The organism is Rheinheimera sp. 4Y26 (assembly GCF_025245835.1).
Lineage (GTDB): Bacteria > Pseudomonadota > Gammaproteobacteria > Enterobacterales > Alteromonadaceae > Pararheinheimera.
On the sequence record NZ_JAOBWS010000010.1, the window covers coordinates 57,672 to 115,342 of the forward strand.

A 57,671-nucleotide genomic window follows, 5' to 3' on the forward strand; every position below is an offset into this window, starting at 1 on the left:
CTTTGCTATCCAGCAGCTGTAAGCGGGAGGTTGTGATGCGTATTGGAATTTATTTGCTGGCACTGTGTTTAATGTCTGGCTGTGCCAGTTATGAACCTGAAGCCATGCCTGACGATCCGGCGTTTGCACCGCTGCCGCCTGAACCTGTGGCTGCGCCTGTGGTGCAAACCGGCTCTTTGTTCGCATCCGGTTTGTCTAATGGTTTGTATTCAGATAATAAAGCCAGACGCGAAGGCGACATTATTACTGTGGTACTACGCGAAAATACCCAGGCGTCAAAAAAAGCCAAAACTGAATTTGGCAAAGACAGCAGCAACAATATTGAGCCTATGGTTGGCCTTGGCGGGCGTAATATCAGTGCCGCCGGTAATGTGCTGCAATTGGGCATGAACTCAAGCACAGATTTTAAAGGTGATTCCAAAGCGGACCAGAGCAACAGCTTAACCGGCGATATTTCGGTGAATGTGCTTCGGGTGATGGCGAACGGCAACCTGGTGATCCGCGGTGAAAAATGGCTGACGCTGAACACAGGTAAAGAATATATCCGCTTAACAGGGGTGATTCGCCCTGAAGACATTGATTCACGTAATACAGTGGAGTCGAGCAAAATTGCCAACGCCCGGATTGAATACAGTGGTACAGGGGCGGCACATGGTGGCCAGGGCCCTGGTTGGTTAACCAAGTTTTTTGCTTCAGCCCTGTGGCCGTTCTGATCTGATTGAGGATAAGGCGATGAAAATTTCAGCCTGTATGTTGTTGAGCCTGGCGTTGTTAAGCCTGAACGCACAAGCGGCCCGTATTAAAGATGTGGCCAGTGTGGAAGGAGTACGTTCGAACCAGCTGGTCGGTTACGGCTTAGTGGTAGGTTTGCCGGGCACAGGTGAACAAAGCCCATTTACTGAGCAAAGTTTTAAAACTATGTTGAGTAACTTTGGCATTAATTTGCCGGCAGGCATGAAATCACAGATCAAAAACGTGGCTGCTGTTGCTGTGCACGCCGAGTTACCTGCTTTTGCCAAACCAGGTCAGGCGATAGATGTGACAGTGTCGTCGGTCGGCAGTTCAAAAGGGCTGCGTGGTGGCACTTTATTACAAACTTTTTTAAAGGGTCTGGACGGTCAGATTTATGCCGTGGCGCAGGGCAGTCTGGTGGTCAGTGGCCTGGGTGCTGAAGGCGCCGACGGCTCCCGTGTGGTGGTCAACACGCCAACTGTGGGGCGTATTCCAAATGGCGCCATGGTAGAACGTGAAGTGCCAAGTCCTTTTGCGCAGGGCGATTACATTACCTTTAATCTGAACCGTGGTGACTTTACCACAGCCAAAAATCTGGCGGCGGCCATCAATGGTTTTATCGGTGATGAAACGGCCAGAACCCTGGACGCACGTTCAGTACAAGTCAGGGCCCCCCGGGATATCGATCAGCGGGTGTCTTATCTGGCAACGCTGGAAAACCTGACCTTTGAGCCAGCGTCGGATTCGGCCAAAATTATTATTAACTCGCGCACCGGCACTATTGTGATAGGCAAAGATGTGCGGTTATTCCCGGCCGCTGTGACCCATGGTGGCATGACGGTGACTATTGCCGAAAACCCAACGGTCAGTCAGCCCAATGCGCTCGCCGACGGTGAAACTGTGGTTGTGCCGAACACTATTATCGATGTGCGTCCGGACAGGTCACGGATGTTTAAATTTGACCCTGGTGTAACCCTTGATGAGCTGGTCAGCACTGTCAATGCAGTGGGTGCTGCACCTGGTGACCTGATGGCCATTCTGGAAGCCTTAAAAGAAGCCGGTGCCATTCACGGTGAGCTGGTGGTGATCTAACATGAACAAGCCTGATGTCAGTGTGTCTTATCATGATTTGTCGAGCCTGAACCAACTGCGCTCTACGGCAAAAAAAGATGAAACCGCCTCCATCAAGCAGGCTGCACAGCAGTTTGAGTCGGTGTTTATGGGCATGCTGCTGTCCAGTATGCGCAAAGCCAACGAAAGTTTTGGTGAAGATAACCCACTCAATAGCCAGGCCACTGAATTTTACCGGGATATGCACGACAGTCAGCTCGCAACCGAATTGTCAAAAAAAGGCGCTTTGGGGCTGGCTGATTTAATGGTGCAGCAACTTAGCCCGGAAAAAAGTAAAACCAAAGCTGCCAGCCATATCAGCCCGCCGTCACGTTTTGATGTGCCGGAGCAAAAAAACTTTGCACTGCCATCCGACAGCAATATGCACGCTCTGGAAAGCAGAGGGCCACGTTTTGTCAAACTCGACCCCGAGCGGATAGTACTCAATGCCAGCCCGGTGAAAACAGCCGCTGATGTTGATGCGCGAGGTGCTGAACCCTTAGTCACAGAACTTCCGCCAGTTGCAGCGCTGCAACAGCAAACAAATGCCATTCCTTTTGTACAGCAGTTACCGCCAGAGCAGCAATATGCTGCCGCAACTGAGCGGACAAGTCCGGTGTTGCAGTTTTCTGGCCTGAAGCCGATAACCCTGCTAAGTGGCGCGACCACAGCCGAAACGCTCGTTCAGACAACAGTTGAAACAAAGGCTGCGCCAAAAGTTGTCGCTAAGCATGCCGTGGCTGACGTAAGCACAGAAAAAAGCGCCGATGCCGCTACCGCCTTTATCCAGAAGTTATTGCCTGCAGCAGAGCAGGCGGCGGCTAAACTGGGTTTAGAGCCACTGGCGTTAATAGCCCAGGCCGCGCTTGAAACCGGCTGGGGCCAGCGTATGTTTAAAACAGCTGAAGGCCAAAGCAGTAATAATCTGTTTGGTATCAAGGCGATGGGCAACTGGCAGGGCAACGTGGCCGTGGTCGACACGCTGGAATACCGCCAGGGCGTGGCACAAAAAGAAAAAGCAAAATTCCGTGCTTATGACAGCACAGAACAAAGTTTGTCGGATTACGTGGACTTAATTCAGTCCAACCCGCGTTATCAGGCGGCGCTGGAAGTGGCAGGTGATACCAAAGCCTATTTCCGTCAGTTGCAGGCGGCTGGCTACGCGACAGACCCGAACTATGCCGAGAAAATATTGTCAGTTTTACAAGGACGTGCGTTTAAAGAGGTACGGAACTTGCTGGACAAATCTTCATAACAGCGGCCTATGTATTGCCAGGAATCGAAGCCGGGATCAAGCAACCGCTTTCCCGCAGTGACAGAGTCAGGAGTTTCAGATGTCAGATAATTTGCTCACCATAGGCACCTCCGGCGTGCTCGCCAGCAATGGTCTGCTGAACACTACCTCCAATAACATCAGTAATCTCAATACCAAAGGTTATGTCCGTCAGTCCACTGAATACGAATCTTCGATTTTAGGGCTGGGTGTGGGCCGGGGCACTACCAGCCGTATGGTCAACGAATTTGCGCTCAAGCAGCTGCGCCGTGACACCAGCAATGTGGCCTTTTACGAACAATATTTAGCTGAAGCCGGTCGGGTGGACACCTTATTTGCCAACAATGCCAATAGTGTGGGTACCGGCATGACGGATTTATTTAAGCAGCTGCAAACCGCCAATAACGATCCTGCCAATAATTCTTCACGCTCTCTGGTGCTTGGCAGTGCCCAGACGTTGATCAACAAATTTAATACCCAGGCCAATTTATTGCGTGACCAGCAGGCTTATATCAATGAGCAGTTGTCGGTGTATGTATCCGATGCTAATTCGATGGTGACCTCCATAGCTCAGCTGAATAAAGAAATTGCCGGTTATGGTTTGTCTATCAACACACCACCACCACTGGATTTATTGGATAAAAGGGATGAAGCCATCCGAAAACTGGCCGAACTTGCTGATATTCAGGTGTTGGAAGCCGACAATGGTGAAAAACTGGTGTTTTTATCCACGGGTCAATCTGTGGTGTTAGAGCAGGGCAAGTTTAATTTATTAAGTGCCGATGGCGACCCGGAAATCAGCCGCAAAATTGTCAAAATGCAGCTCGATTTTAATACCAAAGTCACTGCTGAAATCGACAGCAACAAACTCGGTGGCAAAATTGGTGGTTTGCTGGAGTTTCGTTCCCAAATTCTGGAGCCGACACTGAATAAAATTGGTCAGTTGGCGCTGGGGTTGGGTGACAGTTTTAACGTGCAAAATAAACTCGGCATGGATGGTAATGGCCTGCTTGGCAAAGACCTGTTTACGCTGGGCGTGTATAGCGGTATGCCGTACCGGCAAAATACCGGTTCAGGCCAGGTACTGGCGACAGTGGAGCCAGGTGAAGGCAAAAATATTCCACCCAATGATTTTCTAATTGAATTTGTCGCGCCAAACCAGTTCACCATGTCGGCATTAGACGAACGCGGAGCAGTGATTGCGGGCTCTGCCGTGACTCAGGTCACAGGCACTGTGGCTTATGGTTTTGAAATTAATATGGATACCAGCACAGGTGCTTTTGCCGCCGGTGATAAATTTTTGTTTAAACCTTTAAGTGTTGCTGCCAACGAAATTGCACTGGCCACCACCAGGCCGGAAGATCTGGCGCTGGCATCTCCGGTGCGGGGCGACTTTACGCTGAATAACCTGGGCAATGCCCGTTTTGGCGACATCAAGGTTACAGATACCACGGCGCCACCTTTTGCTACGTCCGGGGTGTTAACCGGCGGGCCCTTTACCGTGCGGTATCTTGGCGGTGATGATTTTGAGATTTTTGATGGCACCAATACCTCACTGGGTACCACAGGCGCCATGCCAGGTGGTTTGTATAACAATGTGATGGCTGCGGCCGGCCTTGGCACCTATGGTTTTGATTTTAACATTACCGGTGTGCCCAAACCCGGTGATACTTTTACCATCGATTACAACACCTCTGGTTTTAAAGATAACCGCAATGGTTTGATGCTTTCGTCGTTACAAACAGCAGATTTGATCAGAAAAAATGCAGTTTCTACCGCTGCTGCCGATAACAGTTCATCGTTGACCGAAGCTTATGGTGATGTGGTCAGTTTTGTCGGCCAGAAAACAGCCCAAATCCGCATTGCTTCAGAGTCGGCAAAGTCGGTACTGGCGCAGTCGGAAGCCTGGTATGAATCAGTGTCCGGGGTGAATCTGGATGAAGAAGCGGCAAATTTAATCCGCTTTCAGCAAAGTTATGCCGCAGCGGCAAAGATTATTGCAACTTCACAAACTATCTTTGATACGCTGCTGCAAGCTGCGAGGTAATTATGCGTCTTTCATTTAATCAGACATATGCCGTTAACGTGGCGGCCATTGGTAAAGCACAGGAAAGGTTGCAAATGGCCAGCGCTAAGCTGGAAAAACAAACCAAAATTCTGACGCCGGCCGATGATCCGTCCGGCGCTGCCCGGGTGGCTGCGCTGGATCAACAAATTGACAGCACAGGTCAATATCAGGTGAACAGCAATATGCTGTCAAACAGCCTGGATGTCGAAGAAACGGTGCTGCGCAGTATTCAGAGTTCAATTCAGCAAGCCAAAACCCTGGTGATCTCATTGGGCAACGGCTCAAACTCACAAACTGAAAGGGCGGCTATTGCCGGACAGCTCGCCAACGTCAGAGCAGAAATTTTTGATTTAATGAACCAGCGTGACTCCAACGGTGGTTATTTATTTTCCGGTTTTAATGAAAAAACCCAGTCGTATGAATACAACGAATCAACCGGTTATTACGATTTTAAAGGCGATGAAGGGCAGAAGTACCTGCAGGTGTCAACCTCTGTCACTGTGCCGGCCAATGACAGCGGCAAAAACATCTTTGAAACTGTCGACGCCCGCAATAAAGCCATTAACGTCACTCCTGGCGGTGGTATCACGACCGCTGTGATTGAAGTGGCAAGCCAGTCAATTTTTGACGGTTTTTACAGTCAAAAATATGACGGCGTCACCCCAGCCAATAACGATTATCGTGTCAGCTACACTGCACCGGATCAATACGCCATTACCCTGCAAAGTGGTGCGCCTTTAGTACCGCCCGTGGGTGGCACAGTATTGCCCGGGCAGGCGGTGAATTTTAACGGTTTAAAAATTGACCATATTGGTACTTTCCCGGGTCAGATTGATTTCAGTCTGAGCCCGCCGGCCAAGAAAAACATTCTGAATACACTGACCGATGTGATTAATGCGGTGATCCGGGATCAGCTTGATCCGGACCAGCTCAGAGAAGTGTTGGTGGATACATCGGTACAAGTCGACCGGGCTGCGTTAAAAGTGGGTGAAACTGTTTCAGCATTAGGTGGCCGCCAGAATCTGATCAGCAGTATTTCCGGCAGTCTGGAAGATTTAAAAATTGCCAACGTGGAATATCGCGCTGATATTTATGAGCTGGATTTAGTGCAGGGTATTACCGAGCTGACCAAACAGGAAACTCAGCTACAGGTGGTGCAAAGCACTTTTACCAAAGTCACTCAGCTGAGTTTATTTGATTATATCCGCTAGCTGAGCAGTACCTGTCCGACGCCAATACAAAAACCAGTCATCATCCGACTGGTTTTTTGTTTTACCAGCGCCCGTTTTATCATCACCGCAACAACCGACATCGCAATAAAGCTGTCGCCTGGTATTCATGCTTTATCCTGAATATCGTGTTGAACAGAAAATACAAAATCAGATTTAATTGTGCGGTATTGCCGCCGATATAACAGCAACAAGCAAAGCAGATCCTATAACGGGATCTTGCTGAGGAAGCTGTTCTGATGGGAAAGGGCAGAGAGTGGCGCTCTTAACCATTGGGGGTAACGTTAAGAGCGCCGTTATTTGATAAATGCAATAAGCGGAGGCTATATAGCTTTTATCTGTGACAAGTCAAAAACCCATCACAGTTAAATTATATGCACAGTCTGTGCCAGAATAAAGAAAGTTTAAGTCAAACAACCTTTTTCAAAAAATCTGCAAAAAATTCTAAAGTTTCCTCCCTGGCGTCCGATAAATAAGTATCAGGCAAAAATACAAACAAAACAGTTTGTTAAACGCTTTAAGCTACCAGGAGATACCACCATGGCCTTATATGTAAACAGCAACATCAGCTCATTAAATGCTCAACGTCAGATGATGAACTCTGGTTTAAATCTGGACACTTCATTCAAACGTTTGTCTTCTGGTCTGCGTATTAACAGCGCTGCCGATGACGCCGCAGGTTTACAAATTTCTGACCGTCTGGAATCACAAATCCAGGGTCTGAACCAGGGTAACCGTAACGCCAACGACGGTATCTCTTTAGCACAAACTGCTGAAGGTGCGATGGACGAGTTAACCTCGATGTTCCAACGGGTTCGTACCCTGGCATCTCAGGCATCAAACGGTTCTAACACCGACGAAGACCGTCTGGCGATTCAGGAGGAAATCCGCTCTTTAATGGCGGAAGTTAACCGGGTGGCAACAGACACCACATTCGGTGGTCAGAAACTGCTGGATGGTACTTACAAAGCAGCTTTCCAGGTCGGTGCTGATGCAGCGCAGGTCATTGGTTTCTCAATGAAACAGGTTGGCGGTACTGCCGGTGACACCACCTTCAGTTTGTCAGGTAACGGTGGTTTTACGCTGTCAGGTATCGCTGGAATTGCCAGTAACGCCACAGAAAAAGCCTTAACTGATGTACTGAATACCAAACAGATTTCAGCGTTAAGCAGCATTGATAGCGCCTTTGCCTTGTCAGACGCCGCTTTTACCGCGATTTTCTCTAAAACCGGTATCAGTGTGTCTACTCAGCTGAACGCTCAGCTGGTACTGGCTGGTATGGATTCGTTAATCGCTGTAGTTGACAAAAAACGTGCGGAATTGGGTGCGGTGCAAAACCGGTTCCAGTCAACCATTCGTAACCAGGCCAACATCAGTGAAAACCTGGCTGGCGCTAAATCACGGATCAAAGACGCAGACTTTGCATCAGAAACTGCAGCTTTAACCCGCTCACAAATTTTACAACAGGCTTCGTCTACCATCCTGGCCCAGGCGAACCAAAGACCTCAGGCAGCTTTAAGTCTGTTACAGGGTTAATAGTTAACAAGTCCTGAAGCTTAAGCGGAGGTTGGCGCTCTTGACATGGGGTAATGTTAAGAGCGCTTTTTTGTTGGATAGCAGTACTTTTCATCCGGCTTTGCAGCTGTCTCTGGCTGTTCAGGCTGGACATTGAGGAGGCAGGTCATGCAGTTCGATCAGATCCCGCAATCACTGTGCAGTCCGTTCCAGTTGTTTTCAGCCGTTGCACCCTCGGTTGTTGTCCCCTGGTATCCATCGTTTTTTGCCGCAAAACAACTTCGTCTGATCTCAGGCCAACACAGCTTTTGGCAACTGTGCTGTGACAGAAGCCTGCAGTCAGGCTTCGGGCCAGCTAGTGCTGCTCGTCCCGGTGTTGTAGTTCCGGAACCTGGGCAACAAGAGCCCGGGCTGATGCCATTTGCGATTCAGACTGCGGCAAACCCAAAAATTCAAAACTTTAGTGGCAACACCATCTTTGCTTTTGGTGTTGCCACTGCAGTTTTCCAACCAGCAGCCGATTTGGTGCAGGCTAAAACCCGGTTGCAAAGCGTAAGGCCCACGCTGGCTGATGCAAGCTTTAGCGCTGCGGCTGAAGCATCAGACTGGCGAACGGCGATACAAGCACCGATACCCACACCGAGATCAACACCGAAGTGGATGACTGCTGCCACAGCTGAAGCGGCGATAACTTCAATCAATGCCAACACAGCAGCAGACGCCAGCCGCGATCACCATAGTGGCAAGGGTAACAACTGCATTGGTCGCAACAATATTCAAATGCTGGCATGTCAAAAACGGCAGCTCTATCAGTCGGATAACACAAGGCACCTGACGCCTGACGACAGGTTATCCGATAACCAGACAGCCTTTAGCCGGGCGCCGGCAAAGATGAATCAACAGCGGCAATTTACAGCAGCGGCTTTGGCCTGGTGCTGGCCGATATTTGCAGTCAGCAGGCATCAAGTTGCCGCAAAGCGTGCTTTGCATGCACTTCGGGTGCAAAATTCCGGGCTGCCAAAACAAAAAATGTCTGTAGCACAAAATTTTTTTTGAAAGCAAGTCACTGTTTTGACTTGAGAAAAATTAGGCTTTTTGTGGTATCTGAAATTATTTTTAAATTTTTTAAAAAAATTCCTAAAGTAATTCAGAACGCCGCCGATAGCTTAAACAAGGGGAACTGTAATTGCAGCGACCTTGTGTTAAAAGTCTCATTATCACAATGAGTTAGGTCCAAGAAGTTCGTTTACATGCTGTTTTAGCGGTTAGGGGTAACCTGTTAAAACAAGCATTATTATCAATAATCGGAGGCTATTATGGCTTTAGCAGTCAATACCAACGTCAGTTCGTTAAACGCCCAGCGTCAATTAATGAACAGCGGTACCAACCTGGATACATCGTTCAAACGTTTGTCTTCAGGCTTACGGATCAACAGCGCAGCTGATGACTCTGCAGGTTTGCAAATTTCTAACCGTTTAACTGGCCAGATCAACGGTCTGAACCAGGGCATTCGTAACGCCAACGACGGTATTTCTCTGGCTCAAACTGCTGAAGGTGCAATGGACGAAGTAACGTCCATGTTCCAGCGTGTTCGTACTCTGGCATCTCAGGCATCAAACGGTTCTAACACTGATGAAGACCGTCTGGCGATTCAGGAAGAAATCCGCTCATTAATGAGCGAAGTAAACCGTGTTGCTCAGGATACAACTTTCGGTGGTCAAAAACTGCTGGATGGTTCGTACAAAGCCAGCTTCCAGGTGGGTGCTGACGCAGCTCAGGTTATTGGTTTCTCTATGAAACAAGTAGGCGGTACTGCAGGTGACACCACTTACAGTCTGTCAGGTAACGGTGGTTTTACGCTGTCAGGTATTGCTGGTGTAGCCAGTAACGCCACAGAAAAAGCCTTAACAGATACGCTGACCACCAAACAAATTTCGGCTTTAAGTGGTATCGACAGTGACTTTGCACTGACTGATGCTGCTTTCACCGCAATTTTCACCAAAACCGGTATCAGCGTATCTACACAGGTAAATGCGCAGCTGGTGCTGGCGGGGATGGACTCGTTAATTGCCGTGGTTGACAAAAAACGTGCTGAGCTGGGTGCGGTACAAAACCGGTTCCAGTCTACCATCCGTAACCAGTCAAACATCGCTGAAAACCTGTCAGGCGCCCGTAGCCGGATCCAGGACGCAGACTTTGCAGTTGAAACTGCATCTCTGACCCGTTCTCAAATCCTGCAACAGGCCAGTACTTCGATTTTGTCTCAGGCAAACCAGCGGCCACAAGTCGCCTTGTCATTACTGGGCTAATCGTGAAAAATGGCCAGCTCAGTGAGCTGGCCATTTTGATTTTGTGTCACCATATGGTGAACAGTGGTATTACGATTAACTGAGGAGGCAATTATGGGTTACGATACAACCTTGTCTCTGGACAGAGAATTACCTGATTTATTCTCTGGCAACAGAACAAAAATCGTTAATGAAACCGAGGCCTTACCGGCAGTAGGTAAAGCAGAGGCTAAACTGTCGTCCGGTCAGGATGAAACAGCGGCAGATGCTGAAAAATCAGAACAATCAGCAGAGATGGTCGACAATGACCGGATCAGAGAGTCGTTAGAGTCACTCAACCAGTTTATTCCACTGGTCAACACCAACCTGGTGTTCGAGTTTGATGACTTAAACGAGCCACCTATAATTAAAGTCATCGACAAAGAAAGCAAAGAGCTTATTCGTGAAATTCCGTCACGGGATTTGGATAAAGTTGCTAAAGCTTTTGGTGATATGGTCGATACACTGAATAAGTCCGGCGCTTTATTTAATACTGAAATTTAGGCCGCAAGGGGAAGATAACATGGCAGGTATTACTTCAGCAGGTGTAGGTTCTGGTCTTCCGTTGGAAGATATCATTAATGCTACCCTGAATGCAGAAGACCAACCCAAGCTTAAACGCTTTGAAGCAACCAAAACCCGGCTTAATGTCGAGTTATCTGCTTTGGGTGCCGTGAAGTCTGCGTTATCTGCGCTGCAGGATATTATGAAAAAACTGGCAGACCCCGATAATTTCAGTAAACGCATTGCCAGTATCCGGCAGCCTGCTTCGGGCGACCTGATTTCTGTCGCAACCACCGACAAATCAACCACCGGCAGTTTTAATATTGAAGTGACACAGCTGGCGCAAGGCAGCCGTGCTATGTCTAATGCTGCTTTTACTGCACCCACAGATGTGGTCAATGCCACTGCAGGTAAGTTAACGTTAAAAGCCGGTACTAAAGATTTTGCGGTGGATATTGCCGCAGGCGCTACTTTAGAAGATATCCGTAATGCCATTAACAGTGCAGAGACCAATTTTGGTATTACCGCCAACATCATCAATACCGGTGGTGCAACACCAACCTCAAAATTGGTGATTACCTCCAATGTGACAGGTGCTGGCAATGACGTCATCATCGAAAACGACAATGCCGATTTAGACGCAGTGTCGACCGTCGCTTTTGGTGGTGGTGCCGGCGGTATGACTATTGCTGCGGCCGATATGGCCAAAGATGCCATCGCCAAAGTAGATGGTGTTGAAGTCACCAGCTCGTCAAACAAATTCAGCAACACCATTCAGGATTTAAGTTTCACCGCGCTAAAAGTCGGTGATGCCGGTGAAAAGGCCCGTATTGATGTGTCTTACGACACGGCCGGTGTTGAAAAGCTGATGGAAGAATTTATCAAAGCCTACAACAACGCTGTGGGGACCATTGATTATCACACCAAAGTGGGTGCTGGTTTATATGGTGATTCCACCATGCGCGGCTTAAAAACCCAGCTTACCAACAGCTTGCAGCAGGTCGTCACAGGCGCTGGTCCTTTTGAAACGATTTTTGACGTGGGTTTGGGTCTGAAAAAAGACGGCACTCTGGAAAAATCCAGCCTGGTGCGCAGCATGAGTGAAGCCTTAACCGACAACTACGCTGACTTTGGCAAATTGTTTTCCTCAACCGACGGCTTTGCCAAAAATATCAGCAGCTTGCTGGAAAAAAATCTGGATGCCAAAGGTTCATTTAAATTCCGCACCGACAACATCAATCTGTCGTTAAAAGATTTGGAAGTCGAGCGGGAAAAGCATGATTACCGCATGTCACAAATGGAAGTGCGGTTAAGAGCGCAATATTCAAGTCTGGATTCATTAATAGCCCAGATGCAGAGTTCTGGTATGTATCTGCAATCACAATTGGGTAGTTTACCTGGTTTTGTAAAATCTAAATAACAGCTGACAGGGGATAACCATGAGCATTAAGTTTTATCAAAAAGAAGCAACCAAAACCCGGTTAGCCGATGCCAGCCCATATCAGGTGATTCAGTTATTAATGTCAGGTGTGCTGGACAATCTGGCCTTAGCCAAAGGTGCACTGAGCCGTAAAGATTTTGAAGCCAAAGGCCGTGCTTTATCAAAAGCGTCCGCTATTCTGGAAGCCTTACGCTCTTGCCTGGACGACAGTCTGGCACCTGAACTGACCAATAATTTATATGCTCTGTACAGTTATATGATTGAACGGCTGATTGATGCTGCCGTTGAAAAAGAAAATACCAATGCCATTGACGAAGTGAGCGAACTGTTTAAAACCATTAAGTCGGCCTGGGACGAAATTCCGATGGAAGCACAGATGCAGGCGGAGCAAGCCAGAGGCATGGCCAATGTTGGCTGATCAGCAGCTGTTACAACAACAAATTTCCCGTTTTGAAGCTTTGCTTGCTGCTGAACAATACGACGAGGCCTGTCAGGCTTGTGTTGAAATTCAGCAGCATCTGATGTTATTTCAGCGCCAGGGCAATACGGCTGATGTTGCTGACGATATCAGAGCGTTAAAATCCTTGTTTGATATCAAAATTGAAGAGCTGAAAAAAAAGCTACACCAGATCCAGATAACTGTTGCTTCCCTTGACCAGTTTCGGTCTAATAAAGTGAGTGAAGCTTATCAGAAGAACAATTATTAATGTCAAATGAAATCGAGAAACAATTAGCTGACATTGAATCAAAACTCGCTGAAGTTGTTGCACAAAAAGAACGCGAACTTTTATTTGAACAAGAATCACAACAACGTTTTGAAGCCAACCTGCAAGCTTTCCAAAAATATTATCCTGACGTTTATAACACCATCAAAGAATATAAAAAACGTGATGATTTTAAGTTTATTGTCAGAGAAGGTGGGCTCGCCGATTTTATTCCGTCCGGTCAGACTATTCCTTTGTATGGCGTGGACATCAAAAAAACTGTTGCCAGTCAGGTAGACAGATACCGCGACAAAGCTTTTTTCAGCATGACCAAATATGGTTTTGGCGTAAAAAGTGAAGATGTTCGCATTCACATCCGCTATATGCATGCATTGGATCAGCAACTTGCTGATTTTTATGCGCAGGATCTGACACCTATTAGCCAGCTGCCGCCTCATTTCCCAAGTGCCATTATTTTTGGCATTGGCCTTGGTTATCATATTCCGTTGTTGCTCGAGCAACACTCTTTTGATTATTTGTTTATTTGTGAACCTGATTTAGAGCTGTTTTATGCCAGCTTATATTGTATTGACTGGGCAGCTATCATTCATGACATTGATGAAAAGGGAAAAACATTATTTTTGCAGGTGGGTGTCAGTTATAAACACTTTTTTGCAACTTTAACTTCTGTTTCCGCCGACATCGGTGCTTTTTCACTGGTGCGTAGTTATTGTTATCAGCACTATCCATCACCTGAAGTCAACAAACTCATTAAAGAGTTTTTTGACCGTTACCGTGATTTACAATTAGGTTTTGGTTTTTATAACGACGCTATTACCGGCCTGGCTCATGGTATTGAAAACCTGAACCAGGGCTACGAGTTGTTTTATGTGGATCCAAAAGCAGAAAAATTCCCATATGCCGATGTACCGGTGTTTGTTATCGGCAACGGCCCTTCGCTCGATGATGCTTTTGAATTATTACAGCAAGTTAAAGACAGAGCTTTGATTTTTGCCTCAGGCACTGCACTTGGCTCTTTATTAAAAATGGGCATAGATCCGGATTTCCACGTGCTGGTTGAAAGACCCAAAATTACCTATGACATTCTGCTCGATACCCAGCCCAAAGAAGTGTATGAAAAACTTAATCTGCTGACCGTCGATGTGATGTATCCGGATGTGCTGGATTTATATCAGTGGGCTGGGGTAGGGCTAAAAGGCCCGGAAGCGGCCACTTATTTTATTTATCAATACATAGCATTAACACGGCATAAGTTATTAAAAGCCATGCCAAATTGTGGCCCGCTGGTGGTGAATACTGCATTGTCTTTTGCAGTGTCTATGGGTTTTAAAGAGATTTATCTGGTGGGTGTCGACAACGGTTATATTAATAAAGCCACCCACTCTAAGTTCAGTATTTACAGTGATGAAAGTTTAGATTTTAAACGTACCGTCAATAAAAACGCGACCAATAAATTAGAAGGCAATTTTGGTGGCACTGTGATGGCCACTGATTTATTAAAGGTTGCCAAAATTCAGATTGAAAACCTGATTAAATCAGCCAAAAACACCTTCTTTTATAACGTCGGTTTTGGCGCCAAACTTGAAGGTGCCCATCCGCTCACCGTTGAAGATGTATTAGTACCGAAAAAGTTGATTGATAAAACCACTGTGGTGGCAGACGTCAAAAAGCGCTTTTTTATCGACTTTAAACTGAATATTCAGGAAGCTGACATTAACTTCAAATTGCTGGATGAAGTATGTGAGCATATGATTTCAATTGCGAAGGAACCTGTGACAAACCGGGTGGAAGCTTCGGATTTATTGATGCGGCAGGCTCGTTATCTTTATGCATTTAATGGTACAAAATTTACCTATATCTTCCATATGATCAAAGGTTCATTATTGTATTTTCATTGTCCTATGCTGACCATGTTATACAGCTTTGAGGAAGAAGAAGAGACCATGGCGCAGTTTGAAAAATCCAGACAGTTGTGGATTGATTATTTAACCGATATTAAAAATGATTTCCCGCTGAACTGGAATACCAAGTGTGACTGGGGGCTGGAACAACGCAACCTGTAAAACGGCAGAGCCCGTGATGGCTCTGCCCCTTTATATTCACTCTTCATTCTTTGCAGTGCTTGAGTCAGCATTGTGCTTTATAACGTAAAACCATCATCCACAATAATATTCTGACCGTTGATATATCTGGCTTCGTCTGACAGCAGGAACAAGACAGTTCCTGCCATACTTTGCGGCGGCAGCATGCCGGTTCCCAGGCATTTTCCCCGGTACTTTTCTGTAAATTCAACAGGTTGCTGGTCCAGAATACCGCCAGGGCTTATTACATTGACCCTGAAGTTGCTGTGGCCCACGTACTTGCACACATACTTGCTCAGATGAATAAGCGCCGACTTGATAGCGGCGTATTCCACCGGCATGGTAAAGGCAACATCCTGATAAATATCAAATTCCGGGGCAACAACCCCATAAATAGACGCAAAATTCACCACAGCTAACGGGCGCTGATGCTCAAGGAAATATTTGGCGCAGCTTTGTAGCAGGAAAAATGATGAGCCCAGATTCAGCGCCACATTGTCGTTAAAATCGTCCAGCGTCACGGCTAAAAAGTCGGTGCCATATTTTTTATTGCGCGGATAAATACAATTCACCACACCGTCAATGTGCTGATGCTGCGCAAAAAAGGCGGTGACCTGCTCAGTGTTGGTTAAATCCAGCTGTATTAAATTCAGCGCCGGAACTGACAAATCCACACCTGCACCGCTCAGCCGTTGTTGTAATAAATCCAGGCTTAAATCACAGGCCAGCACCTGATGCCCGGCGGCCAATAAAGTGTGGACTATATGTTTGCCCAGCAGGCCGGCGGCACCCGCCACCATTATTGTTTTAGCCATCAAATGCAGCTCCGTTTGTTAGCAGCGACTCAGCAAATAAAAAATCATAGATATCGTCGATATCGACAGCCCGTTGTTTCGGTACTTCAACACTTGTCACTTTACCGGCAAAAAGCGCATTATTTTCAAGAATATAATTGACTCTGGCTGCATAGACCACAGTGGTAATATCAAAAGCTACAGGGGCGTCCTGCCGTCTTTTTATCGCTGGCTGATCGTTGATAAAAAGACAAACCTCATCCGTACCTTTGGGTTTAACCATATTAAAGTAGGGGTTACGCGCAGCTGGAGTAACACCAATACAGATATCAGCCTTGCTGCTGTGCAGTTGTGTCAGAGCTGCAGTCACATCTTTGGCGGCGCGCAGCGGGCTGGTGGCTGGTAAGCTGACAAAGGTGTCAAACTGTACACCTTGTTGCTGAACGTAACGAATGGCATGTTGCCAGGCCAGCCATTCAGCAGCAGTATCACTGGCAAGCTCAGCCGGCCGGCGAATAACCAAAGCGCCAGCTGCTTTGGCAACTGCGGCTATTTCATCACAGTCGGTTGATACATAAACAGCTGAAATGTCAGCAATTTGTTTTGCCACTTCAATGGAGTAATGCAATAAAGGTTTGCCACAAAGCGGCTTGATATTTTTGCCCGGTAAACCTTTAGAGCCACCGCGGGCAAATACAAAAGCAATCACACTCATAAAATCTCCGGCTTTAGCTGCGCTGCTGTGGGTTTATCTGCCAAAACTGGCCTGCTGTTGTTTGGCCTGTTCAATCAAAGACAGGGTACAAAGCGCATCGTCCACAGTGGCAAGCACTGTGTTTGTTGTGCCCGGCTGGCGGAGCTGTTGCTCAAAGGCGCTCAACATCTGCAGATACATCTGGTTGCGCTGATATTCGGGTTCACTGAATAACAGTTGTTGCTCGGAGCCGGTAAATAACCAGATGCTGTTTTGCACCAGATCCCATTCCAGCCGCGCTTCTGTGGTACTGATCATACAGCGGCGCTGCACTGTTTTTTGCAGGAAATCCTGATGCAGGCTGACTGAGGCGCCACTTTGTGTGCTCATGAATAAATCAGCCTGATCTTCCACATCAATGTCCAGCAAACCGCTCTGCTGTAATTGGCTGTAATGCAGCTGCAGCGAGCCAAATAAATAATGCAGATAATCCAGCTCATGGCTAAGTTCCAGCAGCACACCACCACCAAGTGATGCCCTGGCCGATACACTGTGCCGGTAGTCTTTGCCCGGCCGCCAGTCAGGCAGATACTGTGCTACATGACAGTTGATATGCAGCACTTTGCCAAGGTTGCCGTTTTGCAGGGTACTTTTTAATAGCTGCAACGCCGGTAAAAAACGCAGGCAATAAGCCACTGCCACAGGTGTTGTTGGGTTCGCCAGACTGAGTTGCTGCATTTGTTTTCCCTCTGCGAGGGTCGCTGCCAGTGGTTTTTCCACCAATACCGGAACGTGCTTTGCCAATAACGCGCTCATAAACTGCAGATGGCTGGAGGCGGGGGAGGCCACAATACAATAATCGGGCTGGATCCTGAGCAGTTCATCAAGGTTCGCCGGATACACAATATCAGCGTCACGCTCAGCTGCAGCGATAACACCGGTGGCACCCAGCCAATAAATGCGCGCCCCGGGATGCAACAAACGCAAATTGCCGATGTGGCGCCGGCCAATACTGCCGGCGCCAATCACCGCAATGTGTTTCATGCCGGTAACCTTAAGTTATGCACGTCAATCTGTGCTCTTTGGTAGTCATCAATGCGGCCTATATCCAGCCAGTACTCGTGGATAGGGAACATGGAGACTTTTTTGGTGAGCTCAATATTCTGCTCCAGCAAGGTCGGCATATCGATACGTTGGTTTGGCTTTACCTGAGCACGCACTTCCGGATTGATCACATAAATACCGGCGTTGACAAAAAGACGCTGAATGGGTTTTTCCACCATGCTGAGCACGCGCTCGCCGTCGCCGTTAATAACGCCAAAAGGAATTTGATATTCATAATCGCGCACACACATAGTGGCGTCAGAGTGGCTCTTATTATGAAACTCCAGCAGTTGTTCAAAATCCACTGTGGTTAACAAGTCACCGTTCATTAATAACACCGGCAGTTTAGGTGCATCTGGCGGCAGCAAGCCAAGTGCACCCGCCGTGCCCAAAGGTAAGTCTTCATAAATATATTTAATGCTGACGTTCCATTTGGAGCCATCGCCAAAATATTGCTGAATTTGCTCCGGCATATAATGCAGCGAAATATAAAAATTATGAAAACCAGAGCGGATAAAACTCAAAAGCACCAGCTCCAGAATTGGCTTGTCGCCTACTTTGAGCATAGGTTTAGGGCAATCATTGGTCAGCGGTTTTAACCTGGTGCCAAAACCACCGGCCATTAAAAACACCGGATTGTCATGTCTGAATTCAGGTGAGTTGCGCTGCAGAATTTCAAGGTCAACCACTTTGCCGTTTTCAAGCAGTGGAATAGACAATAAACCTTTTTCATTCATCAACTTAATCAGTTCGCGTCTGGATGTTCCGATTTGGGCCGTCACAGGGTGATTGTTCATCACGGCACTGACCGGGCTGTCCAGCGAGAAATTTTTTAACAATCCGCGGCGGATATCACCATCTGTGACCACTCCCAGCAGTTGTTGGGTTTCTGAAACCACCAGCGCAATACGCAAGGACGCCTGATCGATGATCTTCAGGGCATCACGGATAGAGCTGTCAGGGGCGATAAGGACTTGTTTCCACTTTTGTTCCATCATGATGACCTCACATAACGATAAAGTGCCGTGCCGGATAAACTTTTTGCTGCTCTAGCAAATCACATACCAAAGTAGCGCCTGCTGCCACCAAAGCTGCCTTGCCAATGGCGATATTCTGGATCACAGTGGCACCGGCGCCGATAAACACCTGCTCGGCGCAGTGTACATTGCCGCAGAGCACAGCGCCTGGCGCCACCATCACATGGGCATCCAGTTTGCAGTCGTGTTCAATAACCGCAGCAGTGTTTACAATACAGTTCTGTGCAATCTGCACTCCGGCATTGACAATACTGCCATCCAGAATTTGTACCCCTTCACCCAGACTGCAGTAGGCCGACACCAGCGCTTTTTCTGAGATGACACTGGCAAACTGGTAACCCTGGGCTTTGAACTTATCAAAAATCTGCATCCGCCTGTGTTCACCAGGTAAGCGGCCAACGGCGTTCACCAGCAGCACTTCATCCGGGGAAAACTCACTCATTTGCTCGTCCAGGTGATATTGTTTGATGCTGGCGAAAGGGGTGGCTAACTGCGCTTTTTCGGCGCAAAAAATTGCCGCAGGCATTTGTTGTTGCCGCGAGAGAATATCCAGCAGCACCCGGGCATGACCACCGGCACCAATCATCACCAGCTTTTTAGTTGTCGATAAGTTCGTCATGCTGATAATCCCTGTTGATGGTGCTGCCAAGCAGCTGCCAATAATCAAATGGACTTTTGCCATCACCCGGTCTTTTGCAGACTAAATCTTCAGCTTTAAAAGTGTCGCCTGCTTTAAGCGGCCGTGCCGCCACCAGTGATTTTCGAATCAAAGTCCGGTTTTTCAGCTCAGAAGCGGCTGGTTCCTTGCGGCCATGGCCCAGCACCAGCTCTACCTGACGAATGCCATCCACCATAGCTTTGAGTTCTGCAGGCTCCAGCGAGGCCTGATGATCAGGCCCTGGCAGGTTTTTATCCAGGGTAAAATGTTTTTCAATGACAGTGGCATCACGGGCCACTGCGGCCATCGGCACCACAATACCCTGACTGTGGTCGGAATATCCGACCGCCAGGCCAAATTCCTGACGTAAGGTATCCATGGCTTTTAAGTTAATGTCGGCAAAAGGCGCCGGATATTCGGTGGTGCAATGTAATAAGGTGACTTTTTGTTTCAGTTGCTGCTGACCTTCGGCAGAGTTAAAGGCGCTGGCAAAATCAGCGCTGCTCTTTGGCAACGCAGTTGCTGGCGCCGTCATGCCATAAGCCAGTACAGCCAGCGCATCACGGATTTCAGTTAAGGTGCTGACGCCAGTCGATAAAATAATATCGGCGCCGGTGCGGGCATATTGTAATAACAACGGGGCATTGGTGATTTCACCGGACGGAATTTTCAGCACCGGCAATTGCAGCCTGGCTAAAAACTGCAGGCTTTCGCTGTCAAAAGCGGTCGACATAAAACGGATGCCAAGCTCGTTACATTTTTTGATCAGCAGCAGATGGTCGGCATGACTGAGTTGCAGTTTTTTTAACATATCCAGCTGATTGCCGTTATTTTGTGTATTTTCAGCCTGATATTCTGCTTTTTTGGCTCTGTTCGTTACCAGTTGCTCTGCGTTGAAGGTTTGAAACTTCACCACATCAGCACCGGCGGCACTGGCTGCTTCCACCAGCTGCAACGCCAGTTCTAAACTGCCATTATGGTTTACGCCGGCTTCGGCAATGATCAGGGTTTTGTTCATCAGCATCTGCGCTCTTAATGAATATCAAAAAACTTTTTGTGCGCAGTCAGAGGTAATTCCGCCAATAACCGGGCGACCGTCTGGCTGGTCTGTCCTGCGTCATAAGGGTTATCGGCGGCGCTCAGCAGATCTTTAGTCTGCAGTGCCTGTTGGATGGCATGGCTGATGGCCAAAGGCTCGGGCGGGCAATGCACTATATGTTTGGAACACTCGCGGCCTTGCTGGCGTACACCAACATTTACCACAGGCACCGCCAGTGACGGAATTTCAATAATGCCGCTGGAAGAGTTCCCAATCACCAGTGCAGCATGGCTGACCACATCCAGATAACGATGGCCAAAAGATGCCACAGTTTTCACTTTGCTGTTGCCGGCTTGCCACTGCTGCAGCGCCTGAATAATCACCTTGCCGCCGTTGTCGGCATTGGGGTAACTCGCCACTACTGCATAGTTTTGTTGGCTTTCAAGTGCCTGAATAAGCGCTGCAATGCCAGCGGCGGGGGCTTCATCTGCAGCTGTAACCGGATGATAAGTTAAAAAGATAAATTCAGTGTCTGGTGCAAGCCCCAAAAAAGCCAGGGTATCAGCGCGGCTGGCGCGCTGTTGCCCCCTGATATTATCCAGGCCAATGGCCCCTACGTTAAACACGCGCTCCGGGTTTTCACCCAGCTGGATCACCCTTTGGCGGTGCTGCACACAAGAAGTGGCGTGGTAACTGCTCATTTTGGTGATGGCATGGCGAATGGCATCATCATAAGCACCTTCGGTAATTTCACCGCCGTGCAGGTGCAGCACAGGAATTTGCATAATAAGCGCAGCTTGCGCCATACCCAGGGCTTCATACCTGTCACCAAGCAGCACCAGTAGATCGGGCCTGAGCCGCTCCAGCGCATCGGCATAACCAATAATGCCAAGGCCAAGGCTTTTCAGAGTGCCTACCGCGCTGTCGGACGATAATAAAGTTTCAATTCTGGCGGCTATGGCAAAACCATCCTGCTCAATACTTTTTACCGTATAACCATAATCGGGCGACAGGTGCATGGCTGAAACAATCAGCTGCAGCTCAAGCTCAGCATGTTGCTGAATTTGTTTAAGCAGCGGGAATAATAATCCGTACTCAGAGCGGGCACCGGTGAACACTGCAATTTTTCTCATGCCTGGACTCCTTTACTCATGGCTTTATTCCTTTTTTTATGTCTGGACTACTTTGCTTATGGCTGCGCTCCCTTGCACATGGCTGCGCTCCCTTGCTCACGGCTGTAGCCCGGGGGCGACCGAACTTGGCAGATTGACCAGACGTTTGGCCAGCCATTCACTGTGGCTAAGGCTACCGCGCGGGCAATCTTTATACATGGGCAAATGGTGCATCAGCTCCCACACAGGCCTGGTCATAATGCCCTGGTTATTGCTTTGTTTCAGAAGCAATTGTTGTTGCTGCTCATTGGCACAAATCACGGCATTTAACCAATAGTTGGATTTGGCATAAGCAGGCTCAGCCACAAACTGATAATCGCTGTCTTGCAAAAAGTTCTGGTATAACCCGGCTAAAGCTCTTTTATTGGCAAGATATGAAGGTAATTTTGTCAGTTGGGCACAGCCTAAAGCGGCGTTTAAATTGGGCATGCGAAAGTTAAAGGCTACTTCGTCGTGAAAAAACTGATAAGGATGGGCAACTTTGGCGGTGGTGGTGACATGTTTACAATGCACCCCATCCTCTATCTGCTGACAAAGCACCATACCACCACCGCCTGTGGTGATAATTTTATTGCCGTTAAAACTTAAAGCGCCAAAACGGCCAAAGGTGCCGGTATGACGGCCACGATAAAACGAGCCGAGGCTCTCGGCGGCATCTTCTATCAACGGTAATTGCCATTCACTACAAATAGCAACAACTTCATCAAGTTGCACCGGATGACCAAAGGTGTGCATAGGCACAACAGCGCCAATTTTTTGACCTGTGCTGCGAAGTACAGTGTTGCCGGCGGCATTTTTGCCGCATTGTTCAGTTAAAAACTGCTGCAGTGCATCCGGGCATAAGCCCAGGCTCATGGGCGACACATCAACAAAAGCCGGTGTGGCCCCCAGAAAATGCACGGCATTACAGGTGGCAACAAAAGTCAGCGCCTGAGTGATCACAATATCGCCCTGGCCCACACCGGCCAGATGTAAAGCTGCCTGTAAGGCGGCTGTACCATTGACGGTGGCAACGGCGCGGCTGCTTTGGCAAAAAGCGGCCATCTGTTGTTCAAACTGGTCAACAAAAGGGCCTGCGCTGGAAACAAAAGTACTGTCTAAACAAGCCAGCAGACTGGTTTTTTCCGCATCATTAAACAGTGGCGCATGCAGTGGAATAGGGCCTGTGCTTTGATAAATGTCGCGGATAAAACTCAGCAGCGCTTTTGTGCCTGTCATTACATTTTTCCATCCAGATATTTGCCGGTGTCCTGATGCATAAAACCAGGTAAAGTGGCGATAAATAATTTGACTATATCGGCCTTGTGCCAGACAGGTTGAGCTTTGATCTGGTTTATTTGCTGGTAAAAGTGCGTCAGCTGCTGATTATCAGCTGCGCTCTGGTGCAACACACCAATCTGCTGATAACTGTGAAAATCTGGGCTGTCTTGCTGCTCGTAAAATTCTTCAGCTTCTTTTTCACCCGTGGTATCCGACGGACTAAAGACACAGGGCCATTGACCCTGAGCCGGTAGTGTGGCCATTAAAGCGCGTGCTTCTTGTTCTGTGCTGCAGAGCTTTGGCGTAAAACCATGGTTTTTCAGGAATTTCTCCGCAATGCTTGTCATGCTGATCAGCTGACTTTCATTAAGTTTGGGAAAATACACATCACGGTTCTGGCCAAAACAGCAGGACATAATACAAAGCACTGCTGCTTCATGATCGGTAATAAAATAACGTCTGATATCGCTGGGTGCTGCTAAAGGTTGTTGTTTTTGCAGTCGTTTTTCAAAGCCATGTAATAAAGAACCGTCGGAGAAGGCCACATTGGCAAAGCGGGCGGTGGAGATGTTGATCTGGTCGCTGTAGCTGGCCAGCACCAGCTCCATAATACGTTTGGACGCGCCCATCATATTGACCGGATTGGACGCTTTGTCGGTGGACACACAAAAGTATTTTTTCACACCGGCCTGCACCGACTGGCGCAGCGTTTTTTCGGTGTTCAGAATATTCACATCAATCATCCGCATCAGGGTAAACACGTCTTTTTCGCTGCGCACATGTTTCAGCGCCGACAGGTTCAGTACATAGTCGTATTTGCCGTCGCTGCTGATAAACCTGTCATAAGCCAAAGAACCGATATCAAGTGCCAGCGCCTGGAAATCAGCCGGGAAAATGTCAAAGCTACTGCGCAGGTCGCGCACCAGTTCAACCAGATTGTTTTCACTGAGGTCAACCAGATGTAGCTTGGCAGGGCCGTAACTCATCAAAAGCCGTGTCACTGCCTGGCCAATAGAGCCGGCCGCACCCAGCACCAGACAGGATGAATTGCCAAGCAGGCTGCAAAGTTTGTGATGATGGGCCTGTAAATCGTCGTCCAACATTTCAGATGGGCGGCCTAAATACTGTAAGACATTTTCCATAAAGCACTGACTTTTGGTTATTTGATTTTAAATCAGTCTATTAGAAAACTTATCGGGCGACAAACCCAAGCGCTGAAATCACTGCTGAGCTCAAGCGGGCGAAGTTGAACCCCGGGGTTAGACAAAGTGTTTGCCAGAGGCTGCGCACAGGCCGTGGAACATCAGGTCAATGCGGCATATACTCAAACTCCCACTGCCGGAAAAAGGTAAGTTGCCGTGAAAATTAACACCAATATTGCTGCCGAACCGCTCAAACAAAACAAGATAGATTCAGACAATCTGCTCAAACAACTGGCCAGTGCCAGAAGAGTGAACAGTGCCGCCGACGACGCTGCAGGTTTACAAATCATTGACCGGTTAACGGCGCAGGCCAACAGTGCCAGTCAGGGCATGCGTAATTTGTATGACGGCATGTCGCTGGCGGCAGTGGCTGAGCAGACGCTGGCCGGTGTCAGCGAGGGGTTATCTGAGCTTGATAGTCTGACAGTGCAGGCCGGGAACGGCGCCCTGACCGATGCCGATCGTGCCGCCATTGCAGAACAAGCTGCGCAAATCAGCAAGTCGATGCAACAACAAATCGACAACAGCAGTTTTGCCGGTGTGAAACTGTTTGCCGAAGATAAACAAATTGCCTTTAGCAGTGGCGATACGCTTTTGAACCTGAACACGCCGGGGCTGGCCGGTGCGGTCAGTGGTAATGGTTTGGATGCTATTGATTTTAATACGGAAGCTGGCCGCAGTGCGGCGCAAAACAGTATCCAGAGCCTGAGTAAAACAGTCAATGCCGCCAGGGCAGACTTAGGCGCAGGTGTGAATACCTTTGCTGGCGCCGCACGTGGCCTTGCCAGCGCCAATGAAAATGTCAGTGCTGCCCGCAGCAGAATTGAAGATTTGGATTATGCCAGCGCTGTTTCCCGGCAGGTTGCCAATGGAATCAAGGAACAAGCTGCTGTTGCAGTAAGCATCCAGGGCCGAATTTCTGCCGAACAGTCATTGAAATTATTAGCATAATTGCTTTTGCTGAAGTACCTGTCGCCAGCAAACGCTAATTTTTTGACACTAGCGTCAAAAAATTAGCGTTTTACCTTGCAAGCCTGCAATGCCTTTGTAAGAATGAAAAAAAAGCAAAGAGCAGTGCCGCGCCATGACCCCGAAGCTTTATATTCTTGATCAGCAGGAACAACGTGCCCAGCGTCTGAGTATTATTCTGACTTTTGTGGCGGAGCCGCATCAGCTGGTCAGTGAAACTGAACTACAACAGGCACTGGCAAGCGACGCTAAAGCCGTAGTACTGCTGGGCGCGCTCACCAGTCAGCGGCATGAACAGCTGATAGAACAATACCCGCAAGCGGCGTTTTTACTGCTCGGCGAAACCTTAAAATCTTTGCTCAAACACGCCAATGTGGTTGGCTTGCTGACCGAACCTTTTGCTTATGCATCTCTTACCCAGCACCTGCGCGATTGTCAGGAATACCATAGATTATTGCCAGGCCAGCGTCAGCACGAAGTGCAGGCGCGTTTTGTTGGTATGGTTGGCTTGTCGCCACAAATGCAGCAAGTGCGTTTTTTAATTCAGCAGGTGGCAAGAACAGACGCTAACGTACTGATTTTAGGCGAGTCCGGCACAGGTAAAGAGGTGGTGGCACGCAATATTCATGTGTTGTCGCATCGCAGTGAAGGCCCTTTTGTGCCTATTAACTGCGGTGCTATTCCGGCAGAACTGTTGGAAAGTGAGTTATTCGGCCATGAAAAAGGCGCTTTTACCGGCGCTATTTCCACCCGTAAAGGCCGGTTTGAACTGGCGCAGGGCGGCACACTGTTTTTAGATGAAATTGGTGATATGCCCCTGCCAATGCAGGTGAAGTTACTGCGGGTGTTGCAGGAGCGTACTTATGAGCGGGTTGGCGGTAGTCAGCCGATTAAAGCCGATGTGCGTATTATTGCAGCTACCCACCGTCAGCTCGAAGATATGATAAGCGATGGCCGCTTTCGCGAAGATTTATTTTACCGGCTCAATGTATTTCCGATTGAAACTCCGGCGCTGAAAGAGCGTGCCGAAGATCTACCTTTGTTATTGCAGGAATTACAACACAGGCTGGAGCAGCAGGGCCAGGCAGCCATTAAATTTACCGAAAGAGCCATTGCCAGCCTGAAGTTGCATCCCTGGCCGGGCAATGTGCGGGAGCTGGCCAACCTGGTGGAAAGGTTAAGCATTATGTATCCGCAGCAGGTGATTGATGTGGCTGAATTGCCGCAAAAATACCGTCACCTCGATGTAGAAAGTTATGTGCCACATTACCCTGAAGCGCTGCAGGAAAGAGACGCTATTAACGAGCTGTTCCAGTTTGACCAGGACGAGGATGACAGTGCCGCTGAATTTGGCCCGGCACAAAGTTCAATTGAGCAGTTGCCGGATGAAGGTCTGGATTTAAAACAATTCCTGGCCGATCTGGAAATTTCTTTGATAAGCCAGGCGCTGGAGCGACACGATTATGTGGTGGCCAGAGCTGCCGATATTTTGTGTTTACGCCGCACCACTTTAGTGGAAAAAATGCGCAAATATAATCTGGTGCGTGACGAGCTGAACACCGAAGAATAACCGGCTTGTCAAATTTTTGGCTGGCATTTTTCGCTGTAACTTTTTGAAATTCATCATTATTTTTAATGGCATGCTTTGTGCTTTACCCCGTTAGTATTTTTATCTGACGGGGACTTGTATGCAAAGCATCGCTGTTGTTGCCAAAGCCAGCAAAACGCCGGGCCGCATTGTTGCGCCAACGCCGTTATTTGAGCTGGTTTGCGCTGACCAAACCGACAGTGCCAACTTAGTGCCGGCCACTGTGCTGTTTACCGGCAACGCGGCCAATAGCACTGCAGGCAGGTCTGACCGCGGCAAACCACAAGCAAAGCAGGGCAGCATAGTCACAGCCTTGTTTCCTCAGACCTTATATCAGACAGCTGCCGGTCTTACATCGGCCGCACCTTTGTTGACTGACTTCACTTCAATACCAAACCCTCCTTCGGCGCAGCTGCAGGAACTGAAACGGCTGCAACATATTCTGCAGGCCTTGCCAACAGGGGTGGTGGTGCTTGATAGCAAAGGTTATGTGCAGCATGCCAATCCGGTGGCTATTGAAATGCTGGGCGAGCCTTTGATCTGGCAACGCTGGCTGGATGTGATCACCCGCAGTTTCCGGCCGCGTAGTGACGATGGCCTCGAGGTGTCGTTACACGATGGCCGCCGGGTACAGCTGGCGATCAGTGCGCTGGAAGACGGCGCTGGTCAGCTCATAGTGCTGACCGACTTAACCGAAACCCGTCAGTTACAAAGCCGCATTGCCCATCTGCAACGTTTGTCGTCGCTGGGCAAAATGATGGCGTCGCTGGCGCATCAAATCCGCACGCCGTTATCCAGTGCCATGTTGTATGCGCAGAATTTGTGCAGTCAGAAAATTGCTCCAACAGCCCGGCTGCAATTTCAGCAAAAACTATTAAACCGGTTGCAGGATTTAGAGCAACAGGTCAACGATCTGTTGCTGTTCGCCCGCTCTGGTCGTGAGCAGCAAGTGGCGCCTTTGTCGCTGCAGCAGCTGTTAAACGAAGTACATAACTCAGTAGAAACCCTGGTGCAACAAGAGCAGGGCAATATTGAGCTACTGCTGCCAGAGCCGGATCTGCTGATCCTGGGCAACCACACCGCACTTTCTGGTGCCATGGCCAATCTCATTCAGAATGCACTGCAACACGCTGGCCCTGGCGCCCGTATTCAGTTGTCAGCACTGCCAGGCCCTGATGGCAAACAGGTGCTGCTGGCGGTAGAAGACTCAGGTCCTGGTGTGCCCAGGGCACTGCAACAACAAATATTTGAACCCTTTTTTACCACCCGCTCAAGCGGCACAGGCCTTGGCCTTGCGGTAGTGCAGGCTGTTGCCCATTCCCATCACGGCTCAGTGCGCTGTGTGGACGGCAAAGCCGGTGGTGCCAGATTTGAAATGATTTTGCCGGTATTGCCAGCCACAGCCGCTGTGCAATCAGGCCAACAGGAGGAGTAATAAAATGCAACAGACTAAAATTCTGGTGGTGGAAGATGACGCCGGTTTACGCGAAGCACTTTGTGACACCTTGCTGCTGGCGCAATATCAGGTGATCGCCGCTGACAGTGCCGAGCAGGCCATGCAGCTGCTCAAACAGCATAAAATCCGCCTGGTGGTGAGCGATGTGCAGATGCAGGGCATGTCGGGGCTGGATTTATTAAAATCAGTGAAGCTGAATTATCCGAATCTACCCGTGCTGATGATGACGGCTTATGCCACTGTCAATGATGCAGTGCAGGCTATCCGGTTAGGCGCAGTTGATTATCTGGCCAAGCCGTTTTCGCCGGAAGTGCTGGTTAATACCGTCGGCCGTTATGTGCAAAGTGACGAAACCCCGGCTTTTGAGCCGATAGTGGCAGCGCCTGTCAGTCAGCAGCTGGTAAAACTGGCCGCCAAAGTGGCACGTTCTGATGCCAGTGTGATGGTGCTTGGCCCAAGCGGCTCAGGTAAAGAAGTGCTGGCGCGTTATATTCACCAGCAATCACCACGCCACGACGGCCCTTTTATTGCCATTAACTGCGCCGCCATTCCGGAAAATATGCTCGAATCTACCTTATTTGGTTATGAAAAAGGTGCTTTTACCGGTGCTATTGCTGCTTGCCCGGGCAAGTTTGAACAGGCGCAGCAAGGCACTATTTTGCTCGATGAAATCAGCGAAATGGATTTAAACCTGCAGGCCAAGTTACTTAGGGTATTGCAGGAGCGGGAAGTGGAGCGTTTGGGCTCGCGTAAAACCATCAAGCTGGATGTGCGGGTGATTGCCACCAGTAACCGCGATTTGCGCCAGACTGTGGCGCAGGGGCTGTTCCGCGAAGATTTATTTTACCGGCTCAATGTGTTCCCGCTGACCTGGCCGGCACTCTCAGACAGGCCGGAAGATATTCTGCCTTTGTGCCGGCATTTACTGGAGCGCCATTGCCAGCAAGCGGGCACGGCCACTCCGGAGCTGACGCCAACGGCCGAGCGTAAATTGTTGCAGCATAACTGGCCTGGTAATGTGCGCGAGCTGGATAACGTGATGCAAAGGGCACTGATTGTCCACAGCACAGCTGAGATCACCGCCGATGACATTTTGCTGGAGTCGACTGAATTTAGCAGTCAGTTCCAGGAACCGGCGCCGGTTGCGGTAGCTGCTAGCAACGATCCTGATTTAAGTTTATTTAAATCAGGTGTGTATGAGCAGGAACACCGTATTATTCTGGAAACGATGAAAGCCTGTGCCAACAGACGCAAGGAAGTGGCCGAGAAACTTGGCATCAGCGCCCGTACTTTAAGGTACAAACTGGCGCGGATGCGCGAGTCCGGTATTCAGTTACCCGCCTGATATAACAGCAGCACAGCAGCAGGGCCGTCAGGCTCTGCCGTTTTGTGTGATGCTTTTTATCTGCAAAGATGCGCGTCTGGTGGTTCTTGCTGCACAGGTTTTAGTCCGGCATTGGCCATTTGCAACCAGGGGCATTTGCGTTAATGGCCCTGTGTTAGCCTGCTGCTTTTTTAATTCCTTACAACACCAGCTTCAGTCTTTTGCCTCTGCTTTTCTGGGGTGTCAGCATTTTGACATTACAATGTTTAATATAACTCACTGAATTTAAATAATTAAATTATGGCACGCCTTGTGCTTAATACTGTTATTCCGGCTTCAGGCTGTTGTAACAGGTAATTAATCATGGATATCAAAGGTGCCGCTTTATTTCAGGAAATGCAGGCTTATGCGCAGCAGGCCCGCAATTTATCCAACGACATTCAACCCCGTGATGTACAACTGAACAATACCAGTCAGTCTGAGTTTGGCGATCTGTTTAAGCAGGCGCTGGACAATGTCAATGCCTTACAAAAAACATCCAATACCCTGGCCACAGCCGTTGAAATGGGCGATCCAAAAGTATCTTTGGCTGAGGCGATGATTGCCGGACAAAAATCCTCAGTGGCCTTTGAAGCCACTGTGCAGGTGCGCAATAAGCTGGTGGAAGCTTATAAAGAAATTATGGCGATGCCGGTGTAATAGGGGGGCATGACTGTGGCTGAATCAACTTCAACTGAATTAACCTTAAGCAGCAATGACTTTGGCCAGAGCGGCGAAGACAATGCGCAGCAGGAACAAAAGTCAGGCTTTTTAGGCTCTATGGGCGGCATGGATATAGTGCGCCAGATGACGCTGATCATTGCACTGACCATTTGTATTGCTATCGCCATCCTGATCATCCTGTGGGCGCGTGAACCGGAAATGCGTCCGCTTGGCACCTTTGAAACTTCTGAGCTTATTCAGCATCTGGATTATCTGGACGCGCAGAAAATTGAATACAAACTGGAAGGCAATGTGATTTCGGTACCTGGCGACAAATATCAGGACATCCGCCTGGGTTTAAGTCGTGCCGGTTTGCAAAAAGAAGCCAGTTCAGGTGAAGAAATTCTGATGAAAGACAGCGGCTTTGGTGTCAGTCAGCGTCTGGAAATGGAACGACTGAAACACAGCCGTGAACAACAACTGGCCAGAACCATTGAAGAGTTCCAGAGTGTGGCCCGCGCCAGAGTGTTACTGGCGATTCCAAAAGAAAACATTTTTGCCCGCACCGAAAAACAACCTTCAGCCACTGTGATGATTTCAGCCCGCGGCGGCAAAACCATTAAAGACAGTGAAGTTGACGCTATTGTGGATTTAGTGGCTTCAGCAGTGCAGGGGCTTGAACCAGCTAAAGTGACGGTGACAGATCAAAACGGCCGTTTGCTGAACAGCGGCTCACAAGATGCCAGTTCTGCCCGTTCGCGCCGGGAATATGAGGTAGAACAAAAGCGGGAAGAAGAATACCGCCAGAAAATTGACTCTATTCTGATCCCGGTGCTGGGTATTGATAATTACACCGCTCAGGTGGATTTGCAGATGGATTTCACCACCACAGAACAAACACAAAAACGTTTTAATCCGGATTTGCCGGCGGTGCGCAGTGAAATGACCATTGAAGAAAACAGCGTCGGTGGTGGTTCTATGGGCATTCCTGGTGCCTTATCCAATCAGCCGCCGCTGGATTCTAATATTCCGGAAAAAGCCAACGATGGCAGCACGCCAGTGGTGCCTGGCCGCAACAGCAAAGAACAAACCCGTAACTATGAACTCGACACCACCATCAGCCATTCCACCCAGCAGTCGGGTGTGATCAAGCGTTTAAGTGTGTCAGTGGCTGTTGACTATAAAATGACGCCAGCCAGTGGTGATGAACCGGCCAAAGCTGAACCCAGAACCCAGGCTGAAATTCAGAATATCCGTCGTTTGTTACAAGGTGGTATTGGTTTTGATGTGCAGCGCGGCGACACTATTGAAGTGGTATCTGTGCCCTTTACCCGCGAAACTGTGGTTGAGGCCGCTGAAGTACCGATTTACGAGCAGGAATGGTTCTTACGGGTGGTGCGTCTGGCCTTAGGTGCGCTGGTGATTATCGTGCTGATTATGGCGATAGTACGGCCTATGCTGAAGAAACTGATTTACCCTGAAGATACCACTGAATCTTATGATGAACATTCGCTGTCGCGTGGTCTGGATTTAGGCGATGATACCATCGACATGCTGAGCAAAGAGTTTGATGTGAAGTCGGTTGGTTTTGCGCCGGACGGCACCCTGATGTTGCCGGACCTGCATGGTGATGAAGACTTATTAAAGGCGGTGCGTGCGCTGGTGGCGAACGAACCAGAACTGTCCTCACTGGTCGTGAAAAATTGGTTGGCTGAAGATGAGTAATGTAGAGAACAAACCGGCCTTTGATGTCGGCAAATTAGATGGCGTGGAGAAGGCCGCCATCCTGCTGCTGAGTTTATCGGAAGAAGACGCAGCCCAGATCTTAAAACATCTCGAACCCAAACAAGTGCAAAAGGTTGGTATGGCGATGGCGCAGATCGAAGATCTGAACCAGGCAAAAATCTCTGCGGTGCACCGTTTGTTTATCGAGCAAATTCAGAACTTCAGCACCATCGGCTTCCAGAGTGAAGACTTTATCCGCCGTGCCTTAACTGCGGCTCTGGGTGAAGAAAAAGCCTCGAACCTGATTGACCAGATTATTCTGGGCGGTGGTGCTAAGGGTCTGGATTCGCTGAAATGGATGGACTCTAAACAGGTAGCCAACATTATCCGCAACGAACACCCGCAAATTCAGACCATTGTGCTGTCGTACCTGGAGCCTGAGCAGTCAGCGGAGATTTTGTCGCAGTTCCCGGAAAAAGTGCGGCTGGATTTAACCATGCGCATTGCCAACCTGGAAGAAGTACAACCTGCGGCATTACAAGAATTAAACGAAATTATGGAGAAACAGTTTGCCGGTCAGGCGGGTGCCCAGGCGGCGAAAATGGGCGGCTTAAAAGCAGCGGCCGACATTATGAACTACCTCGATACCAATATCGAAGGCCAGCTGATGGATTCAATCCGCGAGCACGACGAAGAAATGGCACAACAAATCCAGGACTTAATGTTTGTATTCGAAAACCTGCTGGAAGTGGACGACAGGGCAATTCAGGCCATTCTGCGCGAAGTACAGCAGGATGTGCTGATGAAGGCGCTCAAAGGCACAGACGACAATTTAAAAGAGAAAATTCTGAAGAATATGTCCAAACGGGCGGCGGAACTTTTGGCAGACGATCTGGAAGCCATGGGGCCGGTGCGGGTCAGCGAAGTAGAAACAGCCCAAAAAGAAATTCTGTCCACAGCGCGTCGTCTGGCCGATGCCGGCGAGATTATGCTCGGCGGTGGTGGCGGCGAAGACTTCCTGTAAGCCAAAGCAGGCAGTGGCAAGCGCCGCTGCCTGAGCCCATACTGATCAGGTTCTATTTATTGAGTTGTAAGCCATGAGCACCAACGCATTCCAACAAAAACGCCCATTTAAACCTGAAGAAGGTGTGATGGATATTTTAAAAGACTGGCCGATGCCGGACGATGAGCAGCAGGGCGATCACAGTTCAGAGCATCAGGCTGACGACTTTTCCGCACAGCACAATGCTAAGGTGCAGGTGCAATCGCCAGCCAGTCAGTATAAAACCAACGCTTTTTATAAGATAAAACCTGAACCAGGCCGGCCCAAACCCAAAGTGCAGGAAGAACTGACTGTTAAACCATTAACGGCAGAAGATATTGAAGAGATCCGTCAGGCCGCTTATGACGATGGTTTAGCCCAGGGTAAAGAAGAAGGTTTTAGCCAGGGTTATGCAGAGGGCCGCGAGCAGGGTTATCAGGACGGCATGCAACAAGGCCAGGCCGAAGGTAAAAAACAGGGTTTGCAGGAAGGTGAAAGCCTTATTCGCGAGCAATTAGCCCAGTTGCAGGCTTTGCTTGAACAATTACAAAAACCTTTGCAAAAAGTCGATGCACAAGTGGAGCAGGCGCTGTTAACACTGAGTCTGGCCATGGCGGAAGCTGTGATTGGTGTGGAAGTCAAAACCAATCCGCAGCTGATTTTGCAAACCTTACGTCAGGCGGTGGAGGCTTTGCCTTATCAGGCAGAAAAACTCACCATCAAATTACATCCCGATGATTTAGCCGTGGTACGCAGCCATTACACTGAGCAGGATTTAACAGAGCGGCAGTGGCAACTGCGTGCCGAGCCTGCCTTTGAGCGGGGTGATTGTACTGTGGAATCGGCAGAATCAACGGTTGATCGCAGTCTGAAATTAAGATTACAAAGCAGTTTGGAGCACTTTTTGCAGGAGCCTGTGCAGAGCCCGTCAGCACCGACGGAAGATTGACGCAGTGATCCCACTGCAAGGATAGGCATGAGTACTTCAAGTCTGGCAGAGCGTTTACTGCAACAACAACAATATATTAAACCCAACAAAGCTGTGGTGGCCGGCCGTCTGGTGCGGGTGGTTGGCCTGACGCTGGAAGCTACTGGCCTCAGTGCCGCTATCGGCCAAACCTGTGAAGTCGAAACCGCTGCCGGCCAGCTGCAGGCCGAAGTCGTGGGTTTTGCCAAAGACCGTATTTTCCTGATGCCCAAAGATGATGTGACAGGTGTAGTACCTGGCGCCCGTGTCACGCCTTTGCTTGGTTACAAAGGGGTGCCGCTCAGTATGGCGCTGCTTGGTCGTGTCATTGACGGTGCCGGTAAACCACTGGATGGCCGTGGTCCTGTGCTTGCCAATGAATACAGTACCGGCAAAAAAGCCCCGATCAACCCCTTACAACGCCGTCCTATTAAACAGCCGCTCGACGTTGGCGTGCGCGCCATCAACAGCATTATTACCGTGGGCAAAGGCCAGCGTATGGGTCTGTTTGCCGGCTCAGGTGTGGGTAAATCTGTGCTACTTGGCATGATGACCCGCGGTACCGCTGCTGATGTGATAGTGGTGGGGCTGGTTGGTGAACGGGGCCGCGAAGTAAAAGAATTTATTGACGAAATTCTCGGTGATGAAGGCCGCAGACGAGCCGTGGTGGTGGCAGCACCTGCCGATGTTTCGCCGCTGATGCGCCTCAAAGGTTGTGAAACTGCAGTGCAGGTGGCTGAGTATTTCCGTGATCAGGGGCTGGATGTGTTGTTACTTTTGGATTCTGTCACCCGTTATGCCCAGGCGCAGCGGGAAATAGCGCTAGCGGTGGGCGAACCGCCCGCCACCAAAGGTTACCCGCCATCGGTGTTTGCCAAATTACCGGCGCTGGTGGAGCGCGCAGGTAACGGTGCTGAAGGTCAGGGCTCTATCACAGCTTTTTATACCGTACTTTCTGAAGGCGATGATTTACAGGACCCTATTGCTGATGCCGCCCGGGCTATTCTGGACGGCCACATAGTATTGTCTCGTCAACTGGCCGACAGCGGTCATTTCCCGGCCATTGATATTGAAAAATCCATCAGCCGGGTGATGCCTGCTGTGACCAGCCAGGAACATCAGCTGCTGGCGCGTAGTATCAAACAGCTGTACGCCAGTTACAGTCAAAGCAAAGATCTGATTGCTATCGGTGCTTATGTGAAAGGGTCCGATCCAATGCTGGATCTGGCCATCAGCCTGATGCCAAAAATCAGTAAATTCCTGCAGCAGGGCATGACTGATGTGGTGCCTTATGATGAAAGTCTGAGTTTGCTGTCTGGCTTAGTGCCTCAAGGCAGAGGAGTCTGAATATGGCATTACCACAATTACAGTTGCTGGCCAAAGTGCAGCGCGAAAAAGAAGACAAGCTGCAGGCGCTTTATATTCAGGCACAACAATTTGCCAAAAATCAGCAGGATAAATATGACGGCCTGGCCAATTACCGCACTGATTATATCCGCCAGAGCCAGCAGCGCGGCATGCAGGGGGTGCAAAGCCGCCAGTTTAACCAGTACCTGGCTTTTATTACCAAGCTGGATCAGGCGCTGGAACAACAAAATATGCAGGTGCAACAAGCCAAAAAAGTGGCGGAAACCCGGCGCGTCAACTGGATTTTGATGCAGCGTAAACGCAAAGCCATTGATTTGTTGATTGAAAAAGAGCTGGAAAAAATGGCCATCAAAGCACAAAAACAAGAACAAAAAATGCTGGATGAAATTGCCACCCAACAGTTTTTCCGCAATTTGCACAGCGAAGCAGGTTAATTGTCGGGCAAAAAAAGCCTTGGGCCTGTCGCGGTAAAACCCGTGTTCAACAAAGCACCTATAACTTTCTTTCAGCTCTGGCGCGATTTTTGAATAGCTTTTAACACAAACAGGTTCGGCACTTTTACAGAACAACAGCAAAGCGCCCACAGGCGACAAGCATCAAGGTTCTGTATCGCAGGTTGCACCAACACCTGACAAGTTCAGGGTTATGGGAGTTCAGATGAGTATCGATATGCAGTTTTCTTTGTTAAGCAGTGACTTAGATGCAGCACCTTCAGGTTCAGCCCGAGCCCGTGGCAGCGATGCCGACAATGGGTTTGCTGAGGCATTTGACGAGCAACTGCAACAGGTAAACGACGCCGAATCGGCCAGAGCTTCTGGTAAAAATCAGCAGCCAGCGGGGCAGGAAGTTGCCACTTCGCAAAAAGCTCAGGCTGAGCTTGCCGCTACTGCAACAGCAGATCCTTCTTTGGCAGAAGAAGTGTCTGCAGAGCCGTCGTCACAACTGTCGCCTCTTAATCTGCTGTCTGAAACGGAAGAAGGGACTGGTAAGTCCGGCAATATGGAAGCCGGCATCGAGGCCGAACGGGCCGCTTCGTTATTTCAGTTAATTGCCAGATCGCGTGATTACGCCGCTGAACTGGAGCCGGGGGCTAAGGGCGCTATGGCTCAAAATAATGCTGAGATAGCTGTCGATAGTGCGAACGCTGGCACAGCTGATGAGGCGGCGCTGTTGCCGGAGCAGCTGCAACAACCAGAACAACTGAATACTGAGCTCAATGCTGCTCGGCTGAAAACTGCATCTGCTGCAACTGATATCAGCGGTCAGGACGAAACAACCAGCCTGACACTACAGGCGTTAGCTGTGTCAGGCGAGGCCGGAACTGACGCAGCTGCGGAAGGCGCTGCACAGAATACAACAGAGCAAGCCCTGGCACAGCAAACGGCAATACAGCAAAAGTTGGCAGAGCAGAGCACTGCACAACAAGATACCGATCAGCAAAACACCCGGGCACAAGCAGGTCTGTCTTCGACATCAGCAGACGACTTATCTGCACAAGCTGCACAGTCAACTGAGGCTCTAAAGCTGCAATCTGAACTGAAGGGGGATGTGGGTGCAAAAGCAGCTGAGAGTGTCGCGGCAGAGCCTGCCGGAACCCGTCAGGATGGCAACCAGGGCGCCCTGAGCCGGGCAGAAAAATTCTTTGCTGAGCAGGGCATGCCAGAGCAGAAAGAACAACAAGTGATTGAACTTAGCGCTCTGGAGTCAGAAACCACAGCAGGTCAGACCCAGCCGCAGTTGGCAAAAACAGCAGAACAACAAGCCGCCAGTGCTTTGAGCAACAGCCACAATCCGGTTACCGCTCAGCAGGGCGCAGCAGAAACTGTCAGCACTGACAGTGCACAATTGACAGAGCAGAACCAACTGGCCGCTACATTGCTGGGGCAAACGCCCAGCCCGGTGTCTGGTAAAGAGAAAAATAAAGGCATGACAGCGGCTTTTGCTGAATTTCAGAAATCGGCCAATGCTGCGTTAGCACAACAACAAAAACAGCAGCAACAAAACGAAGCAAAATACAGCACAGCGCCTGGCAAGGCCGGTGCTGAAGCTGCGCTAGCAGAAACGCTGACAGCAGCGATGCCGATGCCGCAGCAGGACGGCGCAGTTGTGCCGGTGCTGGCGGCAACTGACAAATCTTTGGCAGCAACTTCGGCTTTTAGTCAGGCCGGTTCTCAGTCTGGCTCGCAGCAGGGTTCTCAACAGCACAGCAGTTTTAGCCAGATTTTAGCGACTAAACAGGCTGATCAGCAGATCCAAACCCAGCCGGCGTTATCTTTGCTCGAACCCAACGCCGCCACTCAGCTCAAAGAGCGGGTGATGTATCAGGTGAATCAAAAAATTCAGAGCGCCGACATCCGGTTAACGCCGGAAGATTTGGGCTCGGTGCAAATTAAAATAAATCTGCAGCAGGAGCAGTTGTCGGTGCAATTTGTGGTGCAACAAAGTGCCGCCAAAGAAGCGCTGGAGCAACAAATGCCCAGATTAAAAGAATTGCTGCAGGAGCAAGGCATGGCGCTGACCGACGGTCAGGTGCATCAGCAGCAGGGTGAGCAGCATCAGCAGCAGGATGAAAGACGTACGACCGGCCGTGGCAATACTTCTGGTCATTCGCAGCCAGAAGATGAAGAGGTGCAGCATCAGGTGCAGGTCGCAGTGTCTGACCGGATGGTGGATTATTACGCATAACGGGTTATCAAACAGCGCTCTGGCACAATCTTGATTGCGTTTGCCAGGACAAGCGGTAAATAATAGCAAAAAACCGCAACTGAACCGGAGTTCACATGGCTGCTGAAAAAGATTTGCAAATCGCTGATGGCGGAGCAAAAAAGAAAAAAATGATCATCATTGCCGCGGCAGTGGTGGTGTTGGGAGCGGGCGCTGGTGGCTATTTTGCATTCAGTGGTGGTGATGCCCCTGAAGCGGCACCGGCCACAGCAGACGCAGCCGCAGCAGAAGGTGAAGCGGCGCCGGCCAAAGCTGCGAGTGGTGAATTAGGCACAGCCTTGTATGTGTCGATGCCACGACCCTTTGTGTTTAATGTGCCGGGAGCATCGCGTGATCGGCTGGTGCAAATTAAAGTACAAATACTGGTGCGTGGCACCAATAACGAAGAAATTGCCAAACAGCATATTCCGTTAATGGAAAGCACCATGCTCAGAACTTTTAGTAAAGCCAATGCAGATGATCTGGTCACTGCTGCCGGCAAAGACACTTTAAAAGCGGCGGCACTGAAAGATGTGCAGGAAGCGCTGATTGGAGTGGCGGGCAGCCCGATAGTGGAAGAGATCCTCTTTACCGGTTTTGTAATGCAATAAGTCTGAGCATGCAGACAGAGGGTAACCAACTTGACTGATTTACTGTCACAAGACGAAATAGACGCGCTACTGCATGGTGTTGATGACGTCGAAGAAGAAGAAATAGAGGACGGTTCCGGCCCCGGTGGTCGTTCTGCCCTTGAATACGATTTTTCTTCTCAGGACCGTATCGTCCGTGGCCGGATGCCGACGCTGGAAATGGTGAACGAGCGTTTTGCCCGCCATATGCGGATCAGCTTGTTTAACATGATGCGCCGCACCGCCGAAGTGTCGATCAATGGTGTGCAGATGATCAAGTTTGGTGAATACGTGCATACGCTCTTTGTGCCAACCAGTTTAAATATGGTGCGTTTCCGTCCGCTCAAAGGCACAGGCCTGATTACCATGGAAGCCCGGCTGGTCTTTATTCTGGTGGACAACTTTTTTGGTGGTGATGGCCGTTATCACGCCAAAATTGAAGGCCGGGAATTTACCCCGACCGAACGCCGTATTATCCAGATGCTGCTCAAACTGATATTTGAAGATTACAAAGAAGCCTGGGCGCCGGTGATGGACGTGTCTTTTGAATATCTGGATTCAGAAGTAAACCCGGCCATGGCCAACATTGTCAGCCCGACTGAGGTGGTGGTGATCAGTTCTTTCCACATTGAACTGGATGGCGGTGGTGGTGATTTCCACGTGGCTTTGCCCTATTCAATGCTGGAGCCTATCCGCGAACTGCTGGATGCCGGTGTACAAAGTGACAAAGAAGACACTGATTTGCGCTGGAGTAAGGCACTGCGCGATGAAATTATGGATGTGAAGGTAAACCTCAGCACCAAAATGATGGATGTGGAGCTGACGCTGGAGCAAGTGATGAATATGCAGCCAGGCGACATTATTCCGGTGGAAATTCCGGAACATATCACAGTGCTGATTGAAGATTTACCGACTTACCGCGCCAAAATGGGCCGCTCCCGCGACAATGTGGCGCTGAAAATTATTGAGAAGATTAAACGACCAGAGTCGGTTAAATCTGAAATGCACGTATTTACCAAAGGCGGCCGTCGGTTAGACAGTGACGCCGATATCAGTGAATTAGAAGCAGATTTAATCTTATCTGAACAACCAGAGGACAGATGGTAATGGCTGACGATAAAGACACCATGGACGAATGGGCGGCGGCTTTAGCCGAAGCCGAAGGCGCGAGCCCCGGCGACGGTGCAGAGCCGGTTGAACTGGAAGAATTGCAGGAAGAACGGGCGCCGATTTCGGCCGATGAAAAACGCAAACTGGATACCATTTTAGATATTCCGGTGACCATTTCGATGGAAGTGGGACGTGCCAAAATCAGTATCCGTAACCTGCTGCAATTAAACCAGGGTTCGGTAGTGGAGCTGGAGCGGGTTGCAGGTGAGCCGTTGGATGTGCTGGTAAACGGCACCCTGATAGCCCACGGTGAAGTGGTGGTGGTCAACGATAAATTTGGTATTCGTTTAACTGACGTCATCAGTCAGATTGAACGGATTAAGAAGTTACGCTGATGCGCTGTTGTTTGACTGCTTTTGCCGTTAGCGCATCTTTATTGCCTCTGCAGTTGCTGGCCCAAGTGGCAGAGCAGGCGCCTGCTGCAGCTGCCGCAACCAAAGAAGTCAGCAAAGCATCGGCCAATTTACCCGGAGTCGGGCAGATCGTCATTTCTTTGGCGCTGGTGATTGGTCTGGTACTGATGTTGGCTTTTGCCTATAAAAAAATGCAGTTCAGACTGCCGGGAGCAAAACATTTTCGCATTGTTTCCACCTTAAGTGTTGGCCCAAGAGAACGCATCTTAGTTATTGAAATACAAGGAAAACAACGGGTGATTGGCGTTACACCCAATAACGTAAATTTCCTGTTTGATTTAGAATCTCCCCTTCCTGAAGAAAAGTTGGCATCAGATTTTCATACGCAGTTACAGTCGTTCCTGAAAAAATAGATAGATGTCATGTTCAGATTGGTTTTCCTGCTGCTGGTGCTGCTAAGCCCGGCAGCTTTTGCCGACAACGGTGCGATGTCGGCACTGCAAATTACCACCAACCCAGATGGGTCCCAGGAATACAGTGTGACACTGCAAGTCCTGGCCATGATGACGGCGCTGAGTTTCCTGCCGTCGATGATCATTATGATGACCTGTTTCACCCGTATTATTATTGTGCTGGCGATCTTGCGTCAGGCCATGGGTCTGATGCAAAGCCCGTCCAACCAGGTGCTGATTGGCATTACCTTGTTTATGACCTTTTTTATTATGGCGCCGGTGTTTAAGCAGGTGAATGACACTGCGCTGCAGCCTTATCTGGCCGAGGACATGACCTCATTGCAGGCGCTGGACGCCGCAATTATTCCGGTGAAGGCTTTTATGCTGCAACAAACCAGGGTGAAAGACTTAGAAACCTTTGCTGATATTGCCGGCCATCCACCTGTCGCCAGTAACAAAGATTATCCAATTACCATCGTTATTCCGGCTTTTGTTACCAGCGAGCTCAAAACCGCCTTTCAGATTGGTTTTATGATTTTTATCCCGTTTTTAATCATTGACCTGGTGGTTGCCAGTGTGCTGATGGCCATGGGTATGATGATGTTGTCACCAATGATAGTGGCGCTGCCATTCAAACTGATGATGTTTGTATTGGTCGATGGCTGGTTATTGGTGATGGGGACTTTAGCAACCAGCTATGGGGTAGGGACTTAACATGACACCGGAAATTTTTGTTGATGTGCTGAACGATGCACTTTATATGGTGATTTTACTGGTCAGCGTCATTATTCTGCCGTCGCTGGCAATAGGTTTGGTGGTGGCGGTGTTTCAGGCTGCAACCTCTATTAACGAACAAACTTTAAGCTTTTTACCCCGTTTAATTGTGACTTTGCTGGCGCTGATGTACGGCGGTCACTGGATGACACAAACCCTGATGGATTACACCACGGGTTTGTTCCTCAGTATTCCGACTGTGGTGAGCTAAGATGGAATTCCCGCTGCAAACCCTGATGCAGGCCATTGCAGATTTTCTGCTGCCGCTGACCCGGATTGCAGCAATGTTTTCGCTGATGGCAGGTTTAGGCGCCAAAACTGTACCTACCCGGATCAAAATGGGCCTGGCAGTGATGTTCACCCTGATTATTATGCCGGTGATCCCACCTGCCACAGATGTCAATTTAATGTCGTTTAATACCGTGATTCAGGTGATGCAGCAGATGATCATCGGCATGGCGATTGGCTTTATTTCGTTGATGTTTATCAATACTTTTATTCAGGCCGGCCAAATTCTGGCTACTCAGACAGGTTTAGCTTTTGCATCAATGATTGACCCGTCCAGCGGTGTCAGTGTGCCTTCAATTGGCCAGTTTTATCTGATTTTGGCCACTTTATTGTTTTGGGTGTACGACGGTCATCTTATTATGTTCCAGATGGTGGTGTTTAGTTTTACCTCCTTGCCGATAGATGGCGGCTGGTGGGATGTATCCCATTACTGGACTGTCGCCGAATTTGGCCTTTGGATTTTTTCTGCATCGCTTGCCATTGTGTTAGCGCCTGTCACCGCTATGCTGCTGGTGAATATGGCCTTTGGCATCATGACGCGCGCCGCCCCTCAGTTGAATATTTTTGCCATTGGTTTCCCTGTTACCATGATTTCCGGTTTATTGATCATGTGGCTGACGATGGACACTTTTGCCTATCACTTTAATCTGCAATGGCAGCACGGTATTGAATATACCTGCAAGCTGATTGGCTGCTAGGAGGTCTCATGGCAGCTGATACCGATATGGAAAAAACCGAAGACCCCACGAGTAAGAAGCTCGAGGACGCGGCGAAAAAAGGCAATATCGCCCGCTCCAAAGAGCTTGGAACTGCTTTTGTATTAATGGGGTCGAGTCTGGGTTTGTTGATTTTTGGCAGTGAGCTGGCCAATACCACTTTGCAGGTGTGCCGGCGTTTGTTGTCGCTTGATGCCAAAGATATGTTTGAAACCAATTCGATGTTTACTGCCATGGGCGCCGCTTTATCCACGGTGATGCCGCCGCTTCTGAAACTCTTTGCCGTGATTGTAATCGCCGCTTTTGTCGGCAATACCTTGCTTGGCGGTTACAACTTTACCTGGTATGGCGCCAGTTTCCGGCCGGAAAAAATGAATCCAATGTCCGGCTTAAAGCGGATGTTTGGCCTGCAGTCTCTGGTGGAGCTTCTGAAAAGTATCCTGAAAGTGGCGGTGGTGGCTGGCTGTGCTTACATGATCCTCAACATCTTTTTTGACGATATTATGGCGTTGTCGTTAATGAATGACTTTGACGATATGTCAGACGCGCTTTATTTGCTGGGCTGGATGTTTTTTGCTTTGTGCGCCAGCATGATTATTATCGCTGTGGTCGACGCGCCTTATCAGAGCTGGAATCATCATAAACAGATGATGATGACCAAACAGGAAGTCAAAGACGAATACAAAAACTCCGAAGGTAACCCGGAAATCAAAGGCCGTATTCGGCGCATGCAAATTCAGATGTCGCGCCGGCGTATGATGCAGGCGGTACCGACCGCCGATGTGGTGGTGACCAACCCGACCCACTATTCAGTGGCATTAAAATATGAGCAGGGTAAACACCGTGCCCCAGTGGTGGTGGCCAAAGGGGTGGATGAGGTTGCGCTTTATATCCGCCAAATTGCCGACGCTAACAAGGTGCCGATAGTGCAGTCACCGGCGCTGGCCCGTTCTATTTATTTCACCACTGAAATTGATCATCCAATTCCGGACCAGCTGTTTGCCGCTGTGGCCCAGGTACTGGCTTATGTATTCCAGCTTAAAGTGTACAAAAGAGGTAAAGGCCAGAAACCAAGACCTCTGGCGAAAGATCTACCTATCCCAGAGGGTTACCGCCATTAAAAAGTCAAAGTCTGCCAAAAAAGAGCGCGGAAAAGCCTCACTCGGAGCTGTGCTGACGCCTTCAATGTATGCGGTGTAAGATGCTGATTATTCACTGATAAGTTCCTGAATTTGCACCTTATATTGCATCTGATGCCTGTTGATATCCCAAGACGCTACTAACTGGAACAGTTTTTGCCTAAGCCTTCACAGCGTCAATTTTTTATCAGGCTTTTTATGCAACTTCCTTCAGTTTTCGGCAAATTTGACCGCAGTCAGTTACAACATGCCAAAGGGGTGGCCACACCGCTGTTGATTATGGCCGCACTCGCCATGGTGGTGTTGCCGATGCCGCCTATTCTGCTAGATGTGTTGTTCTCCTTTAACATTGCACTGGCGCTGGTGGTGTTACTGGTGACCATTTATGTCAGAAAACCTTTGGAATTTGCCATTTTCCCTTCTGTGTTGCTGGTGGCCACTATTTTGCGGCTGGCGCTAAACGTTGCCAGTACCAGGGTGGTGCTGCTGGAAGGTCATAACGGCCCAGGAGCTGCCGGTGCTGTCATCGAATCTTTTGGCCACGTGGTGATTGGCGGCAACTTTGCCGTGGGCATAGTGGTGTTTTTAATCCTGATCATCATTAACTTTGTGGTGGTGACCAAAGGTGCCGGCCGTATTGCGGAAGTAACTGCCCGTTTTACGCTGGATGCAATGCCGGGTAAACAAATGGCCATTGATGCCGACTTAAACTCAGGTTTTATCGACCAGGATCAGGCGCGTAAACGCCGCGATGAAGTCACGGCCGAAGCTGACTTTTATGGTTCGATGGATGGTGCCACCAAGTTTGTCAAAGGGGATGCCATTGCCGGTTTAGTCATTGTGGGCATCAACCTGGTCGGTGGTTTGTTTATCGGCATGATCCAACATGATTTAGCCTTTAGTGAATCTTTAGAAATTTACACGCTGCTGACCATAGGTGATGGTCTGGTTGCGCAAATCCCGGGTTTATTGTTGTCTATTGGTACTGCCATTATTGTGACGCGGCAGAACAAAGATACCAATATGGGTGAGCAGATGTCGGGTCAGCTTGGCAATATCAAGGTGCTGACGGTTGCCGCTGCTTTGTTATTTATCATGGGCATAGTGCCAGGCATGCCGCATTTTGCGTTTTTATCGCTGGCAGCTGCTGTCGGTGGTGCCGCTTATTTCCTGCAACATCAGAAGAAAAACCCGGGTGCCGAACTGGTTGGTCGTGGTAAAGCTGAGCTGGTGCCAGGTGCTTCGGAAAACATTCAGCCACAAAAAGAAATCAGCTGGGACGATGTACAGCCGGTCGACATTATTGGCCTGGAAGTGGGTTACCGGTTAATTCCGTTGGTAGATAAATCCCAGGGCGGTGAATTGCTGACCCGGATCAAAGGTGTGCGGAAAAAACTGTCGCAGGAGCTTGGTTTTCTGGTGCCGGCCGTGCATATCCGCGACAACCTGGATCTGGAGCCCAACACTTACCGTGTCACCCTGATGGGCGTGACCAGTGGCAGCTCAGAACTTCGTCATGACAATGAGCTGGCGATTAACCCGGGCCAGGTGTTTGGCACAGTGAAGGGGATTGCCACCCGCGACCCGGCCTTTGGTCTGGAAGCCGTCTGGATCCCGAAAAACCAGCGGGAACATGCGCAAACTCTGGGTTACACAGTGGTGGATGCGGCAACTGTGGTGGCCACCCATTTAAGCCAGATTTTAAGCAACAACGCAGCCAGCCTGCTTGGCCATGAAGAAGTGCAGAACCTTTTAGATATGCTGGCAAAAACTTCGCCCAAACTGGTGGAAGCCCTGGTGCCCGATACCATGGCGCTGACGGCAGTGGTGAAAGTGCTGCAAAACCTGCTGCATGAAGGTGTGCCGATCCGCGATATGCGCACCATAGTACAGACCTTGGTGGACTATGGCGCGCGCAGTCAGGATATTGACGTATTAACTGCGGCCTGCCGGATAGCGCTGCGCCGGTTAATAGTGCAGGAAGTGGCAGGTTCAGCCGACGAAATTGCCGTGATGACTTTTGCCCCTGAACTTGAGCAGATGCTGCATCAATCGATGCAGGCGGCCGGCAATGACGGATCCGGCATAGAACCTGGCCTGGCTGAACGTATCCAGAACTCGCTCAGAGAAGCCAGCCAGCAGCAGGAACTGAGCGGTGAACCTGCAGTGTTGTTAACTTCCGGCATATTGCGCTCAGTGATGGCACGATTCGTGAAATACACTATCCCAGGACTGCGGGTATTGTCCTATCAGGAAATTCCGGATGACAAACAGGTTCGGATCGTCAGTGTGGTAGGACAGGCGGGTTAGGAGTTAAAACATGAAAATTAAACGTTTTGTAGCCAAAGACATGCGGACAGCTTTAACCGAAGTTAAAGAGTTTCTAGGCCCGGATGCCATTATTTTATCAAACAAAAAAGTGGCGGGTGGTGTTGAGATTGTCGCCGCTGTAGACCCGGAGGCCGCGCCAGCCAAGGCTCAGGCGGTCGCTGCTGAAAGTGCCGCCGCAAAACCTGCTGCCAAATCCCGCCTCGATATCCGGGTTGGTGATGACGAGGAAGAAGCCGAGCCTGCAGATTCGCTGCGCGCTTTATTGGCCCGTCAGATGATTAAACAGCAAAAAGCAGCGCCTGATGTTCAGGCAACAGCTGCCGTCAATCCGCTGACGCAAAATTTGCAAAGTGCGATGCAGGCTCCGCGTCAAAGTCCGTTAAAAGCCAGAACAGAGCCACAGGAGCGTCAGAATTCTGTCGTTTCAGGGCCAAATCTGCAGGAGCTATCGGCGCTGCAGAAACAACAAGCCAGTCTGATGCAGCAACAATTTGACGTGATGCGCCAGGAAATGCAGTCGATGAAACAACTGCTGCAACATCAGGTGTCGGGTTTAATGTGGCAAGACCTCGCCAGACGCGAGCCAGTGCGCGCACTGGTGATTGAACAGCTGATGCAACTTGGCCTGTCTGAAGCCATGGCCGATCAGCTTGCCTGTTTTATGCCGGAAGATATCAGCGATCGTGATGCCTGGAGCTGTGCGCTGGAATTGTTGGCGGGTCAGCTGACCACTACCAATGACGACATCATGCGCCGCGGTGGTGTGATTGCGTTGGTGGGGCCTACTGGTGTGGGTAAAACCACTACTGTTGCTAAATTGGCAGCACAGTTTGCCAAACGCCATGGCGCCGATCAGGTGGCGTTGATTACCACTGACACCTTCCGTATTGGCGCTTTTGAACAGTTAGCCACTTTTGGCCGTATTATCGGCTGCCCGGTGAAACAGGCCAAAGATCACGAAGAACTGACATTATTGTTAACCCAGTTACAACAACGTAAGTTAATTTTGATCGACACCGCCGGCATGAGTCAAAGAGACGTGCGCCTGGCTGAAAATCTGTCGGCTTTGATGCATAATTCGCGTGTCAAAATAAAGAGTTATCTGGTATTGTCAGCGACATCCCAAGCAAGGGTCATGCAGGAAACTGTTGACCACTTTAAACGAATTTCACTGGCAGGTTGTATTTTCACCAAACTTGATGAATGCTTAAGTCTGGGCGAAATTATCAATGTCGCTGTTCAAAATGCGTTACCTGTCAGTTATTTGACCAACGGTCAAAGGGTTCCGGAAGATATCGAAATTGCTGAAGCAACGGCGATGGTCACGCAGGCAGAACAATTACGCATGGCCCACACCAGTTCGGGGCATCAGTGGTATCAGGATGGTTTGACCCGGACGGAAGCAACCTATGCATAATCATGAATTAACTTACGATCAAGCCAGTGGCCTGAGAAGAATGAAACAGCGTATGGTCAAAGTAATAGCGGTCACAGGTGGTAAAGGTGGGGTCGGTAAAACCAACGTCACACTGAACCTGGCGATGGCCATGGCCCAAATGGGCAAAAAGGTGCTGGTGCTGGACGCCGACCTTGGTCTGGCCAATTGTGACGTGATGTTGGGCCTGAGGGTCGAACGCAACTTGTCTCATGTGTTATCCGGTGAAGCTGAGCTTGACGATATTCTGGTCACTGGCCCATTTGGCATTAAGATTGTGCCCGCTACATCCGGCACTCAATCTATGACTGAACTAAGCCCGGCCGAGCATGCTGGTCTTATCCGCGCTTTTAGCGAATTAAAAACCTCTTTTGATGTATTGCTGGTGGACACGGCCGCCGGTATTTCAGATATGGTGTTAAGTTTCTCCCGTGCTTCACAGGATGTGTTGGTGGTGGTTTGTGATGAACCTTCGTCAATTACCGACGCTTATGCCTTAATGAAAATTCTGAGCCGTGAACATGCAGTGCAAAAATTTAAAATTGTCGCCAATATGGTGCGCAGTTTAAAAGAAGGCCAGGAGCTTTTTGCCAAATTAAGCCGGGTCACCGACAGGTTTTTGGATGTGACTTTAGAGCTGGTTGCGACTATTCCTTTTGATGAAAATGTGCGAAAAGCGGCCCGCAAGCAAAAGGCGTTTATTGAAGCATTTCCTAAAACGCCGGCATCGCTGGCAGTTAAAACCCTGGCGACCCGTGCTGTGCAATGGCCGGTACCGCCCAGTGCATCCGGTCATCTCGAGTTTTTCCTGGAGCAACTTGTGCAACCACAGCATGAACCACGGGGTATGGCGTGAATAATCGCCTCGCAGCCTACGGCGCTGCTAATCAGATGCAGTTACTGGTGGAAAAACATGCGCCACTGGTGAAACGTATTGCCTATCACCTGCTGGCAAGGTTACCCGCCAGTGTGCAGGTTGATGATTTAATTCAGGCCGGTATGATAGGTTTGATTGAGGCTGCAAAAAACTTTGACGGTACTAAAGGTGCCAGTTTTGAAACTTTCGCCGGGATCCGCATCCGTGGTTCCATGCTCGATGAAATCCGTCGTGGCGACTGGACCCCCCGTTCTGTGCACCGTAATGCCCGTCTGATTGCTGAAACAATAGCCGAACTCGAAGCAGAACTGGGCCGGGACGTAAAAGATGTTGAAGTTGCTGAAAAACTTGATATAACTTTAGATGAATACCACCATATGCTGAGTGATGTCAGTAGTGGACGCATCATCGGTATCGAAGACTTAGGTGTCACCGACGATGCCTTGGTTACTGCAGATGATCGTGAAAATGATCATTTATATGAAGAGCAGGCTAACGATTCGTTTCAACAGGCTTTAATAAAAAATATCAGTAGCTTACCTGAGCGGGAAGCAATAGTATTGTCGCTATATTATAATGACGAACTAAATCTGAAAGAGATTGGCGAAGTCTTAAGCGTCAGCGAGTCTCGTGTCAGTCAAATCCATAGTCAGGCACTGGTGCGGTTAAGAGCCCGGATGCAGGACTGGTTGTAATACTTGAGAATAACCATTGAGGTATCTCGTCGGAGGGGATTTTGGATAAGAATATGAAAATTCTTGTGGTAGACGACTTTTCTACTATGAGACGCATCATCAAAAACCTGTTGCGCGATCTTGGCTTTACCAACGTGTCGGAAGCCGATGACGGCAGTACTGCACTTCCAATGTTGCAAAACGGCGATTTCGATTTTGTAGTGACAGATTGGAATATGCCGGGTATGCAAGGTATTGATTTACTGCGCGCTATTCGTGCTGATGCCCGACTGAAACACATCCCGGTATTGATGGTGACTGCGGAAGCCAAAAAAGAACAAATTATTGCCGCGGCCCAAGCCGGTGTGAACGGTTATATCGTTAAACCTTTTACTGCAGCCACCTTACAAGAGAAGTTGTCTAAAGTTTTTGAACGCTTAGGTTAACCGTATCTGACAAAGGAGTGGCGCCATGTCTGCAATTACGGCACCTATGATCACCTTGGAACAGGCTCGTGAGCTTGTGCAGTTGTTGGAAATGGAGCAGCAGGAAGCTGCAAATGAACTTGTGCAGGGGCTTGCAGTGCCCGGCTCCTCCGAGTTGTTCGCCGAAGTGGGTAAACTTACCCGTCAGTTACACGATTCCCTGAAAAGTTTTCAGGTAGACCCTGCCATTGATAGTTTACTCACTGAAGACATTCCTGATGCCAAACGCCGGCTGAATCATGTGATCGATATGACAGAACAAGCCGCCAATAAAACAATGGATGCGGTGGAATCTTGTCTTCCTATTGCCGATAAGCTCAATTCCGGAATTTCTGATTTGTTGCCAAGTTGGCAACGGCTGATGCATCGGGATATGAAAGTTGGTGAATTCAAAGAGTTATGCCATAGTCTTGACGGTTTTCTGCAGCAAGCTTCTGCAGATGCCACTGCCTTGCAATCATCACTGACTGAAGTTTTGATGGCGCAGGATTATCAGGATCTCACCGGACAAATTTTGCGTCGTGTTATTGAGCTGGTGCGTGAAGTTGAAGACAGTCTGATAGGGCTTCTGACAGCATTTGGTCATCAAAATATCGCTGTACTGGATAAACCAGCGCCTGTGGTTGCGAAAAAACCTAAAGCAGGCCATGAAGCTGAAGGCCCGATTATTGACGCGCAGTTGCGGGATGATGTGGTGCACGGCCAGGACGACGTTGATGATTTATTATCGAGTTTAGGTTTTTAAGAGAGGTGCGGTAGCATGGGCTTTGATTTAGATGAGGACATTTTACAGGATTTCCTAGTCGAAGCCGGCGAGATCCTCGAGCTGTTGCAGGAGCAGTTGGTCGAACTAGAAAATAACCCCGACGATGCCAGCTTATTAAATGCAATATTTCGTGGTTTTCATACGGTTAAAGGTGGTGCCGGCTTTCTGTCGCTGACAGAGTTGGTGGATGCCTGTCATGGTGCAGAAAACGTCTTTGATATTCTGCGCACCGGAAAAAGAAGGGTGACGTCTGAATTAATGGACGTGATCCTGCAGGCATTGGACGCCATTAATGAAATGTTTGCCAATGTTCAGAACCGGCAACCGCTTGAACCTGCCTCGCCTGAATTATTAGATGCATTACACCGCCTGAGCGAGCCCGAGTCAGAAGACGAAGTGCATGCCGCACCTACGGTTGCGGCTCCTGTTGCCGCTGAAGAACCTGAAATGAGCCTGGATACTTTTGATGCGGCAGTGTCGCTGGAAGTTGAAGGTGGCGGTGAAGCCAATTCAGGTTCAGTGGACGATATCACTGAAGATGAATTTGAGCGTTTGCTTGATGAACTGCATGGCACTGCAGCACCAGGCCGCTCAGAGCCTGTGATGGCCAAAACCGTGACGGCACCGGTAATGGATTCAGGTTCGGACGATATTACCGATGATGAATTTGAAGCCATTCTGGATCAATTACATGGCAAAGGCTCTTTTGTTCCTGCCAGCCATGAATCAACGCCAGTGGTAAAAGCTGCTGCGCCTGCAGCTCCTGCTGCAGCTGAAAAGTCACCGGATGATATCAGCGATGAAGAGTTTGAATCCTTATTAGACGAGTTGCACGGCAAAGGTAAAGCACCAGTCGGGTCGGCTGAAACTGCAAAACCAGCAGCTGCTGCAGCTAATCCTGCAGCGCCTGTAGCGCCGGTGGCAAAAGCCGCTGCGCCTGTAGCCAAAGCTGAACCTGCCAAAGCTGCTGAAGTTGTCAAAGCCCCTGCTCCTGTTGCAGCCGCAAAAGATAAAGACGCTGATGACAGCAAAGGTGCAGCCGCTGATACCACGGTACGGGTTGACACCAAACGCCTTGACCAGATCATGAATATGGTTGGTGAGCTGGTATTGGTGCGTAACCGCTTGGTGAGCTTGTCTGCAGCCGCCCAGAATGAAGAAATGAGCAAAGCGATTTCGAATCTGGATGTGGTGACAGCCGACTTACAGGGTGCGGTGATGAAAACCCGGATGCAGCCAATCAAAAAAGTATTTGGCCGTTTCCCGAGGGTAGTGCGGGATTTAGCAAGGTCGTTACAAAAAGAAATCAACCTCGAGCTTGAAGGTGAAGATACAGATTTAGATAAAAACCTGGTCGAAGCGCTGGCTGACCCGCTGGTGCACTTAGTGCGCAACTCGGTGGACCACGGTATTGAAATGCCGGATGTGCGGGCCAAAAGTGGTAAGCCACGTACAGGTCTGGTGAAACTGGCAGCGCAGCAGGCAGGGGACCATATTCTGTTGACCATTCAGGATGATGGTGCTGGTATGGATCCGGAAAAGCTGAAATCCATTGCCATTAAGCGTGGTGTGCTGGATCCGGATGCAGCGGCGCGGATGTCGGATACCGAAGCATTTAACCTGATTTTTGCGCCTGGTTTCTCCACCAAAGAGCAGATTTCGGATATTTCCGGCCGTGGTGTGGGTATGGATGTGGTGAAAACCAAAATCAACCAGCTCAACGGTACCGTGCATATTCATTCGAAGTTAGGGCAAGGCACCTTACTTGAAATTAAGGTTCCGTTGACATTAGCCATATTACCGACCTTGATGGTGGTGGTGGGCAAACAGCCATTTGCATTGCCACTTGCCACAGTGAATGAAATTTTCCATCTCGATCTGTCCAAAACCAATATTGTTGATGGCCAGTTAACCATAGTGGTGCGTAACAAAGCCATTCCGCTGTTTTATCTGGAGCATTGGCTGGTGCGCGGTTCGAATCAGAAACTGCGTCGTGAACAAGGCCATGTGGTGATTGTGCAGCTGGGCACGCAACAGGTTGGTTTTGTCGTGGACTCGCTGGTTGGTCAGGAAGAAGTGGTGATCAAACCGCTTGATGCCTTGTTGCAGGGCACGCCCGGCATGGCGGGCGCCACTATCACATCAGACGGTGGTATAGCGTTAATCCTGGATGTACCAAACCTGCTCAAACATTACGCGAAAAAGTCCAAGATCAAGTTTGACCGGTTTAACAATTTAACTTCATAAGCGAGTCATCTATGTCGATCAAGGTATTAGTGGTAGATGATTCGAGCTTTTTCCGTCGTCGCCTGACCGAAATTCTGGCAGGCGATATGGAATTAACTGTGATAGGCACTGCCAATAATGGCAGGGAAGCGGTTGAAAAAGCGCTGGAGTTAAAGCCCGATGTGATCACTATGGACGTGGAAATGCCGGTGATGGACGGTATTGCCGCAGTGCGCGAAATTCTGAAGCAACAAAGGGTGCCTATCCTGATGTTTTCTTCGCTGACGCATGCCGGCGCCAAGGCAACTCTGGACGCGCTTGATGCCGGTGCTGTAGATTTCCTGCCGAAAAAATTTGAAGATATTGCCCGTGATAAAGGCGAAGCTATTGAAGTGCTGCGCCAAAGGGTAAAAGCGGTCGCCCGCCGTCGTTTATTCGTGCGCCCGGCTGCCACAGCCGCAGCGCCAGCTCCTGCTGCACGGCCAGCACCGGCCCCCATTGCCCGCACGCCGCTGGCCCGCGCCGAATTATTAAAAAGCCCGGAGCGCGCTGAAAATACAGACGCTGTTTCAGAGCGTCCCTTTAAAGCTTCGGGTAAAAGTTACAAATTGCTTGCTATCGGCACCTCAACAGGTGGCCCGGTTGCACTGCAAACTATTATCACCGCGCTGCCTGCCAATTTCCCGTTACCTATAGTGTTGGTGCAGCACATGCCTGCTGCTTTTACCGGTGCTTTTGCGGCGAGGTTAAATTCACTGGCAAAAATTGAAGTACGCGAAGCTGTTGACGGCGATTTGTTAAAACCAGGTGTGGCTTATCTGGCCCCCGGTGGTAAACAAATGCTGGTTGAAGGCTCGGAGAATCAGGCAAAGCTTCGTATTAAAGAAGATGATTCACCCCGCATCACTTTTAAACCCAGTGTCGATATTACCTTTGGTACTGCCGCCAAAGTGTTCAGCGACAAAGTGCTTGCCATTGTATTAACAGGTATGGGGTCGGATGGTCGTGATGGTTGTCGTTTACTCAAACAATTTGGCTCCCGCATCTGGGCGCAGGATGAAGCCAGCTGTGTGGTGTATGGCATGCCGCAGGCCGTGACCAGTGCAGGCTTAACCGATGTGGAAGTCAGTTTGCCGGAAGTCGCCGGCAAAATAATGGCGGAAGTCGGTCATGGATAAACTGTCAGTTGCCGGTTTGATTCTGGGGCTTGCGGCCATTGCCAGCGGTTACACACTGCATGGTGGTGATTTAGCAACCCTATTTGATATACCAGCGCTGGTGATAGTACTGGGGGGGACGCTTGGTGCAGTGCTGTTCCAGACTCCGTTACCGCAGTTTACCGTCGGTATCAAAATGTTGGCCTGGGTGTTTCGCGCCCAATATGTGCCACTCAATGCCACAGTTGAGCGTTTGATTAACTGGGGTACAGCTGCCAGAACCAATGGCTTTTTATCACTGGAAGCTGAGGCCCTGCAGGAAAGCGATCCTTTTTTGCATAATGCGTTGAATTTGTTGGTAGATGGCGTGGAGCCCACCGTATTGCAAGACGCACTGGATGCTGAACTGACGCTGGAACGTGAACGTTTAATGCGTTCGGCCCGTATTTATGAGGCGATGGGCGGTTATAGTCCGACTATTGGCATTATTGGTGCTGTGCTTGGCCTTATTCAGGCCATGCAGAACATCGATAAACCTGAATTATTAGGCAGTGGTATTGCAACAGCTTTTGTTGCCACTGTGTACGGGGTTGGTTTTGCCAACCTGGTGTTTATTCCCATTGCCAACAAATTGAAAAGTGTGGTGGTGCAGCGCACCTTGTATCAGGAACTGATAGTCGAAGGTGTGGTATCTATCGCCAATGGTGAAAACCCGCGTGTTATAGAGCGTAAACTCGCAGCTTATCGGATCGGATAACCTTATGTATCGGTATCGTGAACGTCATCAGCAGATGGATCAGGAGCCACTCGACCGCTGGCTGGTGTCATATGCTGATTATGTCACGCTGATGTTTGCACTTTTTGTGGTGTTGTATTCCTTGGCAATTGCCAAAGAAGAAAAATTTAAGACCATTTCAACCACCTTGTCTCAGGTTTTTGAAAAAGCGTCAGTGCCACAGAGCGGGGTAAAAGGCCCGGACGTACTGACAGACAACAAACCGCGCAGTGATTATCAGAAGTTTGGTTCGTCTTTGGAGACAGCTACAGGGCCAGAACTGGTGGCGGATGCCAAAGAACAAAATGTGCAAAAAGAGCCGCAGTTTGGCAATCCTCTGGTTTCATTACAGGAGCAGCTGACCCAATCTCTGGCTAACCTGATTGAACAGGGCGTTGCCAAGGTGGAAAATGACGAAGATTGGCTGACAATTCAGCTCAACAGTGGTTTGTTGTTCCCAAGTGGTAGTGCAGTACAAACCTCGTCAGCCAGGGTACTGCTCAAAGAAATTGTCGGAGTTCTGAACCAGACCAGCAATATAGTGCGGGTGCGTGGATACACTGATAATCAGCCGATGAGCAATGAAATTTTCCCGTCGAACTGGGAATTGTCGATGGCAAGAGCCACCGCTATTTTACGTGAATTACAAAGTTTGGGGGTGAAGCCTGAGCGGTTGGCGGCTGAAGGTTATGGCGAATTTGCACCTTTTGCTGACAACAGTACTGAACAGGGCCGGGCAGAAAACCGCAAAGTGGTCATTGCCATTTCTAAATTTGCGGCGCGGCCACTAAAAACACAATCACAGTTGCCATCTGAAGCAACACCGGCAGAACTGCAACAGGTGTTACAACAGGCCACAACTTTGCCAGCCGAAGATGGCACCATTCATGTTATTCGCTTACCGCACGGGGGGATCAGAATTACTTCTGCACCACCGACACCGGCAGATAACACAGAACAAAAAAACGGGAATAACTAATTGGTCGTTTGGACTATTGCAAATCAAAAGGGTGGTGTGGGTAAAACCACCACTACGGTCACATTAGGTGCGCTTCTGGCAGAGCGTGGCCATAGGGTGTTATTGATTGATACCGATCCCCATGCGTCATTAACCTATTATTTTGGCATTGATGCTGAAGAGCTGGAAAACAGCGTTTACGACATTTTTATCCGTGGTAAAACCATCAGCAAAGAAGAGATCATGCAGTCTTTGTGTCCAAGTGGCATGAATAATCTGGATATTCTGCCCTCATCAATGGCGCTTGCCACGCTGGACCGTTCTTTGGGTGATAAAGGTGGTATGGGCTTAATTCTGAAAAAAGCCCTGGCCAAAATTGCCGACGAATATGATTATGTGCTGATTGATTGTCCGCCAGTGATTGGGGTATTGATGGTGAATGCCATGGCAGCCTGCGACCGTATCCTGATCCCGGTGCAGACCGAGTTTTTGGCGCTTAAAGGCCTGGACCGGATGCTGGCTACTATGCAGCTGATGCAAAGCAGCAATCAGCCCGGCTATCAGTTCACTATAGTGCCAACCATGTACGACAAACGCACTAAAGCCTCACTGGAAGCTTATAAAGAACTCAAAGCAAAATATGGTGATTTAGTCTGGTCGGCAGTGATCCCTATCGACACTAAAATGCGCGATGCCAGTCTGGCACAAACGCCGCCGCCTGTGTATGCGCCCAAATCCCGTGGTGTTTTTGCCTACAATACCTTGTTAACTTACTTGCTGCAGTTAAGCCCGGAGCCTGTGCATGAGTGATTTAGTTGCCAGTCATAAGGTGATGCGCAACTATCTGGCTGCGCTCTTAACCGAAGAGCAGGAGCCGGAGGTTCAGACCAAAGTTGCTGAAGTGAAAAAACAGCAACTGAATCAGCTATTGGCAACAGTGCAACCTGACAAGCCTAAAGCTGCAGCAGTTCCGGCTGCAACAGCAGCACCTAAGATTGAAGCAAAAGTTCAGCCGGAAATTGTCAAACCAGCACCGGCTGCTACAGCCAACAAAGTTGTGGTGCCAGAGGTTGTTGTAAAAGCAGTTCCGCCGGCAGCGCCTGCGATGCCTGTTGTTGAAAAAACCTACCGGCAGGGCCGTTTCCAGGCACTGTTTTTTGAGGTGGCCGGTTTAAAAGTAGCATTACCGCTAAAAGATTTAGGCGGCATTCATAAAATCACTGCGATCAACACTTTACCCGGCAAGCCGCTCTGGTATAAAGGGGTGATGTTATACCGCGAGCAAAAAATTAATGTGGTCGATACCGCCCGCTGGGTGATGCCAGAAAAGTACGACCAACAACTGGCAGAAAGTCTAAACTATCAATATGTTATTATGCTGGGCAAAAGTTCATGGGGTATCGCCTGTGAATCCTTGATCAACACAGTAGCCTTAGAACAAGAAGATGTAAAATGGCGTGAGGCCCAGGGTAAACGCCCATGGTTAGCCGGATTGATTAAACAACATATGTGTGCTTTGTTAGATGTGGATGCCTTGATTGCGTTGCTCGCGCAGGGCGCAGGCAGTTCAGACTAAGCACGGACCAAGGTAGAGGAGCGATTCATGAGCAATTTATTGGCGCAAGCAGGTAATAGCAAAGAACAAAGTGATGTAGTACTGCAATGGGTGACCTTTAAGCTGCAGGAAGAAACCTACGGTATTAACGTAATGCAGGTGCAGGAAGTGTTGCGTTATACCGACATAGCTCCGGTGCCTGGTGCGCCTTCTTATGTGCTTGGCATTATCAATTTGCGTGGTAACGTAGTGACCGTTATCGATACCCGTTCACGTTTTGGTTTACCGCCTTCTGATGTTACCGAAAACAGCCGTATTGTGATTATCGAAGCGGACAAACAGGTGATTGGTATCCTGGTCGACAGCGTGGCTGAAGTGGTTTACTTACGTGGTTCCGAAATTGACACTGCGCCAAATGTTGGCACAGATGAAAGCGCTAAATTTATTCAGGGTGTATCAAACCGCGATGGTGAGTTGTTGATCCTGGTTGATCTGAACAAATTGCTCACTGATGAAGAGTGGGACGAAATTACCAGTATTTAAGCGGTTCCTGCCTGTGCCTTTTCCGATTGAATGGTTAACCCTTGCCATAGTGCCAGCAGTAGCAATACTGCTGGTTTTTGTTGTGGTGTGGCAACACAAAATAACGCAGCGGCAATTGTTGTTGCAAACTGAGCGGATGGAAGAGTTGCAGCAAGCGCTGAATATCAGCCGGGCCGAAGTGGAAGAGTTGCGAAACGGTGTGATTGGTGTTGGCCAGCGTATTTTGTCGGCAGAGCGTTTGTTACAGCAATTGCAGTTATCGCAGCAAAGCCAGGCGGCTGAGCTGGAGCAGTTATCAGAACATCAGCAAAAAATTCAGCTGGCCGATCCAGAATCAAAACTTTACAGCAGGGCGATGAAGATGGTGCAACTTGGCGCCGGTCTTGATGAAATTATGCAGGAATGTGAATTACCCCGTGCCGAAGCCGAGTTACTGCTGAATCTGCATCGCCAGCAACAAGGCTAGTTTGTTGACCACTATTGATCTTGAGTCTGGCATCAGGTGTTGAATGATGCCATCAAAGTCGATGGCTGAGTGGTTTTTCAGAGCTGTGTTGTG

General features: G+C 49.3%; 55 protein-coding genes (1 of these 55 only partly in view). 46 read left to right on the forward strand and 9 right to left on the reverse strand.

Translation table 11 applies throughout. The features are described from left to right. The 13 genes from flgG to N3Z11_RS13270 all read left to right on the forward strand — a co-directional run. Positions 1 to 22, forward strand: partial view of a flagellar basal-body rod protein FlgG gene (gene flgG / locus N3Z11_RS13210; protein ID WP_260657661.1) — the end only. The gene continues 767 nt to the left of window position 1, outside the view; the window shows 22 of its 789 coding nt (coding positions 768–789); the start codon falls outside the window, past its left edge; it ends in the stop codon at positions 20 to 22. 13 nt (positions 23 to 35) lie between these two features. Continuing rightward, positions 36 to 713: a flagellar basal body L-ring protein FlgH gene (gene flgH, locus N3Z11_RS13215; RefSeq protein WP_260657662.1), complete on the forward strand. Its 678-nt coding sequence runs from the start codon at positions 36 to 38 to the stop codon at positions 711 to 713. Between the two features lie 19 nt (positions 714 to 732). Next, positions 733 to 1,824, forward strand: a complete 1,092-nt coding sequence (locus tag N3Z11_RS13220) for a flagellar basal body P-ring protein FlgI (protein ID WP_260657663.1) — start codon at positions 733 to 735, stop codon at positions 1,822 to 1,824. Position 1,825: 1 nt separating this feature from the next. Beyond that, positions 1,826 to 3,097 carry a flagellar assembly peptidoglycan hydrolase FlgJ gene (gene flgJ, locus N3Z11_RS13225; RefSeq protein ID WP_260657664.1) on the forward strand — a complete coding sequence of 424 codons (1,272 nt, stop codon included), beginning with the start codon at positions 1,826 to 1,828 and terminating at the stop codon, positions 3,095 to 3,097. Between the two features lie 79 nt (positions 3,098 to 3,176). Further along, the gene (flgK, locus tag N3Z11_RS13230; RefSeq protein WP_260657665.1) at positions 3,177 to 5,162 is read left to right on the forward strand and encodes a flagellar hook-associated protein FlgK; all 1,986 of its coding nucleotides are present in this window, start codon (positions 3,177 to 3,179) and stop codon (positions 5,160 to 5,162) included. Between the two features lie 2 nt (positions 5,163 to 5,164). Then, positions 5,165 to 6,394, forward strand: coding sequence for a flagellar hook-associated protein FlgL (gene flgL / locus N3Z11_RS13235; RefSeq protein ID WP_260657666.1), 1,230 nt, complete (start codon positions 5,165 to 5,167; stop codon positions 6,392 to 6,394). Positions 6,395 to 6,952: 558 nt separating this feature from the next. Beyond that, positions 6,953 to 7,948, forward strand: a complete 996-nt coding sequence (locus tag N3Z11_RS13240; protein WP_260657667.1) for a flagellin — start codon at positions 6,953 to 6,955, stop codon at positions 7,946 to 7,948. Between the two features lie 1,295 nt (positions 7,949 to 9,243). After that, positions 9,244 to 10,236, forward strand: a complete 993-nt coding sequence (locus N3Z11_RS13245) for a flagellin (protein ID WP_260657668.1) — start codon at positions 9,244 to 9,246, stop codon at positions 10,234 to 10,236. A 93-nt stretch (positions 10,237 to 10,329) separates the two neighbouring features. After that, positions 10,330 to 10,758 carry a flagellar protein FlaG gene (locus tag N3Z11_RS13250; RefSeq protein ID WP_260657669.1) on the forward strand — a complete coding sequence of 143 codons (429 nt, stop codon included), beginning with the start codon at positions 10,330 to 10,332 and terminating at the stop codon, positions 10,756 to 10,758. 19 nt (positions 10,759 to 10,777) lie between these two features. Continuing rightward, a complete protein-coding gene (gene fliD / locus N3Z11_RS13255; protein WP_260657670.1) occupies positions 10,778 to 12,178 on the forward strand; it encodes a flagellar filament capping protein FliD in 1,401 nt (466 codons plus the stop codon). 19 nt (positions 12,179 to 12,197) lie between these two features. Continuing rightward, complete coding sequence (fliS, locus tag N3Z11_RS13260; RefSeq protein ID WP_260657671.1) at positions 12,198 to 12,617, forward strand: flagellar export chaperone FliS; 420 nt, start codon at positions 12,198 to 12,200, stop codon at positions 12,615 to 12,617. After that, positions 12,607 to 12,906 carry a hypothetical protein gene (locus tag N3Z11_RS13265; RefSeq protein ID WP_260657672.1) on the forward strand — a complete coding sequence of 100 codons (300 nt, stop codon included), beginning with the start codon at positions 12,607 to 12,609 and terminating at the stop codon, positions 12,904 to 12,906. The genes fliS and N3Z11_RS13265 overlap by 11 nt, the downstream gene beginning before the upstream one ends. Beyond that, positions 12,906 to 14,987, forward strand: coding sequence for a 6-hydroxymethylpterin diphosphokinase MptE-like protein (locus tag N3Z11_RS13270; protein ID WP_260657673.1), 2,082 nt, complete (start codon positions 12,906 to 12,908; stop codon positions 14,985 to 14,987). Before N3Z11_RS13265 ends, N3Z11_RS13270 begins: the two co-directional genes overlap by 1 nt. Positions 14,988 to 15,064: 77 nt before the next feature. Here the strand turns inward: N3Z11_RS13270 and N3Z11_RS13275 are convergent, their stop codons facing one another. From N3Z11_RS13275 to N3Z11_RS13315, 9 genes are all read right to left on the reverse strand, one after another. After that, positions 15,065 to 15,820, reverse strand: a complete 756-nt coding sequence (locus N3Z11_RS13275; protein ID WP_260657674.1) for an oxidoreductase — start codon at positions 15,818 to 15,820, stop codon at positions 15,065 to 15,067. Further along, positions 15,813 to 16,514, reverse strand: coding sequence for a cytidylyltransferase domain-containing protein (locus N3Z11_RS13280; RefSeq protein WP_260657675.1), 702 nt, complete (start codon positions 16,512 to 16,514; stop codon positions 15,813 to 15,815). The genes N3Z11_RS13275 and N3Z11_RS13280 overlap by 8 nt, the downstream gene beginning before the upstream one ends. A 33-nt stretch (positions 16,515 to 16,547) precedes the next feature. Then, positions 16,548 to 17,537, reverse strand: a complete 990-nt coding sequence (locus N3Z11_RS13285) for a Gfo/Idh/MocA family protein (RefSeq protein WP_260657676.1) — start codon at positions 17,535 to 17,537, stop codon at positions 16,548 to 16,550. Then, positions 17,534 to 18,592, reverse strand: coding sequence for a nucleotidyltransferase family protein (locus N3Z11_RS13290; RefSeq protein ID WP_260657677.1), 1,059 nt, complete (start codon positions 18,590 to 18,592; stop codon positions 17,534 to 17,536). Before N3Z11_RS13290 ends, N3Z11_RS13285 begins: the two co-directional genes overlap by 4 nt. A 10-nt stretch (positions 18,593 to 18,602) precedes the next feature. After that, on the reverse strand, positions 18,603 to 19,253 hold the full coding sequence (locus N3Z11_RS13295; RefSeq protein ID WP_260657678.1) for an acetyltransferase: 651 nt from the start codon (positions 19,251 to 19,253) through the stop codon (positions 18,603 to 18,605). Further along, a complete protein-coding gene (gene neuB / locus N3Z11_RS13300) occupies positions 19,231 to 20,316 on the reverse strand; it encodes an N-acetylneuraminate synthase (protein ID WP_313771359.1) in 1,086 nt (361 codons plus the stop codon). Before neuB ends, N3Z11_RS13295 begins: the two co-directional genes overlap by 23 nt. Positions 20,317 to 20,324: 8 nt before the next feature. Next, a complete protein-coding gene (gene neuC, locus N3Z11_RS13305) occupies positions 20,325 to 21,464 on the reverse strand; it encodes a UDP-N-acetylglucosamine 2-epimerase (protein WP_260657679.1) in 1,140 nt (379 codons plus the stop codon). Between the two features lie 96 nt (positions 21,465 to 21,560). Next, entirely contained in the window at positions 21,561 to 22,721 is a 1,161-nt protein-coding gene (locus N3Z11_RS13310; RefSeq protein WP_260657680.1) for a LegC family aminotransferase, read from the reverse strand. After that, positions 22,721 to 23,905, reverse strand: a complete 1,185-nt coding sequence (locus N3Z11_RS13315; protein ID WP_260657681.1) for a UDP-N-acetylglucosamine 4,6-dehydratase — start codon at positions 23,903 to 23,905, stop codon at positions 22,721 to 22,723. The genes N3Z11_RS13310 and N3Z11_RS13315 overlap by 1 nt, the downstream gene beginning before the upstream one ends. A 216-nt stretch (positions 23,906 to 24,121) precedes the next feature. Here N3Z11_RS13315 and N3Z11_RS13320 point away from each other — a divergent pair, with 216 nt between their 5' ends. The 33 genes from N3Z11_RS13320 to N3Z11_RS13480 all read left to right on the forward strand — a co-directional run bounded on the left by N3Z11_RS13320 (position 24,122) and on the right by N3Z11_RS13480 (position 57,578). Then, positions 24,122 to 24,916, forward strand: a complete 795-nt coding sequence (locus N3Z11_RS13320) for a flagellin (protein ID WP_260657682.1) — start codon at positions 24,122 to 24,124, stop codon at positions 24,914 to 24,916. A gap of 133 nt (positions 24,917 to 25,049) precedes the next feature. Further along, the gene (locus N3Z11_RS13325) at positions 25,050 to 26,504 is read left to right on the forward strand and encodes a sigma-54-dependent Fis family transcriptional regulator (protein ID WP_260657683.1); all 1,455 of its coding nucleotides are present in this window, start codon (positions 25,050 to 25,052) and stop codon (positions 26,502 to 26,504) included. Between the two features lie 118 nt (positions 26,505 to 26,622). Further along, positions 26,623 to 27,957, forward strand: a complete 1,335-nt coding sequence (locus N3Z11_RS13330) for a sensor histidine kinase (protein WP_260657684.1) — start codon at positions 26,623 to 26,625, stop codon at positions 27,955 to 27,957. Positions 27,958 to 27,961: 4 nt separating this feature from the next. Then, positions 27,962 to 29,323 (forward strand): sigma-54-dependent transcriptional regulator, encoded by a 1,362-nt coding sequence (locus N3Z11_RS13335; RefSeq protein WP_260657685.1) that lies wholly within the window; start codon positions 27,962 to 27,964, stop codon positions 29,321 to 29,323. Positions 29,324 to 29,665: 342 nt separating this feature from the next. After that, on the forward strand, positions 29,666 to 30,001 hold the full coding sequence (fliE, locus tag N3Z11_RS13340) for a flagellar hook-basal body complex protein FliE (RefSeq protein ID WP_260657686.1): 336 nt from the start codon (positions 29,666 to 29,668) through the stop codon (positions 29,999 to 30,001). A gap of 9 nt (positions 30,002 to 30,010) precedes the next feature. Next, positions 30,011 to 31,729: a flagellar basal-body MS-ring/collar protein FliF gene (gene fliF / locus N3Z11_RS13345; RefSeq protein ID WP_260657687.1), complete on the forward strand. Its 1,719-nt coding sequence runs from the start codon at positions 30,011 to 30,013 to the stop codon at positions 31,727 to 31,729. Next, the gene (gene fliG / locus N3Z11_RS13350; protein WP_260657688.1) at positions 31,722 to 32,753 is read left to right on the forward strand and encodes a flagellar motor switch protein FliG; all 1,032 of its coding nucleotides are present in this window, start codon (positions 31,722 to 31,724) and stop codon (positions 32,751 to 32,753) included. Before fliF ends, fliG begins: the two co-directional genes overlap by 8 nt. 73 nt (positions 32,754 to 32,826) lie before the next feature. After that, positions 32,827 to 33,720 (forward strand): flagellar assembly protein FliH, encoded by an 894-nt coding sequence (gene fliH / locus N3Z11_RS13355; protein WP_260657689.1) that lies wholly within the window; start codon positions 32,827 to 32,829, stop codon positions 33,718 to 33,720. A 27-nt stretch (positions 33,721 to 33,747) separates the two neighbouring features. Then, positions 33,748 to 35,085, forward strand: a complete 1,338-nt coding sequence (fliI, locus tag N3Z11_RS13360) for a flagellar protein export ATPase FliI (protein ID WP_260657690.1) — start codon at positions 33,748 to 33,750, stop codon at positions 35,083 to 35,085. Positions 35,086 to 35,087: 2 nt separating this feature from the next. Further along, positions 35,088 to 35,540: a flagellar export protein FliJ gene (gene fliJ / locus N3Z11_RS13365; RefSeq protein ID WP_260657691.1), complete on the forward strand. Its 453-nt coding sequence runs from the start codon at positions 35,088 to 35,090 to the stop codon at positions 35,538 to 35,540. 223 nt (positions 35,541 to 35,763) lie between these two features. Beyond that, the gene (locus tag N3Z11_RS13370; RefSeq protein ID WP_260657692.1) at positions 35,764 to 37,791 is read left to right on the forward strand and encodes a flagellar hook-length control protein FliK; all 2,028 of its coding nucleotides are present in this window, start codon (positions 35,764 to 35,766) and stop codon (positions 37,789 to 37,791) included. A gap of 95 nt (positions 37,792 to 37,886) precedes the next feature. Next, complete coding sequence (fliL, locus tag N3Z11_RS13375) at positions 37,887 to 38,420, forward strand: flagellar basal body-associated protein FliL (RefSeq protein WP_260657693.1); 534 nt, start codon at positions 37,887 to 37,889, stop codon at positions 38,418 to 38,420. 30 nt (positions 38,421 to 38,450) lie between these two features. Continuing rightward, complete coding sequence (fliM, locus tag N3Z11_RS13380) at positions 38,451 to 39,545, forward strand: flagellar motor switch protein FliM (RefSeq protein WP_260657694.1); 1,095 nt, start codon at positions 38,451 to 38,453, stop codon at positions 39,543 to 39,545. Next, a complete protein-coding gene (gene fliN / locus N3Z11_RS13385; protein WP_260657695.1) occupies positions 39,545 to 39,943 on the forward strand; it encodes a flagellar motor switch protein FliN in 399 nt (132 codons plus the stop codon). The genes fliM and fliN overlap by 1 nt, the downstream gene beginning before the upstream one ends. Then, positions 39,943 to 40,374: a flagellar biosynthetic protein FliO gene (gene fliO / locus N3Z11_RS13390; RefSeq protein WP_260657696.1), complete on the forward strand. Its 432-nt coding sequence runs from the start codon at positions 39,943 to 39,945 to the stop codon at positions 40,372 to 40,374. The genes fliN and fliO overlap by 1 nt, the downstream gene beginning before the upstream one ends. A 9-nt stretch (positions 40,375 to 40,383) precedes the next feature. Further along, positions 40,384 to 41,127, forward strand: a complete 744-nt coding sequence (gene fliP, locus N3Z11_RS13395) for a flagellar type III secretion system pore protein FliP (protein ID WP_260657697.1) — start codon at positions 40,384 to 40,386, stop codon at positions 41,125 to 41,127. A gap of 1 nt (position 41,128) precedes the next feature. After that, positions 41,129 to 41,398, forward strand: coding sequence for a flagellar biosynthesis protein FliQ (gene fliQ / locus N3Z11_RS13400; RefSeq protein ID WP_260657698.1), 270 nt, complete (start codon positions 41,129 to 41,131; stop codon positions 41,396 to 41,398). Position 41,399: 1 nt separating this feature from the next. Continuing rightward, complete coding sequence (fliR, locus tag N3Z11_RS13405) at positions 41,400 to 42,173, forward strand: flagellar biosynthetic protein FliR (RefSeq protein WP_260657699.1); 774 nt, start codon at positions 41,400 to 41,402, stop codon at positions 42,171 to 42,173. A gap of 8 nt (positions 42,174 to 42,181) precedes the next feature. Beyond that, positions 42,182 to 43,312, forward strand: a complete 1,131-nt coding sequence (gene flhB / locus N3Z11_RS13410; protein WP_260657700.1) for a flagellar biosynthesis protein FlhB — start codon at positions 42,182 to 42,184, stop codon at positions 43,310 to 43,312. A 216-nt stretch (positions 43,313 to 43,528) separates the two neighbouring features. Beyond that, on the forward strand, positions 43,529 to 45,640 hold the full coding sequence (gene flhA / locus N3Z11_RS13415) for a flagellar biosynthesis protein FlhA (protein WP_260657701.1): 2,112 nt from the start codon (positions 43,529 to 43,531) through the stop codon (positions 45,638 to 45,640). 10 nt (positions 45,641 to 45,650) lie between these two features. Then, positions 45,651 to 47,078 carry a flagellar biosynthesis protein FlhF gene (flhF, locus tag N3Z11_RS13420; RefSeq protein ID WP_260657702.1) on the forward strand — a complete coding sequence of 476 codons (1,428 nt, stop codon included), beginning with the start codon at positions 45,651 to 45,653 and terminating at the stop codon, positions 47,076 to 47,078. Positions 47,079 to 47,118: 40 nt separating this feature from the next. Further along, positions 47,119 to 47,952 (forward strand): MinD/ParA family protein, encoded by an 834-nt coding sequence (locus tag N3Z11_RS13425; RefSeq protein WP_260657769.1) that lies wholly within the window; start codon positions 47,119 to 47,121, stop codon positions 47,950 to 47,952. Next, positions 47,949 to 48,668, forward strand: coding sequence for an RNA polymerase sigma factor FliA (locus tag N3Z11_RS13430; protein WP_260657703.1), 720 nt, complete (start codon positions 47,949 to 47,951; stop codon positions 48,666 to 48,668). Before N3Z11_RS13425 ends, N3Z11_RS13430 begins: the two co-directional genes overlap by 4 nt. A 41-nt stretch (positions 48,669 to 48,709) precedes the next feature. Further along, positions 48,710 to 49,093 (forward strand): chemotaxis response regulator CheY, encoded by a 384-nt coding sequence (cheY, locus tag N3Z11_RS13435; RefSeq protein WP_260657704.1) that lies wholly within the window; start codon positions 48,710 to 48,712, stop codon positions 49,091 to 49,093. 25 nt (positions 49,094 to 49,118) lie between these two features. Then, positions 49,119 to 49,877, forward strand: coding sequence for a protein phosphatase CheZ (locus N3Z11_RS13440; protein WP_260657705.1), 759 nt, complete (start codon positions 49,119 to 49,121; stop codon positions 49,875 to 49,877). 15 nt (positions 49,878 to 49,892) lie between these two features. Then, entirely contained in the window at positions 49,893 to 52,145 is a 2,253-nt protein-coding gene (locus tag N3Z11_RS13445) for a chemotaxis protein CheA (RefSeq protein ID WP_260657706.1), read from the forward strand. A gap of 11 nt (positions 52,146 to 52,156) precedes the next feature. Further along, complete coding sequence (locus N3Z11_RS13450; protein ID WP_260657707.1) at positions 52,157 to 53,302, forward strand: chemotaxis response regulator protein-glutamate methylesterase; 1,146 nt, start codon at positions 52,157 to 52,159, stop codon at positions 53,300 to 53,302. Further along, positions 53,295 to 54,038: a flagellar motor protein gene (locus tag N3Z11_RS13455; RefSeq protein WP_260657708.1), complete on the forward strand. Its 744-nt coding sequence runs from the start codon at positions 53,295 to 53,297 to the stop codon at positions 54,036 to 54,038. The genes N3Z11_RS13450 and N3Z11_RS13455 overlap by 8 nt, the downstream gene beginning before the upstream one ends. 4 nt (positions 54,039 to 54,042) lie before the next feature. Further along, positions 54,043 to 55,035, forward strand: a complete 993-nt coding sequence (locus N3Z11_RS13460) for an OmpA family protein (protein WP_260657709.1) — start codon at positions 54,043 to 54,045, stop codon at positions 55,033 to 55,035. Further along, a complete protein-coding gene (locus N3Z11_RS13465; RefSeq protein WP_260657710.1) occupies positions 55,036 to 55,824 on the forward strand; it encodes a ParA family protein in 789 nt (262 codons plus the stop codon). Next, positions 55,817 to 56,590 carry a chemotaxis protein CheW gene (locus N3Z11_RS13470; protein WP_260657711.1) on the forward strand — a complete coding sequence of 258 codons (774 nt, stop codon included), beginning with the start codon at positions 55,817 to 55,819 and terminating at the stop codon, positions 56,588 to 56,590. Before N3Z11_RS13465 ends, N3Z11_RS13470 begins: the two co-directional genes overlap by 8 nt. Positions 56,591 to 56,617: 27 nt before the next feature. Further along, positions 56,618 to 57,112 carry a chemotaxis protein CheW gene (locus N3Z11_RS13475; protein ID WP_260657712.1) on the forward strand — a complete coding sequence of 165 codons (495 nt, stop codon included), beginning with the start codon at positions 56,618 to 56,620 and terminating at the stop codon, positions 57,110 to 57,112. A gap of 13 nt (positions 57,113 to 57,125) precedes the next feature. Beyond that, entirely contained in the window at positions 57,126 to 57,578 is a 453-nt protein-coding gene (locus tag N3Z11_RS13480) for a DUF2802 domain-containing protein (RefSeq protein ID WP_260657713.1), read from the forward strand. Positions 57,579 to 57,671 lie beyond the last annotated feature (93 nt).

Excerpts from the sequence above, each read along its gene's own strand:
- N3Z11_RS13285 (WP_260657676.1), bottom strand. The coding sequence starts at position 17,537 with ATGAAACACATTGCGGTGATTGGCGCCGGCAGTATTGGCCGGCGCCAC.
- fliN (WP_260657695.1), top strand. The coding sequence starts at position 39,545 with ATGGCTGACGATAAAGACACCATGGACGAATGGGCGGCGGCTTTAGCC.
- fliL (WP_260657693.1), top strand. The coding sequence starts at position 37,887 with ATGGCTGCTGAAAAAGATTTGCAAATCGCTGATGGCGGAGCAAAAAAG.
- N3Z11_RS13220 (WP_260657663.1), top strand. The coding sequence starts at position 733 with ATGAAAATTTCAGCCTGTATGTTGTTGAGCCTGGCGTTGTTAAGCCTG.
- flhB (WP_260657700.1), top strand. The coding sequence starts at position 42,182 with ATGGCAGCTGATACCGATATGGAAAAAACCGAAGACCCCACGAGTAAG.
- fliF (WP_260657687.1), top strand. The coding sequence starts at position 30,011 with ATGACTGTGGCTGAATCAACTTCAACTGAATTAACCTTAAGCAGCAAT.
- neuC (WP_260657679.1), bottom strand. The coding sequence starts at position 21,464 with ATGAGAAAAATTGCAGTGTTCACCGGTGCCCGCTCTGAGTACGGATTA.
- N3Z11_RS13275 (WP_260657674.1), bottom strand. The coding sequence starts at position 15,820 with ATGGCTAAAACAATAATGGTGGCGGGTGCCGCCGGCCTGCTGGGCAAA.
- N3Z11_RS13315 (WP_260657681.1), bottom strand. The coding sequence starts at position 23,905 with ATGGAAAATGTCTTACAGTATTTAGGCCGCCCATCTGAAATGTTGGAC.
- fliJ (WP_260657691.1), top strand. The coding sequence starts at position 35,088 with ATGGCATTACCACAATTACAGTTGCTGGCCAAAGTGCAGCGCGAAAAA.
- fliO (WP_260657696.1), top strand. The coding sequence starts at position 39,943 with ATGCGCTGTTGTTTGACTGCTTTTGCCGTTAGCGCATCTTTATTGCCT.
- N3Z11_RS13470 (WP_260657711.1), top strand. The coding sequence starts at position 55,817 with ATGAGTGATTTAGTTGCCAGTCATAAGGTGATGCGCAACTATCTGGCT.
- N3Z11_RS13240 (WP_260657667.1), top strand. The coding sequence starts at position 6,953 with ATGGCCTTATATGTAAACAGCAACATCAGCTCATTAAATGCTCAACGT.
- fliH (WP_260657689.1), top strand. The coding sequence starts at position 32,827 with ATGAGCACCAACGCATTCCAACAAAAACGCCCATTTAAACCTGAAGAA.
- N3Z11_RS13460 (WP_260657709.1), top strand. The coding sequence starts at position 54,043 with ATGTATCGGTATCGTGAACGTCATCAGCAGATGGATCAGGAGCCACTC.
- N3Z11_RS13310 (WP_260657680.1), bottom strand. The coding sequence starts at position 22,721 with ATGACAGGCACAAAAGCGCTGCTGAGTTTTATCCGCGACATTTATCAA.
- N3Z11_RS13440 (WP_260657705.1), top strand. The coding sequence starts at position 49,119 with ATGTCTGCAATTACGGCACCTATGATCACCTTGGAACAGGCTCGTGAG.
- flhF (WP_260657702.1), top strand. The coding sequence starts at position 45,651 with ATGAAAATTAAACGTTTTGTAGCCAAAGACATGCGGACAGCTTTAACC.
- N3Z11_RS13270 (WP_260657673.1), top strand. The coding sequence starts at position 12,906 with ATGTCAAATGAAATCGAGAAACAATTAGCTGACATTGAATCAAAACTC.
- N3Z11_RS13245 (WP_260657668.1), top strand. The coding sequence starts at position 9,244 with ATGGCTTTAGCAGTCAATACCAACGTCAGTTCGTTAAACGCCCAGCGT.
- N3Z11_RS13280 (WP_260657675.1), bottom strand. The coding sequence starts at position 16,514 with ATGAGTGTGATTGCTTTTGTATTTGCCCGCGGTGGCTCTAAAGGTTTA.
- fliQ (WP_260657698.1), top strand. The coding sequence starts at position 41,129 with ATGACACCGGAAATTTTTGTTGATGTGCTGAACGATGCACTTTATATG.
- fliR (WP_260657699.1), top strand. The coding sequence starts at position 41,400 with ATGGAATTCCCGCTGCAAACCCTGATGCAGGCCATTGCAGATTTTCTG.
- N3Z11_RS13450 (WP_260657707.1), top strand. The coding sequence starts at position 52,157 with ATGTCGATCAAGGTATTAGTGGTAGATGATTCGAGCTTTTTCCGTCGT.
- N3Z11_RS13445 (WP_260657706.1), top strand. The coding sequence starts at position 49,893 with ATGGGCTTTGATTTAGATGAGGACATTTTACAGGATTTCCTAGTCGAA.
- N3Z11_RS13250 (WP_260657669.1), top strand. The coding sequence starts at position 10,330 with ATGGGTTACGATACAACCTTGTCTCTGGACAGAGAATTACCTGATTTA.
- N3Z11_RS13425 (WP_260657769.1), top strand. The coding sequence starts at position 47,119 with ATGAAACAGCGTATGGTCAAAGTAATAGCGGTCACAGGTGGTAAAGGT.
- N3Z11_RS13335 (WP_260657685.1), top strand. The coding sequence starts at position 27,962 with ATGCAACAGACTAAAATTCTGGTGGTGGAAGATGACGCCGGTTTACGC.
- N3Z11_RS13455 (WP_260657708.1), top strand. The coding sequence starts at position 53,295 with ATGGATAAACTGTCAGTTGCCGGTTTGATTCTGGGGCTTGCGGCCATT.
- N3Z11_RS13295 (WP_260657678.1), bottom strand. The coding sequence starts at position 19,253 with ATGACGAACTTATCGACAACTAAAAAGCTGGTGATGATTGGTGCCGGT.
- N3Z11_RS13330 (WP_260657684.1), top strand. The coding sequence starts at position 26,623 with ATGCAAAGCATCGCTGTTGTTGCCAAAGCCAGCAAAACGCCGGGCCGC.
- flgK (WP_260657665.1), top strand. The coding sequence starts at position 3,177 with ATGTCAGATAATTTGCTCACCATAGGCACCTCCGGCGTGCTCGCCAGC.
- flgH (WP_260657662.1), top strand. The coding sequence starts at position 36 with ATGCGTATTGGAATTTATTTGCTGGCACTGTGTTTAATGTCTGGCTGT.
- fliE (WP_260657686.1), top strand. The coding sequence starts at position 29,666 with ATGGATATCAAAGGTGCCGCTTTATTTCAGGAAATGCAGGCTTATGCG.
- N3Z11_RS13265 (WP_260657672.1), top strand. The coding sequence starts at position 12,607 with ATGTTGGCTGATCAGCAGCTGTTACAACAACAAATTTCCCGTTTTGAA.
- flgL (WP_260657666.1), top strand. The coding sequence starts at position 5,165 with ATGCGTCTTTCATTTAATCAGACATATGCCGTTAACGTGGCGGCCATT.
- N3Z11_RS13325 (WP_260657683.1), top strand. The coding sequence starts at position 25,050 with ATGACCCCGAAGCTTTATATTCTTGATCAGCAGGAACAACGTGCCCAG.
- flhA (WP_260657701.1), top strand. The coding sequence starts at position 43,529 with ATGCAACTTCCTTCAGTTTTCGGCAAATTTGACCGCAGTCAGTTACAA.
- N3Z11_RS13370 (WP_260657692.1), top strand. The coding sequence starts at position 35,764 with ATGAGTATCGATATGCAGTTTTCTTTGTTAAGCAGTGACTTAGATGCA.
- fliP (WP_260657697.1), top strand. The coding sequence starts at position 40,384 with ATGTTCAGATTGGTTTTCCTGCTGCTGGTGCTGCTAAGCCCGGCAGCT.
- fliG (WP_260657688.1), top strand. The coding sequence starts at position 31,722 with ATGAGTAATGTAGAGAACAAACCGGCCTTTGATGTCGGCAAATTAGAT.
- flgJ (WP_260657664.1), top strand. The coding sequence starts at position 1,826 with ATGAACAAGCCTGATGTCAGTGTGTCTTATCATGATTTGTCGAGCCTG.
- fliS (WP_260657671.1), top strand. The coding sequence starts at position 12,198 with ATGAGCATTAAGTTTTATCAAAAAGAAGCAACCAAAACCCGGTTAGCC.
- N3Z11_RS13290 (WP_260657677.1), bottom strand. The coding sequence starts at position 18,592 with ATGGAACAAAAGTGGAAACAAGTCCTTATCGCCCCTGACAGCTCTATC.
- neuB (WP_313771359.1), bottom strand. The coding sequence starts at position 20,316 with ATGCTGATGAACAAAACCCTGATCATTGCCGAAGCCGGCGTAAACCAT.
- fliI (WP_260657690.1), top strand. The coding sequence starts at position 33,748 with ATGAGTACTTCAAGTCTGGCAGAGCGTTTACTGCAACAACAACAATAT.
- fliD (WP_260657670.1), top strand. The coding sequence starts at position 10,778 with ATGGCAGGTATTACTTCAGCAGGTGTAGGTTCTGGTCTTCCGTTGGAA.
- N3Z11_RS13475 (WP_260657712.1), top strand. The coding sequence starts at position 56,618 with ATGAGCAATTTATTGGCGCAAGCAGGTAATAGCAAAGAACAAAGTGAT.